Raw genomic sequence first — 57,671 nt, 5'->3', positions numbered from 1 at the left:
TGTCTGAATTATCATTAGGCTAATACACGCTCGCTTTCTATTTCATTGTCGAAATAGTAAGGTAGGTCGAATCTTTTTATTGTGTGCTCGAAATGCTGTTAAATGAACTAATGGCTCGTCGCCAGGCAAGGTGGCGGGCAGGCTTTATCGTGGCGGGGATTATCCTGCTCATCGCGACTTTCCTTTCACTGTCGGTTGGTGAGATTTTTATCTGGCCTTGGTCTCCATCTAATGGTCTGGAACAGCAACTATTAGTTCAACTTAGAATGCCGCGCTTATTGGCTGCTCTCGCCATCGGCGCATCGTTGGCATCATCCGGTGCGGTTTTGCAGGTTTTACTTGGCAACCCCTTAGCGGAACCCGGCGTGCTGGGTATTTCAGGAGGAGCCAGCTTGGCGCTAGTGGTGGTTCTTTTCTTCTTACCATTTACGCCAAGTCCATTATTGATGATGGTAGCAGCGATGATGGGGGCCTTTTGTTTTACTCTTATTTTGGTTGGTTTATCTCGACGCCGGAAAGTCTCGACGGCAAGGTTACTTTTGATTGGTGTTGCGTTAGGGATATTATCTGGTGCGGTGGTGACATGGGCATTCTATTTTAGTGATGACTTGAATCTTCGAATGCTGATGTATTGGCTGATGGGGAGTGTTGCCGGAGTTAGTTGGCAGCAGCTTATTTTATTGTTAGTTGTATCACCCGTGCTGATTTGGTTGTGCCTGCAGGGAAAAAAATTAGATCTGCTGATGCTCGGGGAGCATCAAGCCAAGCAGTTGGGGTTGGATGTTGCCGCGTTTCGTTGGCGATTGATTTTAATTGTGTCACTCTTGGTTGGTGCATCAGTTGCACTCGGTGGGGTTATTGGATTTATTGGTCTAGTGATCCCGCACCTTATCCGACTCTCATTTGGTACAGAGAATCGTTTTCTATTACCGCTGTCGGCCGTATGTGGCGCGTTGTTATTAGCAATGGCAGATACCCTGTCGCGTATTTTGTTGCCTGCCGCTGAATTACCCGTTGGGGTGGTGATCACCAGTATTGGCGCACCGGTATTTATCTGGATGTTGCTACGTTCTCAGATTGACTAATAGAGATACTAATAAATGAACACTGATGAGACCATGCCGATGGTTGTAATTAGCGCAAAAAACTTAGCCATGCCACCACGTTTATTGCCTGTATCGTTTGATATTCGTCAAGGTCAAATTGTGCATTTTATTGGCCCTAATGGCAGTGGTAAAAGTACGGCCATTTCGATGCTTTCTGGGTTAGAAGAAGCACAAGGGCAAGTCATCTTGGCCGGGAGAGATATTGCTGCGTATGATCTGCCTAACCTTGCGCGGATACGGTGTTACCTTGCTCAGCAGGATAGACCCGCATTTTCTGTAGGTGTTTATCATTATTTGTCGTTGGCGTTATCGGCACTGGGTGAACTTCCATTGGAGAAGATCCAATGTGCCATTGATGAAATTTGTGGTGCACTGAAAATTACCGATAAGCTTAACCGCAGCATTCAACAGTTATCCGGTGGTGAGTGGCAGCGGGTCAGACTTGCTGCCGCTTGTTTGCAGGTGTGGCCTGAATTGAATCCAGAAGCACGGTTATTATTGTTAGATGAACCCGCTGCAGCATTGGATATCGGCCAAGAAGTGATTATGTACCAATTGCTTCGCAAGATAGCCGCACGGGGCATTGCCGTGGTGATGGCGAACCATGATTTAAACCGTAGCTTGCGTGAAGCCGATAAAGTATTGCTGCTCAATAATGGTAGTTGTGTTGCCAAAGGGGTACCAAGTGAAGTGATGACCGTTGAACGACTTGAAACGGTATTTGCAACACAGGTTCAACGCATTGAACACGACGGGCAATCATGCCTGCTATTTACAGATTAAGGCGCAGACCTTAACACCAGCCAGATATTTAAGGAGTTACAATGAAGACACCAAGTTGGGACCTATCTATTGCTTACCAAGATTTAGATGACCCGAAAATTCAGCAAGATATTGCTGATGTGGAAGCAAAGTTGCCGCAACTGTCTGCGCTAGCAACAACCGAAATCAGCTCGTTGGCCGCAGCTGTCGCGTTGTTTGAAGCTCTAAACGTCAAGCTCTATACCCTGAGTACTTATTCAACGTGCTTGCTTTCAGTTAATGCTTCTGACACAGGAGCTAAAAAGCTTCAGGGCGTGGTGAACACATTGTTCTCTAAATTGGAACAAGCAATGACGCCTTATGAGCAGGCCATTGTGAATTTGGATGAGCCAGCGTTTTGTAGCCTGCTCGATTCAGGCATTGATTCTTGGTCTTTTACCCTACTACGTAAGCGCTTATTAAAAAATCGTCAGCTTTCTATCTCGGAAGAGCAGCTTATTACCGCCTTATCGCAAGATGGGCTACTTGCTTGGGGGCGCCTGTATGACAGCATTACCGGTAGCCTGAAAGTGACATTGGCGATGCCTGATGGTAGTGAAGAAGCCATGGGGCTTTCTCAGGCCGCAAGTATTCTGTATGGTCCTGACACCGCGCGACGCGAACCCGCATGGCAAGCCGTTGCAGGTGCCATGACCACACATCAGGAAAGTTTTGCTGCTATCCTGAACGCGATTGCAGGTAGTCGCTTAACCGAATATGAAAAGCGTAGTCATTCTGAGCCCGTTCATTTTCTGGATGCCAGCTTGCATGGTAGCTGTATTGAGCAAGCGACTCTTGATGCGATGATGGAAGTAACCAAAGCGAATCGCCAGACGGGTCAGAAAGCGGGCTTATTAATGGCGAAGCTGTTTGGTACCGAAAAACTGAAACCGTGGGATGAACAAGCGTCAATGCCGCCATTGGCGGGAGGGGAAGGGCAGACTTACAGCTTTGATGAGGGGATCGCGATCATTCGTGAAGCGTTCGCAGGCGTTGATCCTGAAATGGCCGAATTTGTTGATATGATGGTCGACAAGCAGCTGATTGATGCTGCGCCACAGCCCAATAAGCGACTCGGTGCGTACTGTACCAAATTTGCTGACAGTCGTACCCCGCTAGTCTTTATGACATGGGGTGGCAGTATGTCGGATGTATTAACTCTGGCGCATGAACTTGGTCATGCATTCCATAACTGGGTAATGCGTGATATGCCAATCATGCAAACTAAATATCCGATGACCTTGGCTGAAACGGCGTCTATTTTTGCTGAAAATGTGGTACGTGATGCGCTGATGGCAAAAGCGGAGAATGAGCAAGACAAGTTAAGTATGCTATGGGAAGAAGCGCAATCAGCCTTGGCATTGCTGGTAAATATCCCCGTGCGTTATGAGTTTGAAAAAGCCTTCTATGAGCAGCGCCCAGACGGTGAATTTACAGCCGATCAGTTTAAGGCGTTAATGTCAGAAACATGGCGTGACTGGTATGGTGAAGCCATGGATGAAACCAACGACATGTTCTGGGCTAGCAAGCTGCACTTTAGCATTGCCGAGGTGAGCTTTTACAATTATCCGTACTTGTTTGGTTATCTGTTCAGTAAAGGTGTTTATGCCCAGCGTGATGCCAAAGGTGCATCGTTCTACGATGATTACAAAGCCTTGTTGCGTGATACCGGCTCCATGACCGCGGAAGAGGTTGTAGAGAAGCACTTAGGGATGAATATCCGCCAGCCTGAATTTTGGCAGCAGAGTATTGATATGGTGTCAAAGCAAATTGATGAGTTTGATGTGCTATTGAACAAGCTCGGGAAATAATGGGTAAATCGACTCTTACGCTGGCTTTTGTATCTTTGTGTGGTCATACAGGAACACAGGTAGCTATATAATAAAAAGGGCAGTGAGTGATCACTGCCCGTTGTTTTTACTATGGATTAACTGATGACTACTCCCAAACTTAGCAGGATCATTATCATCAGCGTTAACATACCAATTAGCGGCCCAATAAAACGTAACCAAGTGGAATAGGCGACACGGCCAATCGCCAATCCTCCCATAACGACGCCAGAGGTCGGCGTGACCAAGTTAGGCAAACCAGATGCTGATTGGAATGCTGTCACAACCAGCTCTCGACCCACGCCAGCAAAATCAGCCAATGGTGCAAGAATGGGCATAGACAGTACTGCTAAGCCGGACGATGAAGGCACTACAAGACACAACACGGCCTCGACAAAGTAGATGGCATTGATGAAGGCGATTTCATTAAGGTTACCTAATAGCCCTTCAGCGTAATTGAGGATCGTGTGAGTGATATTGCCGTTGTCCATCACAACCACTAGTCCACGAGCAATCGCAATAATTAATGCAACACCCAGTAGATCACGCGCACCGTTGACAAAACTGTCGGTGATTTCCGCCTCTGAAAGTCGGGCAACAAAGCCTATTACAATACTTGAACCAATAAAGAGTGCAGAAAGTTCCGCCATCCACCAGCCCTTGGCCGAAACTCCCCACATCATTACCGCAAATGTCACCGCAAAAATGGATAAGACGGCTTTGTGAGTAGTTGTTAACTCGAGTGTTTGTTGTGCTTTACCGTGTAGAAAGTGCTTCAGGTTATCAGCTTGCTGGTGAGCAACAATGGAGCAAGACGGGTCGCGTTTAACGCGATCAGCATAGCGCATCACGTAAACGACACAGAGCAACCAGCCCAGCACAAGGATCACCGCTCGGAGTGCAAAGCCTTCCATGAAATTGATCTCAGCAGCATTGGAGGCGATCACCGTGGCAAAGGGATTGATGGTTGACCCCAAGCAGCCAATACCGGCACCCACCATGATAATAGCCACCCCAACCACGCTGTCATAACCAGCAGCGATCATCACCGGGATCAATAAGGCGTAAAACGGGATAGTCTCTTCGGCCATGCCATACACGGTGCCACCTAAGGCAAATAAACCCATTAAAATCGGGATCATCCATTTTTCATGACCAGCAAGACGTTTCATGGTGCCAGAAATACCCGCATCAATGGCGCCGGTTTGGGTGATAACCGCGAGAAATCCCCCAATGACGAGAACAAAAACGGCCACATCAATGGCGCGGGCAACGTATTCAGAAGGATCATAAAAGCCTTGAATCGGAGCCATAACAATATCAATGATGCCTTGTGGATTCGCCTCGACAGTTTGATAAGAACCGACAACAGGCACCATTTTTCCGATGATATCATTGGTGACCATCAGGTATTGCCCTGCGGGTATCACCCAGGTAAGCAGCGCCATTAATACCGTCAACAGCATCAAAATGGTATAGGCAGAGGGAAATTTAATCTTACTCATCATTCTATCCTTCTTCTTTTAACTGCGGGTGGGGCATCGCTGCCCCATCTGCGTAAAGCCAATAGGGTTATGCGACAAATTCCATGATTTCTTGTGGAGTCAGATTGCTTAGTCCCATTTTTTTCAATGTGCGACCGGTGCTGAAGTAGTTGGTATCGTTGTAAGCATTATCTATGTGTAGGCAAGAAGTGATCATCGGCGTTTCAATGCCTGCTAGCTGCGCCATTTCATAGCAAGGGACGAGTAAATAGGCAGCATCTTCCGTGATATAGCGGTTACTGGATGAGTTTGGCGCGCTATTGAGTTTGCCATGGGTTTCCGATGTACGATTGACATCATAGACTGACTGGCAATCCATCGCGTACAGGGCGTTCATTGCTTCTAGTTCTGGGCGTAGAGACAGGCCAAGTGCTTTCCCAATAGTTTGACGTTCATTTTCCATTGCAGCAGCTGCTTTAGCCGTTGATACCGAGCAGCAGTCTTTATAGTAATTAAACTGGCCATCAAAATTTTCCAGTAAGCCCATGTTCAAAGTGGTCAATAGTGGATGTCCGCCAAAGTTGATATTTTCCAGCCCCGCTTCGATAACATTATTCAATGCGGTTAATGGCAAGGGCATGACGGGCTGAAGTGCTTCGATAGCTTGCTGAGTGTGTTTGGCCGGAAAGGCTGAAACGGGTAGAAACTCTTTCATGCCCAGAATGGCTAGTTGTGCAGGGCCGACAATACGGGTTGCCCAGGGGATTGAGATCGCATCAACAAAGGTGATATCCAAATCACCATAGCCCTGCTCGTGTTTAATTCTATTGAGTACCAGCGAGCCGTAGTTACCCGGCATCAGCATGATGATCTGACCATCCTTCAGGTGAGGGAGCATTTCGATGAATAAAGGTTCTTGGGCGAAAGAAGGGACCGGCAGCACGAGAAGGTCAGAATATGCCAGCGTTTCTTCGAGATCACGGCTGATTTTATTGATAGGTTGCATTCCCGCAAAGGTGAGATCAACGTCGTTGAACGTCGCTAATGCTTCAATGCCGCCACGCTGCTTAATATCTGTTAACGGCTGATCAAAACCAGTGGCACCATAAAGGCAAACTTCTGCGCCATGAAGTGTGAAGTGGTAAGCCGCAGTTAAACCAGCATTTCCTGAACCGATGACAGAGACACGAGTTGACATAATTATTCCTTTTACCATTGAGTGTTGGGTTGCACTCAGACTAAGGAATTACCGTGATTTCACGCCAATGTTGAAGCCACAAACAGCCATGCAAAAAAGTTATAACAGGCGATAAGGTTGATTTTATCTATATGATCTTAAAGGATTAAATTTACACTTTATTTTACTTCCCACTGGCGGGGTAACTGTGAAGCCACGCAGGTTGCTATTCATCAAGGTTACGCATTGGGCCGATTTTTAGATCAATATTCAGATCATTGGCTAGCAGCATAAACAGCTCGATAAAGCCCTCTGCATGATGGTGAATCGGTTTCAGTGCCGGATAAAGGATGTTGAACTCGAAAGGTAAACTGAAAACCAATGGTCGCATGACGACTTGAGGGTGCTCACTCTCTATCGTCGCGGTAAAAGGGTCAGTGATTGCGATGCCAATTCCCTCTCGTACCAGCGCGGCGGCTGTACTGGCAAGAGAGACCTCAATTTGCTCAATGGTTGACAGGCTATAACGACGTAGAAGGCTATCGATTTTGCGTTGGGTCGCATCTTTTTCATGGCGGATTAATACCTGATTGGCAATATCCGATATATCAATTACATCGCATTGTACCAATGGTGACATTGCGGGTAGTAGACAGACACACTCACACTTTACTCGTTGAGCACTAACACCTGCGACCATATCATCGACAAAGGCAAAACCAATATCGGTGGTCTGGCTTTGCACTTGCCGAATAACATCTTCAGATCGATACGTTTTTAAACCCACTTTGAGTTTTGGGGTTTGTTTGAGAAAAGTACCCAGTATCCGAGGAAGGTAGCTGTTAGACAATAATGGCATTGCAGCGATATTGAGACTGCCAAAATGATGAGATCGAATGGATAACGCCGCTTGATCCAGACCGGATACCGCATCAAACACTTTTGCTACCTCAAGGTAGAAGGCTTGCCCTTCATCACTCAGTATGAGCCTGTTACCTTTGCGGAGAAACAATTTGAACCTTAGGCGCTCTTCCAGTCCTGAGAGCAATCTGCTGACGGCGGGTTGACTAAGATGAAGGCGCTCTGCTGCTGCAGTAATGGTTTGACATTCAATGATGGCCTTAAAGGCATTGAGTTGTGATAGTTTCATAGCGGGAAAGTTAAAGAAACATAATGATAATCTAACCCATTGACGATTTAATTACTTTGAACTGGTTTGAGTTTTATTTGAATCAGAGTAATAAGGTGTAAGTGTTTATAAATATTGAATAAATTATCTTATCGTCATGATAAATAACTCAGATGGTTATTTTTTTCTAGAGGAATAGACTAGTCATTTTTCTGTTTCAGCAATTAAATATATGCAGTGTCCCTTCTATATCCAGCAGCAGTGCCAATCTTGTGAATACAGTGGTGTACCTTATCAGCAGCAGATTATGCAAAAAGATAAGGCGCTTAACGTGTTGTTTTCCGACAGAATGCCTGATGAGTGGCGAGATGCTGTTACGAGTGATGAAATAGGCTGTCGCAACAAAGCCAAGATGGTTGTGTTGGGGGCGGCTCATGCGCCTATCTTAGGGGCCGATATTCAAAAAGATGGTCAGAGCATTCCGGTCAGCTTAGTACATTGTCCGCTGTATCCTGAGGATATGCAGGCGCTGCTGGCATATTTGCAAGACTGGATTCGTATCGCAGGGATCCCTCCTTATAATAAGGTAAAGAAAAAAGGCGAGCTTAAATATATCTTACTCACACGCAGCGAGCACCATGGTGAATTTATGCTGCGGTTTGTGCTGCGAAGCCGTGACGCTGTCACGCGAATTGAAAATAACCTCAGCCGTCTGTTAGAGGCTTTTCCACAAATTAAAGTGGTATCGATTAATTTACAGCCTATTCATATGGCGCGGCTTGAAGGTGACGAAGAGTTTTTCCTCACTCAATCGCAATACTTGATAGAGCAGTTTAATGACGTACCGATGGTGATCCGTCCAAAGAGCTTCTTCCAAACCAACCCAAAAGTAGCGGCGCAGTTATATGCGACGGCAAGAAATTGGGTGCGTGAGATCGCCCCTGAGAGAATGTGGGATCTGTTCTGTGGTGTGGGTGGCTTTGCATTACACTGCGCCAGTGATAATACCGCGGTGACAGGTATCGAGATTGAACCAGAGGCTATCGCCAGTGCCAAGCGCTCGGCGGAAGCGATGGGGATCACTAATTTAGATTTCGATGCGTTAGATTCAGCAAAATTTTCGCTTTTGCACGATAGTGCTCCTGAATTGGTGCTGGTGAATCCACCGCGTCGCGGTTTAGGTAAAGCATTAACCGAACAGTTGGTAGAATTGTCACCTAAACACATTATTTATTCGAGCTGTAATCCAGAAACCCTGAAAGCCGATCTAGATGGTATGCCTAATTACCACGCTAAACGTCTGCAGTGGTTTGATATGTTCCCACATACTGAACACGCCGAAGTGATGGTGTTGTTAGAGCATCAGGATATGGTGCAACGTTAATTTATAACGCAGACACGTCGCGTTTTTTTTATTTTTTACGTTCGTTTTTTATACAAAAACGAACGTAAAATATGCCTAAAATCACACTCCTGCAACTTCATATAATCTGTAGCAATTATTTGATTTTATTGTCAGTACCATCGGCGTATAAATCTGTTTGCTGTCAGTGCTTTGTGTGAGGTGTCCCTGATGTTTACTCTTCATCTTTCTCTCTCTTTATCATATTGAAAACCTAACCAGTATGCCGTTCTTCTTGGCGTTGACGCCGGAATACAGCGATCGGTGATAGGTACATAAAGCACCTCTATTGTTGTTGCTGTTAAGTGAAACAGCGGAGATAAGAAAAAGAACATATGAACACAAAATTAACATCGACGTGGCAAGCTACCACGCAAGATATAGCAAGGTTAGGCCTTTCATCTAATCAAGAAGAAATGCAAGATACATTGATAAAACGTGATATTTCTTTATTTCTTAATGCCCAAAATGCTGAAAACCTCAATAGCCCTCTGCTCAAACTGCTTAACAACACCTTTTCTTTAGTAAAAAAAGAATTTCAAGCCAATCGTTGGGTGTCATTATGCAATCATATCTATTTAGATAAGTTGGCAAAAGGTTTCTGGATTATTTATCCGTATGAAAAACAGTTTAATATTTACAGTACAAATGCTGAACTTAAGCTTATAAAAAATGCTATTAATCAAAAAGCAAATGATCCAATTAATATGTGGACTATCCCCAACAAAGCACAGTTAAAACATTTGACTGGAATATGTAAAGCCCCCTTTAATGTCGCTCGTGGTCGTCCTTCTACGACAGGGTGTTACATTTTGCATCAAGCAGGCAGTACGGTACTAGCTGTTGATTGTGATCAAGATTGTGGGATGGGGCGATCAAATGAAGGTCGAGCGGTCCCTTTTTTACCCATGACCAAAACGATGACATCAGAGAAACAGTGGTTTATTGAAATATTAAAGAAAGGTTTTATCCCTAGTTCACTCAATGAAAATATAAGCTATAAAATACTGTTGTCGATTTTTCACCGCAAGCGTGATGGCATATTTAAAGACAATATAAGCTCAGCACAGCAAGATCTTAATGATTTAGTCGGACAGAAATACATTAATAGTCTGTTATTGGAAGACAAAATTCGTGCCGATATCGCGCCATATCATAAGAAAATGCTGGAAGACACCCAATTAGGGCATTGGTCGTTATGGCAAGACGAGCTTGAAAGCAACGACCGAGAACCCCTGACCTTGCCCTATGCTTTAGTGGCACGGGATCCGAAGTCCAGCATTAATGATGGCGTGGTGGGGATCGATTTTGGTACCAAGAGCACGGTGGTGGTTTATCAGAAGGATAATGTCAATATTCATCCGATGCGTATTGGTACAGGCGATCTCAGCAAAGAGGTAGCGGCATTTCATTATGAAAATCCGACCATCATGGAATTTAATAACCTTGATCGTTTTATTAGCGATTATCAAGGTAAAGCCAACAAACCCTATACTCGTTGGCAAGATCTGACCATTTCACACACCGCGCAGAATTCCATGTTGGGTAGTGAGGCTAGCCAATTTAATACTTTCCTTGATGAAATCAAACAATGGGCTGGTGATAAAAACAGAAAGCTGAAAATCGTTAGTAAAGAAGGGACGATTCTCGACCTACCGCCATTCCTTGAATTGGCAGATGATGATTTTAATCCCATTGAAGTGTACGCGTATTACTTGGGGTTATACATTAACAACCAAAATAATGGTATTTATCTTGACTATATCTTGTCGTTCCCGGTTACTTACGAGATGCCGATCCGCGATAAGATCATCCAAAGTTTTGAGCGTGGCTTGAGAAAGTCACTGCCGGCAGAGCTCGGGTTAGAAACGATCGCCCAACTGAGTGTAAAAAAAGGGGCCAGTGAACCTGCTGCCTATGCATTGGTTGCGCTTCAGGCATATGGTTTTGAACCGTGTGAAGATGAGCGTATTTTCTATAGTGTCTTTGATTTTGGTGGCGGAACGACAGACTTTGATTTTGGTATTTACCGCGCAGCCTCTGGCCGTAAAGAGCGGCGTTTTGATTATGTCATTGAGCATTTTGGTGCGGGTGGGGACCGGTTCTTAGGTGGGGAAAACCTGCTAGAATTGCTAGCCTTTGACGTGTTCAAAAAGAATAAAAGTGCCTTGCTAGCCAAAGGGATCCAGTTTGAGAAACACCCGGAGAAGGATGCGTTTGCCGGCAGCGAACAGCTATTAAGTCATTCGCAAGAAGCCAAGATTAATACTAAAACTTTGTGTGAAAAATTACGCCCGTACTGGGAAGAAAACGGCGATATACCGTTAGCGCTTTCCAGTGGCAGTATTGAGGTTAACCTGACAGATATTCACGGGGTAGTGCATGCTGCTTTTGAGCTGGATATCCATGAAGATGAGTTGAATGTCTGGCTGTCGGCACGTATTGAACAAGGTATTGAAAACTTTTTTAATGCGTTACGTTTGGCTTTCACTCATTCCACCCAGCCTTTAGGCGATATAGACAGCGTCAAAATATTCTTGGCTGGAAATTCAAGCCGATCTCATTTTGTCAAAACACTCTTTGATAAGCACATTACAAAGCACCATGAAGAAATGGGACTGATGGCCGAGCAGGCAAGTCGCTTTGATTTATTTGCACCACTTGGTGTAGATAAAAAAGATGTTGAGAAACCCACAGGGAAAACCGGAGTGGCGTTTGGTTTGATAGAAGCACGAGAAGGCGGCAGTATTTTGGTGGTTGATCATAACCTGAGTGATGAGGACATCGGCTTTAAATTCTATTTGGGCGAAAATCGCAGAGGCCACTTTAAACCTGTTATCGATCGTGAAGTGACTTTCCATCAATGGATTGAATTTATTGATGCGGAGTACGAGAAATTTGAAATTTTTTATACCGATCAAGCGAATTCAAGTACCGGTAACGTGCCGACATCAGACAGTAGTATTAAAAAACGTGTGGTGAAGCTTGATGTGACCGATGAGTCAGCTCTGGTTTATTTACGTGTGGTGTCGCCAACAAGTATTGAGTATGTGGTGGCGAATGAAGATGACATCAGCGATGAGCTCTATCTATCTAACATTTATCGAATTGATTTTTAAGAAAAGGATATCACTATGTTTATTGCTCCTCCTGTACTGATTCCCTCTGCTATCCAGGCTGTGTTGACGATGGTGACAAAAATGGCGGCCACAGTAGGGCCGATGATCGTCAAATACGCACCGATTGCGTTAGAGGCTTTTGGTAAGCATTTACCGAAACTACTTCATACCCTCGAAGCGGTCAGTATGGTAACTAACGTGCTACGCCAGAATGAGCAGGCCGAAGATCTTGGGGCTAAGGCGATGGTGGCGGAGAAAAAGCCGGAAGACTTTGATGCGATCAATAACTATATCCACTACCTCCGTGATGGCGTAGTGCTGGATAAGCACACCTTGAGCCATGATGATACGGATGTGATTGCTCGTCAGGCGATTGGTGCGGCGATTTTATTGAAGGCAGTGGAAGAAACATTAGATCTCGGTACACCGATTTCAATGTCATTTCTGAAAACAGTGAGTGAATCAGGCATCGATGCATCTGTGATCTTGTCAATTATCAAAAGCTATACAGAGAGCGGTTTGAACCTCAGTGATTTGGATGGTTATTTGAAGAGTCAATTGAGCCTTGCAGAATCGGGTAAGCACAGTGAGGCGCTGGTCGAGGCATTTAGTCAAGCCAACCCCGCGATGAGTTTGGAACAAGCAGAAGACGCCGTAATGGCAATGCGATGATTGTTTTTTGTCGTTGCGGGAAATGAATAGAATCATGAAAAAATCACTCATAGAGTTACTAAAACAGGTCCATACCGAGCCAGTAGGCTCGGTGGGATTGGCACCGTCATGCACTATCATGGATCATGAGTTTTCGCTCTACCATATTAAAGAAGTAACCTTTGACGAGGACTCGCCTCGTAAGGAAGCTTTTGAAAATGTGCTTAATGCCCTGAGTATTGATGGGATCACTTTCACCTATCTACTCATGGGCGATAAGGAGAAGGTGAATTTTTATTTCGGTATTGCGAAAGACAAACGCTATGAAAAAACGCTTACGCTTGATGTCGATGAAATTGGCGAAACAATTCTAAAACCCTCGTTGGAAGGCAATTTCAGGGGGAGTGTGGTAGAAAAGTTGAATAAAAAGCAGCGGACTGGCATTAAACAACTGCTGTCTAGTTTTACCCATGCGGGGAAATTAGAAGGCGTTCCAAGCGTTAATGAAGAAAACGAAGAGTTTCAGGGGGTCGATCGCCTTGTTGATATCATGAGTGGGGATGCGTTCTGCCTTGCGATCATGGCGGATCCTCTCTCACTGCTGGAGATCAACGAGATAGAACGTCAGCTCTATCAGATCTATGACAAGCTGCATCCCCTGTCGAAAAAAAATGTGCAAGAGGGTAAAAACCTTTCTGACACATTAGGGACAACCGAGGGGGATAATACCTCATCCACGACGGGAACGAATGAAGGCATCAATCATTCAACGAATACCGGAAAGAGTGATAGTGCGTGTAAAGGCACCTCTGATGGTAACAGTAGTGGCAAGTCAACGAATCAAAACCGCACGGAAGGAACGACAAGTGGCACTTCGAAAGGTACCTCAACGGGTACTTCGGTAAGCAACACGACAGGGAAATCCTACACGTCAAATTCCTCAAAACAGCAGGGGACATCTGAAAATAATAGCCGCGAGTTTTCTGATAAAAATGTGCAGGAGTGGCTGACCTATATTGATGAGGTACTGCTTAAGCGGGTGAAATATGGCAAAAATAAAGGATTGTATTTGTCCAGTATTTACCTGTTGTCAGATTCCGTGGGTAATGTACTGAAACTGGGTAATACAGCACGCGCGATTTTCTCTGGCGGGGAAGCAAATAAGTCACCACTGACCTTTAAGAAAGTGACGGATGATCACGAAATTGCGGCTGTGACTAATTTTCAGTTTCCGATGCGGAAAAATAGCGCGGTCCATGCAGAGCCCGCGACCACTGACAGCCAAAAGCAGTTCGACCTTTTATTATCAAAGAATCCATTCAACAACTATGTCTGTAATTGGCTGTCGACTAATGAGTTGAGTGTGGTAGCAGGCCTGCCACAAAAAGAAGTGGTAGGTTTGACTCTGAAAGAAGAGGTTGAGTTTGGCTTGAATGTGAACACCCATATTGCTGATGAGCACCAACTCTATTTGGGGAATTTAGTGAAAAGCGGGCTTCAGCAAGGCATTGATGTGTGCTTGGACAAGCGTGATCTCGACAAACATACCTTTATCGCAGGGGTGACGGGGAGTGGTAAAACGACGACCTGCCACCGTCTACTGGAATCGGCACAAATGCCATTTTTGGTGATTGAACCGGCCAAGACGGAATACCGAGTACTGACTAAAAAGAATAAAGATATTCTGATCTTTACCTTGGGTAACGACAATATCGCTCCTTTTAGGTTGAATCCGTTTGAGTTTTTCTCACACGAAAATATCACCTCGCGTGTAGATATGATCAAGGCTAGCTTGGAATCCGCTTTTGATATGGAGGCGGCAATCCCGCAGTTGATCGAAGCGGCGATTTATCGGTGTTATGAAGACAAAGGCTGGCACATCGCCACCTCTCGCAACCGACGTTACGATGATCCGTTTGCCGATGGGGTGTACGCGTTTCCAACGTTGAGTGATCTGCTCACCATGACGGAAACGGTCGTTGTTGAGCAGGGGTTTGATGACCGATTAAAACAAGATTACATCGGTTCAATAAAAGCCCGTTTGCAAGGACTGCTTATTGGTTCAAAAGGTTTGATGCTTGACACGCCGCGCTCGATAAACTTTAAAGATCTCGCTCAGCGTAACGTGATTTTGGAGTTGGAAGAAATCCGTAATCCGAGTGAGAAATCGCTCATCATGGGCTTTATTCTGGCCAACTTAAATGAAGCAATACGCGCTAATTATGAAGCGTATCGCCGACGAGGTGAGCGATTCCGTCACATCACTCTGATCGAGGAAGCGCACCGCTTGCTGTCAAAATTTGATCCGGGTGACAGTAAAAATAAAAAGCAGGGCGTGGAAACTTTCGCCGACATGTTGGCCGAAGTACGAAAATACGGTGAGTCGCTGATCATCGTTGATCAAATACCGAATAAATTAACGCCGGAAGTGCTGAAAAACACCAATACCAAAATCATTCATAAATTATTTGCGAAAGATGACAAAGAAGCGGTGGGTAATACCATGGCGCTATCGGATGAGCAGAAAGACTTCTTATCAAATCTGGAAACTGGGCGTGTCATTCTATCCAGCTCTGGTTTCAGTAAACCGCTGCAAGTTCAAATTAAAGAGCTGGTCAGTACCACTAATGAAACGGATGTTGATCCCCAAGTCATCATGGCACGGGCGTTTGACTTTTATGCTGAACGTTATCAGTCCGGATTAATTCAAGGTTTAGAGCACTTGACGTGTCAGCCAACAGGGAAAGAGGTACAGGCATTCTTGCATGGTGAAGTTGCACAAGCGTGGTTTGATACAGTGCAACAGAGGACACCCCATTCAACATTGGTGCATTTTATCAACGCGTTTGGTTGTGCCTTTATGCAGAGCTATATTCTGAGTGCCTGTTACAGCGAAGGAGATGAAAAAGATGGCGTTATTCAAACGGAGACGCTGAGGCTGTATCTCCAGGGTTTGTGTGATGATCCTCATTTGCGTATTGGCTTAGTTGCATCAGATGCCTTTCGGAAAAATATTAAAGTTAATTTATAAGGAGAGCCAAAATGGGACTTTTTTCGTATTGTTGTGATGCAGTGAGCCGTGTAGTGAGTAGTGCATGCAGCGCGATCAGTAACACGGTGTCAAAAGTGGGAAGTTGGGTAGTAGATACGGCGACCGCTATCGTGAAGCTAGGCGTCGAGTTAGCGACGAAGGTGTCTGATACGATTAAAGCTGTAGGGGTGTTGCTTAACATCATTCGAGGCGATGAGCAGATGGAAGAATTGGGTGAAAAAGCGTTGGTTAGCGATAAAAAGCCAGAAGATTTTGATTCTTTTAATGATTACATCAATCACTTGCGACATGACGTACAGATAGACGAAGAGAAACTTTCCCAGCTGGATGAGAAAGATCGACTAGTGCGATCTGCTATTGGTGCGTCAATTATCCTGAAAGGGATCAATGAAATTTTGGGTGTAACAGTAACGCCAGAATTCATGGCTGCTGTGGCCAGCCAGGAGCTAGATGCGGCCGCGATTATTAATACCATTAAAGCTTATAAAGAGAATGGCCTTGAAACAGGTGATTACTCGCTGTACTTGAATGATGAGCTAAGCCTTGATGAAAGTGGCAAGCACAGTCATGCCTTGGTGGAAGCTTATCAGAAACTTGAACCTGAATTATCGATTGAACAGATCGAAGATAAAGTGATGGATTTAAAAGGGTAAACAATGACAGATTACTGCTTACGCGTGGTGAATGCGCATGTACACGCAAGCCGTATTATTGACGGTGAACTGGAGGTGATCCGGTTTGGAGGTGAAGCTTCACTGCCTATCAACAGTTTCTGGCGACAATTTAAGAATAAGATTGAATACGAAGCCGACGAGCAATTGGCCTTTATGATTATTACTGATCAGGATACTTTTTCTCTTGACCCAGATATTCAGATTGCCGATTCATTTATGCTATCACCGACACAACTTGCTTGGCTGTTGGATGATCAAGCTGGACGAGGGCAGAAGATCTTGATGTTTCCTGAGATGGCTATTTGTTCGCCGGGGATGACTCAACCACAGCCTGTTGTACGTAAAGCCGTATCTACACCTTCCACTGATCCGAAGTATATGACTGAATTTAACGACGAGGGGCAAGTGGACAGTTTGCAAACCTTCTTTAGAAAGAAGACAAAAGCCTACTCACAAGGAAATTAATATGGATGTCGAGGCTATATTAAATGGACTCAATGATCCGAGGGTGAAAGCGAAGATCATTGCTATCGTTCATGCAGAACCGCAGAGTAAAGAGGTGAGCGATGTATTCAATACACCTCAAATTGAGCTGCAGGATCCTGACACAAGGTTGGGGGAGGAAGACGCGCAGTGGCAAGCACAGATCACACAACTGCATACACAGTTGAACGTGCAGCAATCTGAACTGGTGGAAAAGGATAAGATCATCGAGACGCTGACGACTCAGATTCATGTTGCTCAGCAGGAAATGGCGCAAGTACAGGTGCTTAGCCTGGATGCGGAGAAGATGTTAGCGTTTTACCGTGATAACTTCGATGAAGAATTGCATATTCAGGTGTTGTATCAGCAACTTTCTGAACAAACGCAGTCTTCACTGTCAGGGATTTTTAAAGAGACATCATTAAAAGGTCTGATGGTTTGTGGGGTACAAGAAAAGAACATCACTAACCTGTGGGATTATGCAAAAAATGCAGTAGTGAATGGCAATCATGAAGATGCCGCTGATATTGTTGCATTATTTACAGCATTGTTTACGCGGTTTGTGTTGGCCTATCCGATGTATCAATGGCAGCCAGTCGAGATTGGTGAGGAGTTCAACACCCAAGCACATATTCGCCATAACAGTAGTGAGCAAATGAGTGGATGCATTGAAGCGGTGATTTTACCCGGTTATGTGAATGTAAAAACCGGTATGGTGATGAAACCCTCAGTGGTGAAAATTTAGATTAAGATTGAGGATATTTCTTCCCGTCAATTAATATGACGGGAAGATGATTTTTCTATGTTATGTCATAGTGTAGCCGTAACTGCATAACTATGACACCCATCATAATTATGACACCCACAACAGTATTGCAAGGATTTGTGGTGACAAGATCCGAAGGCACATTACCAACGGGTAGACGGTGGCGTAAGAGAGCGCCGCTGCACCACTTGAGTTATGTAGCCCATTTGCAAAAGCCAATGCGGGTGGATCGGTCATCGAACCGGCGAGCATGCCACAAATGGTGAGGTAATTCAGGCCGCCAACAGTACGAGCAATGACTCCTGCGATCAGCAGTGGGATAAAGGTAATCGCGACCCCGTAACCCATCCAGCTTAGTCCATCGCCATTCACTAAGGTGTCGACAAATCCACCGCCAGATTTGAGCCCTACCACTGCCAGAAACAGTACAATACCGATTTCCCGCAGGGCAAGGTTCGCGCTGGGTGGCATGAACCAATAGAGCTTGCCGATACTGCCAATTCTGGCAAGGACTAAGGCTACAATCAGTGGACCACCGGCTAAGCCTAATTTCATGGCTGCAGGAAAACCTGGGATATAGAAGGGGATAGATCCCAGCAGTACACCCAGTCCGATACCTAAAAATACCGGTAGCATTTGAACATGTTGTAATTTGTGGTGGGCATTACCGACGATACCGCTGACTGCTTCAATGGCTTCTTGGCGGCCGACTAGGTTCAGAATGTCGCCAAACTGAAGAGTCGATTGGCTCGTCGGGATTAGTTCAACACCAGCTCGGTTAAGACGAGAAACCACGACATCGTATTTGTTTTTAAGGTCCAGATCACGGATCTTCTTTCCTAATACTTTTTCATTTGTCACCACCAGTCGCTGTACTTTTAGCTCTGTACCGCGAGTGGATAGCGACGCATCCACCTCTTCACCAATAACAAGTAGTGCTTTCTTTAAGGCCTTCCTTTCGCCAACGAGATGCAAGAGATCGTTAATTTCAATATGGGTGTCTGGTTTAGGAACATGCAATTCTTCGCCACGCTTCAGGCGTGAACACACAATATCGCCTTCTGCTAACGCGGGAACATCTTGTAATTGTAATCCGTTAAGATTGGGATTTTTTACCGCAACATTAATGGTATATAGGCCGTCTTTTTTTTGTCCGTTATGAGTCTCAAATGCATCAGCTTCCTGATTAACATCAACTTTAAACGCAAGTCGGATTATCCACATGGTAATCAATATGCCGCAGATCCCGAATGGGTAGGCAACTGCATAGCCCATACCCATTAGGTCAAGTGTCGTTTCCTGAGCACCGAGTTCAGATAGGATCTGTTGGCCAGCACCGAGTGATGGGGTATTGGTTACGGCACCGGAATAAACGCCGAGTATCACCGGTAATGGCACATCAAACAGATGGTGCAAGACAATGGCAACGATACAGCCTAACAGTACAATTAACGCAGCAAAGGCATTCAGTTTAAGCCCAGAACTTCGCAGTGATGCAAAGAAGCCGGGGCCAACTTGAATACCTATGGTGTAGACAAAGAGGATTAATCCAAATTCCTGGATGAAATGGAGTGTATGTGAATCTAATGTCACTCCCCATAATCCAGCAAAATGGCCCACGAAAATGCCGCCAAACAGCACCCCGCCGATCCCGAGCCCGACCCCACATATACGCCAATTACCCATCCACAATCCGAGCACTGCAACCAGTGCCAGAATGCTGATGGAAAGCGCGATATCACTCATAGTGAATCTCCTGATTTATGAAAAATCCTTTTTTCACTGAATTCAGGCGCGCATAACCCATGCTTTCATAATGAGAGCTCGGTTAAGACGTGGTTTTGCCGTGTAATTGATACACAGTGGCAAGGACACGTTCTGTATATGGCGGTCAGTTCAGTGTTGGTATGACCCTGATCTATTGGCATTTACGCCAGAAGTAGGCGAGTCACTCAGAAAGAACTGATTCCGCATGTGATGCGAAAGGAGTGGTTAGGGAGTTGTGTCTACGGCTGGTGGAGTCAATATAAATCGCATACATTATTGATAAATCACATCACAGAGATTGATTTATCAATGAGGTATAGCTATCGCCATGTGTAACTATTTGTAAGATAGTATATTAAATCATTACCATAGGTAAGTTGTAACAAGCAACTTTTAGGACGTTGATTGAAAATTGGATAACAGTTCTCACTATGTGAGAAAGATCCGTGCGTAGATAAATTTATTCAGTCGACGAAAGAACGGTCTTGATGTGTAGGAGTAATTAAGACACCCATGCTTTTGTACATTTCTGACCGGTGTTCTAGGCTTTCATTATCATAGATGAAACAGGGAACGATCAATTATGCCCAGAGCAAGGAAAACGCAAGTTAGCTTAAGCGATACGCCATATTATCACTGTGTTTCACGCTGTGTGAGACGAAGCTTTTTGTGCGGCAAAGATCCGTTAACGGGCAAGAGTTATGAACATCGCCGTGGTTGGGTTGAGCAGCGACTGTTATTTTTAGCCAAGGTGTTTGCGATTGATATTTGTGCCTACGCTGTCATGAGTAACCATACCCATATTGTGCTGCATGTTGATAGAGAGCAAGCCCAAGGCTGGTCACAGGAAGAAGTTATGACTCGTTGGCATCGGGTGTGTAAAGGGAGTTTTCTTTCAACTACCTGGATGGATGAAAATCATCGAAGCCAGATGGATAGGGCACAGTTAATGGCCGTTGAACGGCTTGCTGATGATTGGCGTAAGCGGTTATATGATATCAGTTGGTTTATGCGTTTGCTTAATGAGCCGATTGCCCGTCAGGCCAACATAGAAGATGGTTGCACCGGGCGCTTTTGGGAAGGGCGGTTCAAATCACAAGCTTTGCTTGATGACGCTGCGCTGGCGGCTTGTATGGCTTATGTTGATCTCAATCCTGTCCGCGCGGGAGTCGCGAACACACCGGAAACCTCTGCCCATACCAGCATTAAAAAGCGCGCCAATGCTGCGAAGTCGAGTTACCAACCGAAAACATTATTGCCTTTTGTAGGTAACCCCCGAGCAAATATGCCGAAGGGATTGCCTTTTGTTTTTACAGACTATTTATTACTTGTTGATGAAACTGGGCGAGCGATACGTGATGGAACGAAAGGCTGTATATCAGACAATACGCTCAGTATTGTCACTCGCCTTGGGTTGAGTGAAGAAAACTGGTTGGAGCTAACGAGTCATTTAGAAAAAAATTTCTCTGGTGCAATCGGTAAAGAACACCTACTGCGCGAGTACCATCATCATATTGGTCAGCGACGAACTCATGGATTAAGTACCTGTCGGCGCCTGTTAAACGCAGCCTGACAAATTATTTATTAATATCACTATCAACTAGCCATTAGGCTAGGTTTTGTCATGCCTGATGGAGATGGAAATTCGTAATATTTCATTAATTGGAAGAAAAAAATCGAACTAATGAGTATGAATGCCATTAGTGGTAAAAGAAGAACATATTTAGTGAGTTGGAAGCCCATTTTATTGTTGGTATTTAACTATGGGTGTCATGATTAAAAAATGGATGTCATATTAAAAGATATTAAAAGGTTTTTAGGATAATGGGTGAATTCCCCGAGAGATAAAAAGCTGCTTCGACAGCTTTTTATCTGAATATACGCACGTTTATTTCGTGACGTGATGGGTCAGCCGCACTTAGAATCACCACAATTGAGGCAGGTCTGGCAGTTATCTTTTACTACGACTGATTTATTGTGGCATTTGTAGCAGAGTGTCGCGCTGGGTGGAAAGTTGCCGACTTCTTCTTTAGCCGCAGCCTCGTTATTTAATTCTGCTTTCTTTGCATCAAGAAAGGCTTGCTGGTGTTCATCAACCTCGGGTTTACCGAGCATGCCAATTTCGATCAGGTGCAGCTCAATGATGTTACCTATCTCGGCAATCAGGGAAGGTACATATTTGCCTTTGTTCCAGTAACCACCGCGAGGATCAAACACCGAGCGTAGTTCTTCAACCAGAAAAGTGCAGTCGCCCCCTTTACGAAATACTGCAGACATAATGCGAGTTAAGGCCACTATCCACTGGTAGTGCTCAAGGCTTTTAGAATTAATGAATACTTCAAATGGACGACGCACTTCATGTGCAGTGCCTTCGTTAAGTACCACGTCATTGATAGTGATAAACAACGAATGCTCTGAAATGTGTTCTGGTGTTTTCAGCTTATAGGTGGTTCCCAGCAGTTTCTCAGGGCGTTGCATGTGTTCATGCATTTGTTGCACTTCAACTTCGGGTTGAGCAGGCACGGGTTGTGATGCCTCTTGCTCTGGACTTTTTACGCTGAAAGCGACAATTTTACTGTCAATTTTTTTGACCATGATTTTCTACCTATAAACCTTAATATTTACCGTAATAGCCTTCTTTAAGGGCGTCGTAGAGGTTGGCAGCCGTGTGTGTTTCACCGTCGTACTCAATCTCTTCATTCCCTTTAGCTTCGAACGTTGAGCCATCTTCCAGCGTGAAGGTATAAGTGGTGTTTTTTAAATCTTTCTCTTTGACTAACACCCCCTGAAATACTTCGGGATTGAAGCGGAAAGTGGTGCAGCCTTTTAAGCCTTTATCATAGGCATTCATGTAGATGTCTTTGAAATCGTCAAAAGGGAAGTCCGTCGGGATATTGGCTGTTTTGGAAATTGACGAGTCAATCCAGCGCTGTGCTGCTGCCTGAATATCAACATGCTGGTTTGGGGTAACATCATCGGCAGTAATGAAGTACTCCGGTAAACGGGTTGCATCATCGCTACTGTACGGCATTGCGCTGCTGTTAATCAGCTCACGATAAGCGAGCAGTTCAAAGCTATAGACATCGACACTTTGTTTGGACTTTTTGCCTGAGACAATCACGTTACGGGTATAGTGGTGGGCAAAGCTTGGCTCAATACCATTACTGGCATTATTGGCCAATGATAGTGAAATCGTCCCAGTGGGTGCAATAGAGCTGTGATGGGTAAAGCGACCGCCATGTTTGGCGAGATCATTCACAAGATCAGGATCGATATTGGCGATCTGTTGCATGTAACGGCTGTATTTTGCATGAAGGATCTTGCCTTTCACTTGGTCACCGATCTTAATGCCGTCATTTGCCATTTCAGGGCGTAAGCGCATCATCTTCGGTGTAATTTCGAACGTTTCATCCATCACAGGCGCAACGCCTTTTTCTTTTGCTAGGCTAAGGGATACTCTCCAGCCAGTTATTGCCATTTCTTGGGCTATTTGTTCAGTAAATGCGATGGATGAAGTGCTGCCATACTTTTGTTTAAGCATGGTGATGGTAGAGCCAAGGCCGAGAAAACCCATGCCGTGACGACGCTTATGGTTGATCTCATGGCGCTGTTTTTTCAGTGGGAGTTGATTGATTTCCACCACGTTATCTAACATGCGCGTAAAAATGGTCACCACACGGCGGAAGGATTCCCAATCAAACGATGCATTATCCGTAAATGGCGCATGAACAAATTTGGTCAGGTTAACAGAGCCCAACAAACATGCGCCATAGGGGGGAAGTGGCTGCTCTCCACAAGGGTTGGTTGCGCGGATCTCTTCACAGAACCAGTTGTTGTTCATTTGATTGACTTTATCGACCAGAATAAAACCGGGTTCGGCGTAGTCATACGTCGAGGTCATGATGACGTTCCATAAGTTACGAGCCGGCAGGGTACGGTGAACCTTGCACGCAACACGGCCTTCTTCATCTTCTATCAGCTCGTTTTTGATCGGCCAATCTGCCCAAACAATGGTATCGTCATTATGAAGATCAAGATGATCTTGTTTAGCTTCTTTCGCTGTAATTGGGAAGATCAACTGCCATTGCCCATCATTTTTAACCGCCTGAATGAAGTCTTCCGTGATCAGTAATGACAGATTGAATTGGCGCAGACGACCATTTTCACGTTTGGCGCGGATAAAATCGATGATATCGGGGTGGCGGATATCCATGGTGCCCATTTGGGCTCCTCGCCGTCCTCCGGCAGAAGAGACGGTGAAGCACATTTTGTCGTAGATATCCATGAACGACATTGGGCCAGATGTATAAGCGCCGGCACCAGAAACAAAGGCACCCCGCGGGCGAAGGGTCGAGAAGTCGTAACCAATACCACAGCCTGCTTTTAGTGTCAGACCTGCTTCATGCACTTTTTTCAAGATATCGTCCATTGAATCATCAATAGTGCCTGAAACGGTGCAGTTAATGGTTGAGGTTGCCGGTTTGTGTTCAAAGGCACCAGCGTTGGAGGTGATACGCCCTGCTGGAATGGCACCATTGCGTAATGCCCATAGAAACTCGTTATACCAGTGGTCTTGGATGTCATCGTGTTCTAGATCAGCTAAGGCATGCGCAACACGTTTGAAGGTGTCATCTAACGTAAGATCAATAGCGTTACCGTGCTTTGATTTTAATCGGTACTTGCTGTCCCAGATCTCCATAGAGGTTGGTTGGTACGCAATATTGACTACCTGAGACACGTTAAAATCTGCTGGTTTTTTCACCATGATGAATGCACCTTACTATTGATCGTATTGTATTGCCTTCAAATACCTATCTCTTCATCGTAATGGCTCAAGCATTGGAGTCACTGTTATGGGTGACGAGAAGAGGCAACAGCCAGTCGATGATCAAACCACTATCTTTGATGATCTTCAAGCCTTGATAAAGCGATAAGCGATCAATGTAACTAATACTAATCGAAATCAGATTTTGATCTTTATTGCGCAATTATCTAACCATTTACCTTTCTAGGCGGGTCTAAACGCCTTCTAAAAGGCGGCTAAATGGGAGAACTTGTTGTATGACGGTGTGAAAGAGAGGGAAATTGAAAGTATATAGGGAGCAAGCAGTGTTCATAATGGGAGATCGCAAGGTCTATAAACCATAAAGCAGCCAGATGACAGCTGCTTCATGGCGTAGCGCAATCATTCATCCCTGAGGATTAAGCATGTTATTGCTTGTTTGATAGATACTTAATGGTATTAGCAAGATCCTTCAAACTCTCATGCGCACTGCTTTGTACCAAGTATTTTCCTTGAACCAAAAATGATGGCACAGACGTAATGTGCGCATTGGTTTCAATTGTATTGGCTTCAGTCAGTTGTTGATAAACCTGTTTACGTTGCGCATCATTCAGTTCGAATGGGCTAACAAGATGATATTGGTCGAAAATCTGCTTCAATTTTGTTTGGCGCTGCTCTTCGTCCAGTTGTGCACTTTCGTCCTGAACGTAGGCAAATAGGGCTTCGACCAGCGCTTGGCTTGGTTTGCCGTCCATTTGAATGGCCGCTGTATAGTAAATATAAGCGGCAAGCTGGGCACTTTCATTAAAGGTAACATGCACTTGATGAACATCAACGTTTGCCAATTTTTCGATCTCTGGCAGCATTGTTTCCATATTACGGCAGTGGCCACAACCCAGAGAAAATACTTCAACTACATTTGCGATGTTCGCTGTTGGTGTTGGGACAACCGTGTATTTTACCCCTTCCTTGGGAATATCATTCTCACTACAGCCCGTTAAAGCAACGAGAAGAATGGCAAACGGGGCTATGTATTTAATGAGTTTATTCATAGTGATAAGTTTATTCAGCTAAAAAAAACATTATGGATGAAAATCACGATGAAATCGCGATTTTGACGTAAATTTCTTGTGAATTGATACGTTTTCCTGTGATTGAGAGGCTTTCGATTGACCTTGAGGCTAGATTAAGTATGCTTTGCGGCTTTTTATCAGTTCGGAGGAAACATGTTTATCGGATTTGACTACGGAACAGCAAATTGCTCGGTTGCCGTCATGGAGCAAGGGCTGCCGCGTATGCTTCCACTAGAAGGTGATAACACCTTCATTCCTTCGACATTATGTGCACCAACCCGAGAAGCGGTCAGTGAATATCTGTACCGTCATATGGGAGTAAAACCGGGTGATCAAACCGGTGAACAGTTACTTCGTCGCGCGATAGCCTTTAATCGCGATGAAGATATCCTTGTTGAGCGTGGTGATCTGTTATTTGGTCAGTCAGCGCTTGATCTATACCTAGAGGATCCGGAAGAGGTCTATTACGTTAAGTCACCTAAGTCGTTTCTTGGCGCCAATGGATTGCGCGATGTGCAAATTAGTTTTTTTGAAGATCTGGTTTGCGCCATGATGCACAACATTAAAACTAAAGCGGAAGCGAGTTTAGATCAGACGATCACCAGCACAATGATCGGTCGCCCGGTTAACTTTCAGGGTACGGGGGGCGAAAAAGCCAACCAGCAAGCTGAATCAATTTTACGTCGTGCTGCAGAGCGGGCTGGATTTAAGCATATTGAATTTCAGTTTGAACCCGTTGCTGCTGGTTTAGAATTTGAAAGCACACTGACTGAAAATAAAACGGTGCTGGTGGTTGATATTGGTGGCGGTACGACAGACTGCTCGATGATCGAAATGGGGCCCGGCTGGGCGGGAAAAGTGGATCGCCAGGCCAGTTTGCTGGCACACAGCGGCCTTCGCGTTGGCGGTAATGATTTGGACATCTATCTGGCTTTTCGTCAGTTAATGCCATTATTGGGCTTAGGCAGCAAAACCCTGAAGGGGATAGAGATGCCCATTAGTCAGTTCTGGAACCCGATTGCGATTAATAATGTGGTTGCCCAAACTGACTTTTACGGCTCTGCAAACTTGAGTACGCTCGAGCATCTTCGACGTGATGCGGCTGAGCCGACTAAGCTATCCCATTTACTCCGTGTGTATCATGAAACACTGGGGTATCAGATCGTACGCAGAGCAGAAGAGTGTAAAATTGCCCTTTCTGATTCTCAGCAGCATCGGGTTGAGCTTGGTCATCTGTCAGAACTATTGCATGTGGATGTGACTCAGGAGGATATGGCAATCGCCATTGATGCGCCGAGAGTACACATTAGCCAACTGGTTACAGAGGCGATAGAGCAAAGTGGTAAACGGCCTGATGTGGTGTATATGACCGGGGGAACGGCGCGTTCGCCTATCTTACGTAGTTGTATTGAACAGCAACTGCCGGGTATTTCTGTCGTCAGCGGAAGCTATTTTGGTTCGGTTACCGCAGGTTTGGCACGATGGGCTGAACAATGCTTTAAGTAAAACAATATAAATTTAGAAAAGCCTGAGTTGTCAGGCTTTTTTTTCGTTCTGAGCCTGAGAAATAGATATTTATTCATAGTTTTGATCACAAAATATGATGAACTTACGGGAAAGAGAGTGATTAATAGTAAGTTTTCGCAGAAATGAGATTACAGAGTGTTGCAACATTTTATTTACAAGTGCATGATCGCCCGCGAATGATGGAATCGATAATAATTATAAAGGTAAATGATAACGATGAACTTGTTTTTGATAGATATTGATGGTGCATTGGTCAACTCAGAGAAGATAGATTGGGCCTGTTACTCGCAGGCAGTAAAGGATGTCTTGGGGATCGAGATGGATATGGATCTGAGCAATTATACGAACTTGACCGATGCAGGGGTGCTGGATGCGATTATCGTCCATCATGGTGTAACGGCAAGCCGTTCACTTGTGCATCGACAAGTTGAAACGCGTTATATCGCATTAATTAATGAAGAGTTGCACAGCCACCCTGACTTTGTGAGTGCAATTCAAGGCGCACAAGATTTTTTATTAGAATTGCGTTCTCGTAAAGATACGCACATAGCCGTCGCGACAGGTGGTTGGGAGTCTGCTGCCAAGCTAAAGCTCCGAGCTGTTGGCATTGATTTGTCAGACGTGACGTTTACCTCGTCATCCGATGCATTGAGCCGAACAGAGATCATGGCGCTGGCGGCATTCAGAGCTAAACAAGATTCCGGCTATACCTTTGAACGGCGCATTGTATTTGGTCACGGCGAACGCAATAAATACGCGTCACAAGAATTAGGTTATGAGTATGTAGAAGTGGGTGCGTCTACAGGCAACCACACACACATTCCAAACTTGGCGCATTATCAGGCGGTGCTTTCACGTCTGTCATTGCATTAATCGCCAGAGAGCACCACGGCATTCTCATTGAAATAAGCATCTTGAGGTGGCTTGAGTATAATAATGTTAGTACGTTGGCACAGTGTATTGACTGTGTCCGTGCTGATCATTATTGAACAATTATCTGGCGACTGACTCATCCAGATTCGTATTATGTGGTGACTCTATTCTAGTGGCCTGTGAAAGCACTCCCAAAAATGTGGCGTTTTTTACCCCTCATATTATATCTCCTTTATAGTAAGTATTTGCGGCTACACATTCTAGGAATTCAGATAATTACCTCATAGGGGGGAGTATGGATTTTTAACCGCTTTCTGTAGTTAGGAGTGCAAATTGGGATTACTATCCTTTTTGATATCGGCATTGATGACTATTGCCAATATTTTTACGACTGTCGGTACTTTAAATGGTATTTCTTCCTGTAATGATATACGTAGAAAGCTTCTTGAAGCTTATATTTCATCAGGCGATAGAGCATCAGTAACATTAACAAATGAGCAGCTAAAGACGTTAAGAAAAATATATAAAAAACCGTTTAAAGATGGACGAACCTACCAAGTTAACGGTCAACTTTATTATGGTGCAGGGTCGAGTCAAACCCGCTGGTTTGATCTTGCTGTTAAAGGTATGCGCATTGAAACGGTACACATGCCTTATGATCCTGCTTCTATAGACAAAGTCAGTGACGTTAGTGGTGATACATTCGATGAGTCAGCCGTTGTACTTGATGTTGAAGGTAAGCTGGATATCGATATCGAAGGGGTGGTGTATAAAGGGTGTATTTATGTAACAAAAATTGATGGTTTTGATCTTATCACTGCAATAAAACCTGGTTTATCTTTAAAAAGAAAATCAAGTCCAATTAATATAGGATTCACTTTTCTTTTTACGGCAATACTATTCTATTTATCTTGGTTTGTATCATTCATCGACCCCACACAAGGAACATCATGGATTCTATATATCGCCACGTTAATTTCAATAATTATCTCAATGGTGGTGATGTTTTTTATTACTCGCGTATATTCGGTTAAAGGAATATATCAATCATGTGAACATTTATATCATGAAGGTAAACGCTTGTTGAGTAATGAAAGCATTGGTACTATCGGTGATGTTTTAGTGAGTAGTCATTATCCATTAGAGGATGGTAAATATTTCCAAGCACTAGTTAAAAAAGAGTCACTTTATCATACTGGTTTAATGGAGGTTGATAAGTTAAATGGAGAGTCTTATCTGACTGAAAAGGAGAGCATGACGATTTTATTATGTTTTTTCTTTATTATTCAATTTATCATTGCTTATTTATACTACTCCTTTGCAAAAAGTGACATTCAGCCAGAGTTAAAACCACTCTATTATCATAATGTAGATCGGTTTGGTGAGCAGGAATTAGGTCAAAGAATTAATAGCACCGATCAGTTTGATGACATTGAGGTCGGTGATTCTTTAACCATCTCAAAGATCTATTATAGTCAAAGTAGTAATCATTTTTTAATTTTAGAAAAGGATGTAGTGGTTAAAAATAAAAGATTGTTTGGAATATTTTTAATGACGTGCTCGAATGATAATTTTTTTGAATGGATTGAGCACATTAAAAATAAAGTAACTTTAAATAATATAAAGTTTGTATTTGATAGTGAACCAGTAAGTTTGCGATATGATCCACCGCTCTATATTCAAGATAGAGACACAATGCATAAAAAAATGTGTCGTAGTCCGAACGACGTGATTCGTTATATTTCGTGTTCAGACTGCAGTCGCTATCCGCATCAAAATAGACAAGGGATCGTTACCCATATTGATGTTGAAAAGCTAGAAATTCATTTAACAAACACACTTGATATTAATGATTATCCCGTTCAAATTGCTAGATATGATTCATCTGTAATTATAGTAATAGCTTCATTTTTTTATATGGTGATAGGTTTTATCCTAGTCGCGATGAAATATACCATTTACAGAAGAAATAATTCTAAGGATAGAGTGTGGACCCAATAGGATAGTATGTCGTGTGTTTTCATATTGAAGCATAGCGGTATGTAGCTGCTGAGCTGACGAAAAATTTGGATGTGCGAAATTGTTGATTCAATATGAATGGTGAAACGCACATCTTCAGACCTTTATCACGGTTTATATGAAATGTGAGTGATTTTTGGGGGAGTAGGTGGTGGATTCTAGCAAAGTTGTGCTAATTCATAGTAAGGGAATGAGGCATTGGTGGAGTCACCGCTATGGATGATGAGCAGAAATGGATTTTAGATTGGTTTAATGAGGTATGGGTAAAGGCAGACGCTCGGCAACTTAAAATATTGGCTGCAGACCCTTTCCAGTTCCATTTACCTGGGGGGAAAACTTACACCCTTAGCCATAGTGAATACCGGAATTTTTTGTCTATCTGGAGTCAGCGATTTCGCAGCGTTGAGTTTGAGGTAGGGGAGATAATTCAAAGCGGTGAGAAAACCGTGGTGTTATACCGGTGCCATGCCACTTATTGTGGGGGATGGGCGAGGATCCCGAATAAGCAGCAGAAAGTACTGATTACAGGTATGCTCTATTTTAAGCGACAGAATGGTGTGATCACAGATTGTTGGATGGAAGACAGCAGTTTTGATCTTTACCAGCAATTAACGCACTACCTTGATTAGAAGCCAATACGTTTTTGCTAACACGAGCATTTTGACATTACAGGCTATAGTAAAGTAACGGCACCCAAAGGGTGCCGTTGTTACGATGAGTCTATTCGCACATTAAAGTGTTTGTGCTGTATCCATCTTAGAGGACGCGGGTGCTAGGTCCTGAAAAAACTGACGGGTTTCATTGATAATGACATCACGTAGCAAGATCAAACCAATCAGGTTAGGAATCGCCATTAAACCATTCACAATATCAGCAATTAACCAGATCATATCCAGTTTCATGAATGCGCCTGCGGCAACCAATACAAGGAAGAAAACTTTGTATGGCAGGATCGCTTTGACACCAAATAGGTATGTCACACAGCGCTCACCGTAGTAGTTCCAGCCAATAATAGTGGTAAAGGCGAAAAACATTAAGCCGACAGTGACTAGCATCGGACCGAGATAGTTAGAATCAAGGCCGCTAGCAAAGGCATAGCTTGTCATTGCCGCACCGGCAAAATCACTCTGCCATGCGCCAGTTACCACTAAAGTCAGACCAGTCATGGTACAAATGATGATGGTATCGAAGAACGTACCTGTCATTGAGACTAAGCCTTGCTCTACGCATGAGTTAGTTTTCGCTGCAGCTGCTGCGATTGGTGCACTACCTAGGCCTGATTCATTTGAGAATACGCCACGGGCAATACCCGATTGGATAGCCAACATAATACCTGCACCCACAAAACCACCAGAAGCCGCATGGCCAGTAAAGGCTGAGCTGATCACTAACTGTATAGCTTGTGGAATAGCACTGTATTCTGCAATTAGCACGCTAGAACAAGCGACAACATAAAAGACTGCCATGAAAGGTACAATCTTACTTGCAACACTCGAAATGGATTTTACACCGCCCAGGGTTACTGTCGCGACCAAAATGGTTAAAACAACAATGGTGATTTCGCGAGGAAGTGAAAAAGATAAAAAGGCGGCATCTACAATCGCATTTGCTTGCGGAAACGTACCAATACCAAAGCAGGCAACACCCAGTGCAAAAACAGCAAATAGTTTAGCTAACCATTTTTGACCTGCACCTTTTTCAAGGTAATACATTGGTCCGCCGATCATCTGACCATTAGCATCAGTTTCACGGTATTTAATCGCTAGTAAACACTCGGCATATTTTGTTGCCATGCCAAAAAGTGCAGCAATCCACATCCAAAATAGTGCACCGGGCCCACCAAGCTTGATCGCAGTGGCGACACCAACGATGTTACCCGTACCGATAGTGGCCGATAGGGCAGTACAAAGCGCGGCAAAGCTTGACACATCGCCTTCAGCTTTGCTGTCTTTATTTCCCTTAAAGAGGTATCCCAAAGCAAGTGGTAGGTAGCGTATCTGGATAAAACCAAGACGCACCGTTAGGTAAAGACCTGTACCTACAAGTAAAATGAGTAGCGGGGGACCCCAAACGAGGTTGTCAATAGTTTGTAAAAAATTATAAAGTGGGTTCATTTTCTCTTTACCTTTAAACATCAAAGGAAGAGATAAAGAACAACAGTATTACCGTTGTGTGGTTATTCCAGAGTAAGTTGTAAAACTTTCTGAGCTGTTGATCTTATCTCCTCTGTCCTTTTGCCTGAGAGTTTCACCTGCACCTTAGTGTAGGTTTGCTCCTTCGGCGTCCGATTTAACGAATCTCTCCAGAGGCTCCTCCAACAACAGTCCATACCATAAAATCAATTTTATGCATTGATTTTGCGGTGCCTGAAAGATTAACCGTTCGTCACCTGATTGATACAGGTTGGCTAAACGACTTACTTCTTCGGCGGGCAGTGTACCTAAGTACTTGCCACTCTCCTGCTGTCTTCACCGGAACTCAAATTTTGCCAAGTCATACTAATCAATAAAAATGAGATTGTCTTCAAGAAAATCACATTTTTTGTCAATATTTAGAGTGAAATTTAGTCAATCTCTCAAGTTTTTCTGATCCGGACTGCAAATGGCGAAATTTGTAGCACGGTATTCTGTTACTTTTGGGCGTGTAAAATATGTGATGGACTTGCAATTAATTGTCACATCTAGCCGATCTTCGGGGGCTTGATGTGAGATGTTTAACGAATAATTATGTGACCTTGATATATGTGTAAAGACGATTTTATGATGAGAATCAAATCTAATAATGCACAAATTACGGTCACGTAATAGATTAAAAAGAAATAAATAAAAGTTAAATTATAACTTATAGCGATAAGCAATGTGCATAATGAATATTATGCAGCGGAGTTAACCATTTGAAGTCATTGCCCTAGCAGAATAGTTTGCGAATTCTTGCTCAATATTATGACAAAGTTGTGTTCTGGATTTATTTAGGTTTATAGACGTTAATTATCCATGTGCAATCATTTTTTTGACTGGCACTAAAACGATGAGTGATGTGATTTAGGGTATTTCGGCAGGGAGCGCAAATTTATGCATACAACGCGTATGTAAACATAGTCAAAAATAAAGGTGAACGCTGTGATATGGGTTAGTTGTAGCCATTACGATAAGGTGGCCGAGGCTAAGGAATGCTTGAAGTTATCACATGATGTGGTTGATGTGTCGCCGTTTGAATTGTTGTCGACCATGACAGGTCAGGAACTGATTTTTTTAGAAGTTATTGATTCAACCTCTAATGGCTTCGAATTGTTACGTGCCGTAAAATGCCGCTTCCCACAGACGAAAGTGGTGGTTGTTTATCATCGGCTTGATGCTGATCTTGCTCTGAATGTATTGCGTGCTGGCGGTGAAGATGTCATTGCTGCGAATGCGAATAAGCAAGATATTGATTCATGCCTTAGCCGCCTCCACACCCACAATGTCAATGTTGAACCGGTGCAAGGCGGAGAACAGCGAGAGCTGTCGATCCGACCCGCACTAAAGATTATTGATGAGAACATCAGCGCCCCGTTACGCGAAGAAGATTTAGCCAATGCTTGTCAATATTCACCCACCTATTTTTCGCGTTTGTTTCACAATGTGATGGGGGTGACATTGAAACAGTACATTATCAAGAAGCGTCTTGATTTGGCGTGTGGATTGTTAAGCTCTGATCGGGAAAAAATATCACAAATCGCCCATTCAACAGGTTTTAAAGATGTATCGTATTTTTCACGGGTCTTTAAAAAGCATATGGGGTGTTCACCTGGCGAGTTTCGAATGAGAAAGCATAACCTGAATATGTAAGTATCTGTTTGTTAGTTACTGTACTGAGTCCAATAAAAGAATGCACCGCTATATTGCGGTGTATTCTTTTATCTCAAAACTACCTCAAGCAACCCACTGTGAATCCTGTATCTTGAGGTGATTTGGGTATAAAACAGACAAAATCAAAATAATTTCATTATTTTGTTTCAGGTTTTCAAGTGCTTGCCGATATCAGTGTGCTTCATATTCGCTTTAAGCATTTCGGGGCATGTGTATGGGTGATTTTTACGAAAAAACTTATTATTGTGGTCAATAAACCACACGTGCTGCAATTGGTTGCCTATTATTGGGTGTATACATTTCTATGCTTTGGCTGTTAATGGTTTGAACAGGCATGACAACATTTTACGATATTCTTGGTACTGATAAAAAAACTCCGCCTGCTGACGTTAAGCGTCAGTATAAGCTGCTATCGAGCCGCTGCCATCCAGATAAAGGGGGCTCGAAATCCCTTATGCAATTAATTTCTCAAGCGTATGAGAAGATCTTAAGTGGTAACGGGCATGAAGAGGCGGTTCAGACTGTTTTTGTTAAATCGGATGCAGCCAGTGATATCTGGCAAAAAAAATACCGTCAGCTTGATGCGGATTATAAGGCGTTAAAATCTGAAAATCAGTCATTGGTACAGCAACTTAAAGACGCACTGCAGAATGTGAGAAAAGCGACGGGTAATAGCAATGATGGCAGTCGCCATAATCAGGCACTAGAAGACGATAACCAAGTACTAAAGCGTGAAAATAGGCGCTTACAAATCCAACTGGATAACGCTCGTCGTGAATTAAACCGTGGTGGTGCCCGTACGGTATTCAGTGCTGATGAGTCATTATCCAATACCGAAGCCATGGCGAGTGCTATATCTCCGACTATTTTAAAGCAGTTACGTGGAATGGGGGCGTTTAATTATCGGAAATGGTTACTGGTCCTTATGCTGCCAGTCTTGATGCTTGGCATGTTGCTAGGATTAGGTAGAGAGCCATTAACCGCATTATGGGGGATGATGACATCGCCGGAGAAGGTAAAGACAGATAAGGTTGTGACCATTTTGCATACCAATCCTCTGGATGCCAATCTAGCCAATAAGCCGCGGGTTGATAAGCCCGTTGTGCCTATTCCTGCGGCTCCCAAGCAACAGCCGAGGATCTCATTGGTCGCGTCATCCGGGGTGTGGACATTAAGCCAGTTCGAGAACACCGGTAAGCCTTACATCAGTGTAAGGAGCGAAAAAGGCTCGTATATTGTCAAAAGTTGTAAGGATGATTTTAAGTATTATAAGACGATGAATATGCGCTCTGGACGCTTAGCCGCCAACCTGATTTTTGAGCGGATAGAGCGTCATTTTGAAATTTACAATATTCCTTATGGTAACGGCTCATTTGCGATGAACTGGACGGAAAGTAAAAGCCTGTTAATTAATAATGAATACTTTCCAAATGCTAATTTTGCGCGAGTTTATCGTGAGCTGCAGAAACAATGCATTTAATGCAACATAAAAATGGCGGTGTCTACCGCCATTTTTATGTTTGATAGCCTATATTTTGAAGCATTATTAGGGGGTGGCTGTGGTGACAATGTCTGTTACCTCAGGTATGGCAGTTGTCTCAAGTGGTTTTATCTTCAGGGCCAGTCTAAAAGCGGCTGGTACAAAATAAAATGAAACAATGGTTGCTAATAAGGTCCCACCCGCAATAGCAATTGCGAAGGGGGGCCAGAAGCCACCCCCCGCCAGTATAAGAGGCATAAAGCCGCCAACGGTCGTGATGGTGGTTGACGTAATATGACGAGTACAACTCATGACTGCCACAAGAATGGCATCGATATCGCCAGTGAGGGCTTTAGGGCAGGCTTTGAGCTCCGCTAGAATCACTATCGCCGCATTGATGGCAAGCCCGACTAACCCAAGCAAACCGATAATCACAGTAAACCCAAACGGGTAATTAAATACCCAAACCGAGAACAGCCCTAACCCCGCAGCGAATACGCCGACTAAAAAAATAATTTGGCTTAACCGGAAAGAGTTAAACGAAATGACGACTACCGCGATCAGCAAGGTGATCACCATGGTGAGGTTCGCCATTAAATTGCCGACAGATTCATTGCGCTCTGCGGATTCACCGCCAAATTCTATCGTATAGCCACTGGGTATTGTCTGCCGATAAGCGTCAAGATTTTTCTGGAAATGTTCCAGTGCAGTTTGCGGTAAGACACCGGCTTGGAGATAGCCCTCGATAACATTGATTCTTTGACCATCGCGTCGCGGGATCGCCCCTCGGCTGGGGATCAAGGATAAATCCGCCAGTGCAAATATCGGCAGCGCATTCAAGTGTTGATGTGATTGTACAGGTAGGGGGAGGTTGCTTAATTGCTCCATATTTTCACGGCGATGATTGCTAACCCTGACCCTAACCGGGATTGATTCGTTAGCCTCAATAATATTACCGCTCAGGCGGCCAGTTAACGTTCCCTGGAGCAAATTAGCCAGGCCTCGTAGAGACAGCCCACTTAATTGGCTCGCCTCTTCGTTGACCTTGACCCAAACTTTCGGTGTACCGGGTTGCAGGGTCTCTCGGGTATGAGTCACATCAGGTGTATTGGCCATGATCAGCCGAATATCTTCGCCTATCGCTTTTAAACGGTCGAGGTTAGGGCCGTATAGCCGTACTTCAAGAGGGGCATTATACGGAGGGCCTTGTTCCAGTGTTCGAACTAACATCTGAGCTTGTGGCATCCGTAGATCAAGCTGCTGCTGCAATAGAGGAATAATACGCTTGGTTGTCTCAGCATTTTTGACCTTCACCATCGCTTGAGCAAAATATGGAGCACCTTGCTGGCGGGCAACTAAGTTGTAGTAGAAAGACGGGAAATTTCCGCCGACCATCCAGCTGATAGATTCAATATCCTTAAATTCTCCCACAATGAGATCCGCTTGCTGTGTCGCTTCGGTGGTGGCAAAAATACTCGACTGTGGTGGCATGAACAATTGGATTTCGAACATATCACGGTCAGATGGCGGGAAGAATTGCTCCGTTAGTTGAGTCGCTCCCCAAAAGCCAGTGATTGGTAGAATGCAAACCAGTACGGCTGTGATCACCGGGTGTTTTATCGCGAGGCGGATTGACTTGGCAAATGGCTCACTGATACGAGGAAGCCTGATGCCCGTATGATACCAACGGTTGCCTTGGGTGGCTGACGGTAAAAAGCGAGAGGCAAACCCAGCAACAATCGTATGGGATATCAAGTATGATCCAATCAAAGAGAAGCACACGGTTGTCGCAATCGCCCCTACAAATTCCCCTGCGGGGCCCGGCATTAAGAAAATAGGCGCGAACGCCAGAACCGTTGTCAGGGTTGATCCAAGAAGAGGGATCCATAAATGATGAATCGCTTTCAGAGCAGACTCAAGTTTGCCGATACCTTGTTGTCGGAGGTGTTGGATACTGTCAACCATGACGATGGCATTATCAACCATGATCCCGAGCGCCACAATTAACCCCGTGATCGACATTTGATTGATTGGCAACCCTGTAAATTTCATCATCGCTAGCGTGACTAAACTCGTGAGCGGCAGTGATAGGGCGACGATAAACGCAGAGCGAAAGCCCAGCGTGAGTAACAGCACCACTAAAATGATGGTGAAACCGACCAATAAGCTATTGTTAAGCTCTGCTAAACGGGTTTCGGTGTAACTCTGTTGCTCAAAGATAATATCAACTTGAATATTACTCGGGATATTGTTTTGATAGTTGGCTAAGAGGTGTCTAATCTGCTCGGTCCAGTTATCGACCCGCAGTGATGGCTGCATTCTGGCCGCAACAAGAATAGAAGGCTTACCGGAAACAAAGGCCAGCTCTGCTGGTGGTGACGCGGCTTTGCGCTCGACATCGGCAATATCTTCGACACGTATAAGGTAGCCATTTTCATCGATAGCGATGGGAACTTGGCGAACACGATCAAGTGAATCGAGTGAGTCTGAAACTTCTAAAGTAAAGTGATTGTTGCTATTGACCAAGGAGCCTGCTGAGTTTTTCGCATCAGCGTTCTCAACGGCTTGCGAAAGAGAGAGGGCGGATTGACCCAAAGCACTGGCTGCGCTGGGATCGAGCGACACTAAGATTTCTTCATCAGGCAGGCCGTAAGTGTCAACAAATTCAACGCCGTTGAGTACCCTTATGCGGTTGCCAAGCTCAATAGCATAACGACGAAGAGTGAGTAGGTCGGGCTCGCTATTACCTTGCCAGCTTAGCGCCGTGATTAAAGTAAAGGCATAACCGTGATCAGCATCGAGAGAAGGCGATGAAGCGCCGGGAGCAAGCAGTGGTTCGACGTCAGTCAGTTTATCTCTGGTCCTGGACCAAACGGGTATTGCATCGGTAATGGTATCTTTTAGTTCGATTTGCACCACTGAAATCCCCGGTCTTGAGACGGATGTCAGCCGTTTTATTTCATCAAGTTGCCGCAGGTTTGTTTCAATGTTTTCGGTTATGAGAGCTTCAACTCTTTCTGCTGTGGCACCGGGGAAATAAGTGATTACGCTGGCATAACGGTTATGGATCACCGGATCTTCCGCTCTAGGTAATGTACTGATGGCGGAAAAGCCAGCAACGATCAGTAATGCAACGGCAAGTACTAATAGGCGAATATTGCTGATGATAGGGCGAATGTTCATAGCTCAGCCTCATTGTCAGCATGATTCTCTAAGTGTTGACTCATGGCGTCGCGTACACTGAAAACAGCATCATCTGTTGAGTTATTGAGATGAACAGGTAAAGCTTTTATTGGTAGAACTCGTTGTCCCGGTACGAGTCGGTGTAGGCCATCCGCGACAATTTGTTCATTGTTCTCCAGCGCTCCAGTGACGTAAGCGTGGTCATTATTGGCATGGAGAACCTGAATTGAACGGCGCTCAATGGTTAGTTTATCCTCAACATCGCGTAGTACAAATACATTCCATACTCCGCGCAATCCGTCAGTCATTGCGGACAGTGGGATCCAGTAGCCGGATTGATGCTGGATATCATTGAAGTGCAGGTAAGCTAATTCACCATTAATGGTATGGGCGGTCTCTGGTAGCGCGAAGCGTAACTTGACGGTACGAGAAGCCGTATCAACATTAACACCTGGGTTAAGCAAGGTTACAGGGTAACTAGTGGTGCCAACCCGTAATGTCCAGTCAGTGTTTGTCATGAGTTTGGTTAGTTGTTTTGCGGGTACACCGATATGCGCCTCTTTGTGGGTGGTTGCCAGTAAAGTGAGAGTTGGCGCACCCGTGTTTATCACATCACCTTGTGAAACATACCGTTCGCTTATCATCCCGTGGTAGGGAGCATAGATTGTTGATTTTTTTTGTTGCAGTTGGTTGGCGGCTAATGAAGCGGTGAGCTGGCGAAAGTTGGCTCGCAACGCATCACGCTGGCTATTGAGGGCATCAAGATCAGACTCAGCACTAAAACCTTTGGTTTTCAGTTTTTGTTGCCGCTTTAAATTTGCTTCAATAAGGTCAAGTTGGGCTGTTACTTGCGCTTGTCTGGCGAGTAATTCATCCGCTTGTGTTTTGAGCAACTCGGTATCTAATATCAGCAGAGGATCGCCTTCTTTAACCTTATCACCAACATCAACCAAGATCTGTGACACTTTCCCGCCAAGCTCCACCCCTAAATTGGCTTGCTGACCCGCTTGTACCATACCAACATATTCACGTTCGACGGTGTAGTAAGTGGAAGGGGTTAGGGGAAGAGTATTCACGCTGAGCTGCGGCTGAGCCTGTGTTCGATCAGAGTGATCTGGGTTCGTGCTATTGCATCCTGCTAGCAATATAACGGCAACGAGTAAACTGGCTATCGTGATCCTTTGCATAATCTTCTGCCTTATTGATAAACTAGACTCCGTAGTCTAGTTGTAAAAATAATACAGTTAGACTGGACTGTCTAGTCCATTTGTATTATTAATTGTGCATATTGTATTGTTAATTATGCATGACGATATTGGTGTTAGTTTGTATTTGGGGGAAGTATTGAGTCAGAGAAGCAGCAAGAAGCGTGAACAAATTTTAAAAGCCGCGACAGAGCTATTCTGTGAGCAAGGCTATGGTATCAGTATGGATGCCATCGCAATAAAAGCACAGGTGTCAAAGCAAACGGTATATTCCCATTTTAAAACCAAGGATGAATTATTTGATACCTGTATACGGGCTAAATGCGCCGCTAGCCAGCTGGAGGTTAGCCTGATCGAAGATCCAAGAGATCCGGTGACGGTATTGTCTGACTTTGGTTGGTGGTTTCAGAATATGCTGATGTCCAATGAAGCAAAATATACCTATAAAATGGCCGTGAGCCAAAGTGATAGTCACCCTGAATTGGCACAGGTTTACCTGAATGCAGGGCCCAAAAGTACCATGGAAATGGTCGCTCAGTATCTTGATCTGCTCGTCACACAAGGAGAACTGTGTCATGGCATCAATAGTCAGGATGCCGCTATGCAGCTGTTATTGATGTTTCATGGTCGATCTGTGTACTGGGCTTATCTGGGTCAGGACTCGGAAGAAACAGAGGCCGAGCGCAAAGCCTATCTGCAATCCGTGGTTAAGATGTTTTTGCGAGGATATCAAAGTTAAAAAAATGGTACACCGGATCTCAAAATATAACTGCTACCTTTATAGATAACCTTGTCGATATAAGAAGTAAGAGGTATCTATGGCGGTGTGGTACATCAAAAAAGGTACGATTTATCTATTTGTATTGATGTGTCTTTTTTCAACAATAAGCCATGCCGCGTCAAGCCGCTTGACGGATATCATCAAGAGTGGCGTGCTGCGGGTCGGTACAACCGGTGACTGGAACCCGATGACGATTCGTGATCCGGCGACAAACTTTTACCGGGGCTTTGATATTGATATCACGACAGAATTGGCAAAAGATCTGGGTGTGACCGTGGAGTACGTGCCTACAACATGGAAGTTGTTGGTGAACGGTATCGTGACAGACAAATATGATATGACAGGGAGTGCGTCCCTAAATATGCATCGAGCCCGATTAGCAGGTTACAGCGACACTTACTTTTATCTTGCCTTTGTTCCGGTTATTCAGAAAAAAAACCTTAAACGCTTCCGAAAATGGAGTGATTTTAATTCGTCATCCGTCATGATCACCTCCATCACGGGGACAGTGCAGCAAAGTATCGTTAAAGCATTATTACCCAGCTCGCGCCAAACCAGTGTTGATGTGCCCGCTGTTGCCCACCAGCACTTGATCGATAGCAAAACGAACGCCATCATCACATCAAATATTGAGGCGGCCTCACTGGTGAGCCGTTATCCCCAGCTCAGCGTCGCGCAAGTCGATGGTATGCGTTACCCAACGCCAATCGCTATGTTACTGCCTAAGTCTGACCAAATTTGGATTAATTATGTTAACCACTGGATCGAGTTAAAAAAGACGCAAGGATTTTTTGATCGTATTGCAAAAAAATGGGGATTAGCTGAGCTGAAACTGGAGAAATAGCCGACCCTTATCTGAAAGCTGATGGGTAAACTCGGAGTGAAAAAGAAGGGAAGTAAGAGGGTATTCAAACAGCCATTATCGACTGTTTGAATACCGTTTGAGCATACTGGACGTATTAGGCGAGTGATTCTGCGTTACATGAACGCTGCTGACGATAGTGCCATTTTGATAATCCATAGACTAGGAAGGCTTGGGCAATCAAAGCGACGATTAAAATGACAGGGCTTGCCATGACACCAGCAATAAGAAAGCTGACTAACGCGATTGAACCATTGAGCAGCGCATAAGGTAACTGAGTTCTGAAGTGCTCAAATTGATCACAGCCAGCGCCCGTCGACGATAAAATAGTGGTTTCAGAGATGGGTGAGCAATGGTCGCCAAATAACCCGCCAGATAACACAGCACCAATACTGGCATAGAGTGGCGCATCAATGGCAATGGCCGTCGGGATCACCAGTGGCATCATGATTGCAAAAGTACCCCATGATGAACCTGTTGCGAACGAGATAATGGCAGAGAGCAAGAACGCTACCGCGGGTACTAACCAATACGGAAACCCTGATTGAGCTTGCTCTGCAATATAGGCTGCTGTCCCGAGTTCTTTCCCCACGCTGCTTAACGTCCATGCCAGTATTAATACGATGGCAACTTGCATCATATTCCCCATCCCCTTGAGGTAAACACCCAGTCCATCATTTAATTTGCGCACACCGTGAAATGCCATGAGAGCAATCAGGGTGATCGATGCAAAGAAATAAGCGCTGGATAGAGCCGCACGGAAAACAGAACCTGAAACCTTTGCGAAAGGGAAGCCAAGAGGGGCGAGCATGATCACGAGTACTGATGCCATCACGATCAAAGGAGCAAATACAAATGATGCCTTGGCATTATTATGGGTGAAGGGCTTGAGAGAGTCAGAATTGGCTGCCGTTATAATACCTTGTTTCGCTTGTTCTTCAGCAATGGCCATCGGGCCAAAGTCAAACCGTTTAATCGCAAGTAAAGGCACGATAAAAATGGCTAGGAAGGCATAAAACTGAAATGGGATAGCGTGAATAAATGCTTCCCAATCTGTGATACCGACATCTAGGGCATTAAACTCTTTTTGCAGTAGCCCCATGATGTAAACCCCCCAGCCAATAAATGGGATCAAGATGGCAACAGGTGACGAAGTCGAGTCGATAATAAAGGCCAATTTTTGGCGTGATACTTTTAACTTGTCAAATAGAGGACGGAATACTGGGCCAACAATTAAAGGGGTACCAAGATCGGAAAAGAAGATAAAAATCCCGCCAGACCAGGACGATAACTGAGCACGGCATTTTGAGCTTATCCAATGGGTGACTTTAGCCGCAAAAGCCTGACCACCGCCAGATTGCTCCATCAAGGCAACAAAACCACCAATGAAGACCAATAGAACAATAACCCCTGCGTTATACGTATCAGTTAACTGTGGGACTAGGTAGTCTTTAACTAACGTACCAAAGGTATCGAGGGGTGAGATGCCATTAAGCATCACAACGCCACTGAACACACCACCAAATAAGCCAATCACAACGTTTCGTGTTGTTAGCGAGAGCGCAAGCGTAATAATAATGGGTATGAGGGTGGTTATATCCGGTTGAGCCATAGTGCAATCCTTGCTAGGTATTTTTTAAATCAAAATAGTGTTTCATTGTCGGGCGAATATATAGTTAATTGATTTACCTGTATACTGCCATTAACGTGATCTAATTAACTTTTTTGTCAATATGTGGCACGGTGATATTTTCGGCGATAACAAAAAAGTACCGCAGACGCAGAAAGGTCACTATGCTCAAGCACCGTGTCAATTTACCTGAATGGATCTCACACAGGCTAGTGAGTCGCTGGTGAATGTTAATGAATAGGCGCTCAACACGGTAAGTTGAGCGATTTTCTGGTATTCTTCCTTATCCAATATGAATACCCAATAAGCATCATGAAACAAACGCCACATTCACCTGAACCTCAACAGCCTCAAAAAACATCACGCCGCGATCAACCACGCACAGAGCAGTATGGCCTCTCTGAAACCCGATTTTGGATCCAACGGCTGAGTAAAACCGCGATAAGAGCATTGCATATATTGGGCATCGCCGGGAGTGCGGGTGGCATTCTGTACGGTATTGAACGAGAGTTATGGCTGCACTGGTGGATAATGGCAATGGTGACAGGGCTGATTATGGTCGGATTGGAAATTCGCCAATCTAAACTGTGGCTGATCCAACTGAAAGGCGTGCTGACTTTCGTGAAGTTGGGCTTGATAGGCTGTTTTTTCTGGTTGCCTCAATATAAACCCGCACTGTTTATTACCGTATTGTTAATGTCAGTCGTGATTGCTCACGGGCCAGCAGGACTGCGCCATTACTCCCTCTGGCATCGCCGCCGAATCGATGACAAACCGAGCAAAAAAAGACAAGTAAACGGATAACGCATAGCAAAATTGTTATTTACTGGGTTAGGCTTACCAACCCGCACTACACTCATTATTAGGACAAAATCACGTTCAGTCATGGAGGTAGGTTATGAAAAAAATGCTGGCAGTTATTTTCTTTTCAGTGGTGATGGTAGGTTGTTCCATGTCTGTCGATGAACGGGCAGACGACTATGTAGATGCAAGCTTTACCCTGTGTGGTGCTAAAGTGCAGTCCTTCTCACAAGGTGATGATGGAAAAATTCGGGTTGTTTGTGAAAATAACAGCTATTTTTCCGTGAAAGATAAGACAACCCTTGCCTATATGCACGAGCTGAATGGTGCATACTGCCACGGCAAAGGGTTTACAACATTCAACGAACGGAGTCGTTATTACACCTTTACTTGCCGTGGCGATAAACAGTTTAATATTCCTAAATAAGAGCGATCCGGCGAGACAAATCAGTCATTGCTGGTGTCATGATAGCCTGGTGCCAGCATAGCGCTGGTTACCTGATACAAGGCTTGAGGGTTACCTAGCGCCAGCTGATATCCGACATAGTCGTGCAGGCGGCCATCCAGGCTACAATCAACTTCCCATTTTCGTAGCAGGTAACCAGCCAGTGCCGCGCGGGCTTCAATCACTCGCTTGCCGCCCTTCATTTCATAATCGAGCTCAATCGCTTCTGGATTCCCTTGTTTAGGATGGGGGATGAGTTCAAGCTCGACATATTTTTGCCATTGGCGATCAGCCTCAATAGCTTCATGACTTTCTGGCGATTGTTCAATGATCGCGGCAGATAGCACACGGTTACAGACCACATCCATAAACTGGTTATTCTTGCGATCAAAAGAGCGGACATGCCAGCGATTACCCGAGTCGACCAAACTGTGTGGGGCAATAACTCGACGGCTCTTACCACTAGACGTAGAAATATAGTCGATTTCAATTAACTTATTGCGGTAAATGGCTTCGCACAGTCTTGCCATCACAGGCGTGCGCGGCACCGTGAGAGACTTCGGTGACGCACAATTGATCGGAAAGTCCTGATGACCGGAAAAGCCGTCGCCATAACCCAGTGAAATGGTTGCTAGCGTTTTTTGCAGATCAAGTTCGAACAACGGAGAAAACCCCGATTGCTTGAAATACTTTTTCGACCGCATATCGAGTTTTAGGTTATCAGGGATGAGTTCTTTATATAGCGCAAGATCCCGAGTGGTGGCTGCATGGCCCACGGCAAAGCGATCAATCAAATCTTTCCGTGTGACTTCGCCAAGAAAATACAATGCAAAGTCAATGAATGCCAGACGCTCGCGTTGTGCAGAGCCAATAGCATTTAGCTTTTGCGCGATGGCAGCATTATGAGTGAGTGCCTGATTGTCGAGTTGTAGAGTCATGGTTATTTATCCAGTACTTTTTATGCTCCTTAATATAATGTGAAAACGAGCAGATGCAAGCCGAATCACAAAGAGTTACCAAAATAGATGATGAAGATGGGCTTAATAGGCGATTAAATTGACAATGGTATCTACTCGTTGCGAGTATCACACTGTGCTTTCGTACAAAAAACACCCTGCCTGTGTGTAGGGTGTCAGATAAAATGAATGAGTTCGTTTATAAAATTGGTTAGTTATTCCGCAGCTAATACCTTTTGGGTGATTATTGCTCGAATATACGTAATATTTCAGATGCATTTCATATAAGGATATGGAAAATATTGCATGTAATTTATTGTTGTTGAACTCACTCATCATTGTTATCAATAAGATGATGGTTCTAGGGTATACGCACGTGGACATCACTGAAAAGCAACTAAAACAAGCCTATCGCGCGCTGCTGGAAGGAGCGGTGTGTATTGATGATAATTTGGCGCTTGGTGTGCTTGTTTATGTCGATAGTTTGATGGTTATCCAAGGGATAACTCGCAAGGATTATCTTACTTATGAACAACTGCAAACCCCTGACAGTCTGATCCGCATGGGATCATTGATGCCGATTGATTTCTTCGGTTCCAATGACAATCCCAACAACTGCAAACCATGCCGAGATAGCAATTTCAAGCCTATCACGCTGAAAGTCTGTGATCTGATTGAGCTCCCCGATCAATACCCAGAGCGAAACTGGCGCACCGTTGCCCAGTTTGAGTCTGACGATATCGCCAGTGCCATTCATACCCTGCTGAATATGTTGTGTGATTCTGTTGTCGCAGCGCAACAATAGAGCGTGAAATGTACTTACATTACCAACTGGGCTTAATTTTCAGTAATCCGCCAGTGGTGCCTTGCCAGTACACTTGGCCAAAGGTCATATTACCTGCCAGTTGTAGGGTATCAAAGATTCGCCCTTCGCCGACGGGGTGGGTGGCTAACACCTCGCCTGAGTGAAAATCGATGACATTGTAATAATACGCTTCCCCCTGACGTTCAAAAGTATAAATGCTCTGATCACCTACCGATAGTTTGGGGACCGCGGCGGATCCAACATTATTCGACCAGACAATTTCGCAGTTGTGCTGCGGATCAATATCGACGCGGAACATACCTGACTCCATCGGTGCACTGTTAGGAATGGAAGGGGGCAGCGTGCCATCAATGGGGTATGGGTAGCCAAAGGTGTTTGAGGTGATCACTGAATTGCCGATACCAATCGGGGAGTTCTCAGATGCGTAGTGGACGTTATGTGGTAAGTCTACCTTGCAGAGTAATGGTTGTTCGCTTGCCTGTGCATGGTAAATCAGCAGGGCATCGCCATCTTTGGCATTGTCTAAAATGGTCACGTAATCGGTGCCATTTTTTGGACCAAAGAACGTTGGGCTGGCACCTGTACCGTGTGACAGTTTACCCGGTTTACGAGCTCGCCCGCGGTCGTATGATTGTCGCCATAGCTTGTTGATCTCACCGTTTCGATAGGTGTACAGGTACAGTGCATGATCGGTGGCGATAGCCACTTTACCATCACCAGAGTTAGCAAAAGAGTTGTGGATCTCTTCACCTTCTTGTAATCGTGTTGCGGTAATTTCACCACTGTAAGTATCGTAGCGGCCAAGTAATGCTTTATCTGTTGCGAACCAGATTCCGCCATCAGCGGCAGGGTTGATCGCATTCAGAAATTCACCGTCAGGTATGACACTGGAAAGATCAACCTGTTGTTGAATAGAAAGATCCCAGTCGCCATTGTCATTCTTAGTTTCAATAAACAGCAGAGAATCAGCACCGCCTGCGATCACGATTTGATCGTGCTGATTGATATAGGCATAGATCCCGCCAAAAGTTGATCCTTGATTGATCGCCATTTTGGCAAGTTGCTTTTTCGTGTATTGATCAATGATATAGATGACCGGAGCTTTAGTTTGAAAATCGGTACAGACGACAACGGGATGGCCGTATGAATGAATTAATACGGTCGAGCACGTTCCTCCTAAATATACGAACTCTGATCTCACCCGTAAGCCAGGGCCGACGAGATCGGTTGTGTCAGATGCCGCAGAGTCGCTGTGCATGGTCGCAGAACCGTCAAGACCAAGGTGTGGATTGCTGGGAGGACGGGGACCCATCGCCAATGCTTGAGTGGTTGTACAAACCAATATGATTGCCGCACTGGCTAGCGTACGCAGTGTGTTCATTGTAAGTTCCTTCTTATTGAAATAATCAATATGTTCCAAAAATGCGGTTTGTTGCCATGATTGATTTTAAAAGTGTGATGTGGCTCTGGGAATATAGACAGATTAAAAGTAATGGCAGAGGGAAGAAAACCAGAGGAAACACGGACATTGTTTCCCCTGATTTTGTGATGGTCTAGCTTGGAGGCCTTAGAGCAAGCCAGCTACGCGTGCTTGGCGTAGTACGACAGGATTAACCTTGTCATAGGCTGTGCTCCAGAGTGCGGTGATATATTGTCGTTCTTCTCCTTGTGCTTGTTGCTCCAGCTGTTCAAGTTTACGCAGTTCATCCAGTGTTAATGGTTGTGTAAACAATGCCTTCGCTAACTTCAGTTTTTCCATCTGCCTAACTCCTGCAATACTAAATTGAAAAGTTAACTTTTTGCAGGGGCAGATAACTTTTCAATATAAGCATCGACTAGGCAGAATGGGTCTGTCTATAACCCTATCTATCTGGGCTTAATGATGTCATGATTGAACCCACAGTTGTTGGTTTTTAGGTAGTCACTACGTGTAATCGGTGATCTGGCTAGAATAATTGCTGTTGAACCAGTTTAGTTTCTGCTGAAAAATTTGATCAAAAACGATCTTGGTAAGGGGCTTTGATTGCGGTTGAAATAATGGTTTCGCTGTCATCAAAGTAAAGTAATTTCAGTGAAAGTCAGTTTATGTCAATAATATTAAACATAGGTAAATCGACTATTTGTTTTAAATGTATTGCATATTATAGCCGTATTCTTTTTACCTATTATGGGTTACATAAATGATAATGCTGAGATTAACATTATTGATGGTGGCATTATGGCTACCCACTGTATTTATGGATAGCGGAGAGGCAAGTGGCTTTATTTTCTGGCGGCATCAACTTACGATGTTAACCGGATTTATAAGCTTGGGTTATATGTGTATCGCCGTATTATTAATTGCACGTTTTCGCTGGGTCGAAGAATGGGTTAATGGCCTTGATAAAGGGTATGCGCTACATAAGCAACTGGGGATTGGGGCCGTTGTCGCGTTAGTGGCTCATTGGCTGGTCATTAAAAGTGCCAAGTTACTGATAATGTTAAATTTGCTTTCAAGGCCGGATAGACCCCGTATCGCGGTTGAAGGGATTAATTGGCCTAGTCTTGCTGAACAAGTTGGCGAATTTGCATTTTATGGTTTGCTGATTTTTAGTGTGATCAGTCTTGCGCAAGTGATTAGTTATTCAAAATTTAAATATACCCATAAAATTGGTGGTGTTCTGTTAATCGCCAGCGTATTTCATGCCGTATTTCTGCTTGATTGGAATCTTTTTTCGTTAACGATGAACAGTGCCATTATTGGGCTGTCTGTAGTCGGGGTTGGGTGTTCAATACTGTCGATAGTTGGCGTTATTGGTAAAGAAAATAAAGTTGAAGGAAAGGTCATTGCAGTTGAGCATTTTACTGATGTAACCAATGAAAGTACCGTGTTAAGGGTAAGTATTCAGCTAGAATCTGCCATTCGTTATCAGGAAGGACAGTTTGCATATTTGAGTTTTCATGATGGTGAACCACCGCATCCTTTTTCTATTCTAAACTATGATGCCGATAATCAGGTGGTTGAGTTTGGTATAAAAGCGCTGGGGGATTATACCAATAGGCTGGTTAATCAGGTGGATGTTGGTCTGGCTGTATCGGTTGAAGGTGGCTATGGTCGATTTCAAATCTCAAATTTTAAGCAACAAGTGTGGATTGGTGCAGGGATCGGTATTGTACCGTTTATTTCAAGATTGTATTGGTTGAAGTATCAAGCCCAAAGCCGTCATAGCCTGTTAGAGAACATCCATTTGTTTTATTGTGTCAGCACCCAAAATCAGGCGCATTTCTCTCGTGAAATTATCCGGTTGCTCGAAGGGATGGATTTTATTACGCTGCATATTGTTGATACTGAACACGCAGAGCGACTCAATGCTGAGATGGTGTTGCAAACGATAAAGCATACCGATGTTGATGTGAGTTTCTGTGGCCCAGAACGTTTTGCTCAATCATTACAATGTGATCTCATGAGGCAAGGGTTACCCAGACAACGTTTTCATCGTGAAAATTTCAAAATGCGTTAAAGGTTTCGGCGTGGTTTTTACAATAAAGCATTTAAAATCATATGATTATGCTTATTCTTTACAACGCCTAGTTTTCAAGGAATAATGGAGCCGCTCTGCTGTTCAGCGTTATGAATGAAACATCAAGTAAAAGTAAAACGCTTTGAATAGCTTCATTATTGTTGTAGTCCTCAGTGTTTCCCTTCACTTTATCGTCACATTTAATAATTCAAACTCCTAGCGCATCGCATTTTATCAGTGACAATTTTCATGAATTTTAAATTAAGGACTACTTATGTCTCATAAGGCAACGGGTTTAGTTAAATGGTTTAACGAAGAGAAAGGTTTTGGTTTTCTAAGTCAAGACAACGGTTGTGCAGACGTATTCGTTCACTTCAGCGCAATTTCTAACGGTTTAACGACGCTTTCTGAAGGCCAAAAAGTGTCTTATGACGTAGAGCAAGGACCAAAAGGTTTTCAAGCTGTGAATGTTGTCGTTTTATAATCTATACCTAAGTACCTCAAGATGCTCGTTTCAGCGAGAATATCTTGGCTTCTAATCAAGGCGTAGATTTGTAGACATAGTGGTTTTGCGGTAAAAATCTGCTTATATCATCGTTGATCAATAAGAAAATGCTGGCTAAGGCCAGCTTTTTTATGTCTGCCGTTTATTATACAAGTTAGGATGGGTTTTTATAAGTTGGTTATAATGTAAGTAATAGTCATAAAATTAATACAATGTATTGATTGAATAGCACAAGTTGGTGTGGTTTTATCAATCAATTATGTGGGTTATTGCTTGGTTTTTATATGTTATTAAAAATACAGAATTATTTTTCTTCAAAATTCCCAACGCATATTCGACACCTTCACTATACCGTGATTTTTTTAGTGTTGGCGCAAATACTACTGAGTAATGGTATGCATCTGACTAAACAGGGAGTTATTCAAGATACGGTGATCGCACAAACTACCACTTGGGCGCATATTATTGGTGGCTGTACTTTTTTCATCGTGATCATCCTGTTTACTGCTATAGAGCTGAAAACCCATGGTTTTCAGTATTTTTTTCCTTATTTGTGGGGGAAGTTCGATCAGATCAAAGAGGATGTCGCACGACTTCGGTCAATGCAATTGCCAGAAGCAAAACCTCAGGGTATTGCGGCATGCGTACAGGGCCTAGGGCTCGGTGCGGGTTTATTGGTGGTGTTCTCCGGCTTGACCTGGTTCGTATTGTGGCTGAATGACAGCGCGTATGCCTATGATGTTCGAGAATTGCATAAAACCCTGACCGGCTTGATAGAAGCCTACATCATCGGCCATGGCGCGTTGGGCTTGCTGCATATTGTTAGATCTTGACACTCAGTATCAGTAGATAACAATGTCATAGGGCGACTGCGGTTAAGCGGCTGCCCTTGTGTGTTTTTAGACCGATTTATTCGGCTTAGCAGACAATAGCACGTGCTTGTAAGTATGGTGCTGACGCTGTTTGAGGCGTCGTTGCTTCAAGATCGGATTCAAATGTCACATCGAAATGTGTACTTGGGCTCTGAGTCAGTTTCTCCCCACTCCAATAATCATACCAGTGCACGGGCTGCTTAGCAGTCAGGGTGAATACCTGATGGTCGTGATTGAAATTAAACAGGCAATGCAGCTCACTGTTCTCAGTCAATGGTAATTGGGCATGGGATAGATCGAGCGAGCTGAATGTGGCCGTTTGTTGGTTCAGCTTTTGCCGGGCAATGAGCTGGGTGAAACTGGCTTTAGCAAATGGGGTGATCTCGGGTAAGGGATCGCCTGAAAGCAGTAAACCGCCACAGGCCAGCATGGCAGTACGGTGAAACGCATAGCTGGCAGCATCGGTCGCCTGATCCGGTAACGAGGTCAGCGTGACGCAATCTGGGTCAATCTGCCACAGTTGGCGATGTTGCCAAGACCGATAAAAATTTTCTTTCGCAATTTGCTCAAAGCGCTGTGGTTGGCGTTCTACATCATCAGAGACCCGCATGGCATCTACCAAGCCCAGTGATGGCCACATAGGGGCATTGCAGCCCAGTAACCATGCATCGCCAGAGCCTGCTGCAATGGCTTCCATCCCCATTCGGTATGCCTGAACGCCAGTTACACCAGGCTGATAACGTTCACCTTTGAGAGTGCCCCAATAATTGGCATCCAGTTTGAACAGCTCAACGCCCCAGTCTTCACGCATGGTTTTTACCACATGGGTCAGGTGGGCCTGTACCTCAGGGTGGGAGGTATCTAAAATATACCAAGGGGTACAGCGCCAACCGCCATAGGTAATGTCTTCGGCTTTAAGTAATGTGCCGTCGTTATGCTTAACAAACCATTCAGGGTGCTGCTTGAATATCTGTGATTCTGGCTGGGCGATGAAAGGTGCCATCCAGATTGCGGGCTTTTTGCCTTGCGTTTTAATGGCGTGGATCAACTCTTTAACGCCACCTGCGAATTTATCTGATGGGGTAAGCCAGTCACCCATAAAGGCTTGATAGCCATCATCGAGTAGTACCCATTCCAGATCATTAAGATCACCGTGCATTTCCGCGACATTTTGCTTGATATTCTGTTCGGTGACATTGGCGTAATAGGCATACCAAGAACACCAGCCAACAGGTGCGTTTTGTGTGACACCTAAACGGCGAGGGTGGTGGGCTTGGATTAGTTTTGCATACTGACCATAAACATTGGCCAGTGAATCCCCGGTTATGATGCAAACGTTTTCAAGCTGATCGGTTTCCCAATACTGTGTTGGGCTATTTTCGCCATCAAGATAGGCATGAATTGCGGTATCAGCTGCGGCCGTGGCGATCTCAAAATACCCTGCAAAGCGATGGCACGTCGTAAAGCCAAACAAAGTATAGCCATCGGTGTGTTCAATAACCAAATAGTTATAGAAGCGCTTAGGGGCATCTTGAGGATATAGACGGTAGCTGTCGTTATTGTCTGGACAGCGGCCAATATCAACCAGTTGGTTGACGGTTCCTGCGGTCTGGGCCAGCATCTGGAAGCCGTCGCCGATCAGTCTGGCATTAGGGTCAATAGCATAGGAAATAGTGGCGATGGGAAAACAAGCTGGCAGTGAAGAATTGTTGTTAGTGTGAAACCGTAGTGCTAATTCATTGCGGTTGATTTCGTAGGAAACATTCGGCTGCAGGCACGCTACAGTGCAGCCATTTTCTAACATTACTGTTTGGATCATAACATGACTCATTCAAAAGCAGACGCCTGTTGCGTCGGTTGGATTAAATCATGGAATCGTTTACACAGTCTGTGAGTCGGCTTTAATTTTGAGTATTTGATGGTGTGGATGCATTGGTTTGGGTATTAAAAAAGCCAGCACATGGTGTAGCTGGCTTTTACATACTGGAATGACTGATTAGTCGGCTTGCTTAACGCGAATTTTGCTTTTAGCAACAGCTGTGAGATTCAGGCTAGCAATGGCCGATGTGGCTTCAGCATCATCTGGCATTTCAACAAATGCAAACCCTTTTGATTTCCCTGTCTCTTGGTCTAAAACAAGGGTGCATTCAGTAACAGAACCGTGAGTGGAGAACAGATCACGGATTTCTTGTTCAGTGGTTGTGCGTGCTAGGTTGCGTACTAAAAGTTTCATAGAAAACCATTTGATATGAAAGTTATCGGGTAATTGTCTCAGGTTGCTGGGGTTAAACCAAGGAAATACTGATGCTAACTACCGTTATCATTGATTTAGAATGATCGTGTTATCACTCATGGTTAAACAGGGGGCACAGAAATTCATCACTATGGGCGATTTACATGCACATCATACTCGAGTAATCAAATCAGGCCCTTCGGGAGTGAGCCTTGAGGTAACTTGGGTATCTCTATTTTATGTGAGTTCGCCCCCACATTGAAATGTCAATGATACCAGACAACTTGATAAAATGTTTTGTCTGATCGTGAATCATAAACATTATGCTACTTATAATCTCTTTCCTGAGTTATATAATACGGTTTGATACTTTTACAACAGTAATCCTTAATCATGGAATGAATTTAAGTGAAAATAAATACAGTATTAATGTGTGTTATCTGGGCGGTAGTGATTACGCTGGGAATTGTTGACGAACATTTTAGAGAAATTAGAGGAAACTATGTTTATATGTTTTCGCTATCAGTCGCTTTCATTATTTTAATTTATTCATGGTTTGTTTTTGATGCTAGGACCATTCACTACACACCATCGGGTAAATTGAAACTTGTAGTTTTGATGTTTTTAATAATAGCAGTTCCCTATTGTTTAATACCACCGTATGGGTTTGTAATTCCTTATTTAATATCATCTTCAATAATGGCATCATTTTATTTTAAACCTTCTTACGAATTGAATTTAATTTTTGTATTGTTATTATTAATGGCTGTGTGTTTTTTCTTTGTTAAATATAAGGGTTTTCGTCGATCAGTCGGATCATTTATTATATTTATTGGATGGCTACTCTTGTATTTATCCGTTATCACTATAACCAATGTTGTCATCAAATATGTGTGATTAGTTTGACGAATTGGAATTGTATTTATATATAACGTGGTTAATTTGGATTTTCTATCCAGCTCGACAGTTGTTGGGCTTGCTTAAAGGCATTAAAGTGTTCGACAACGCGCGCTCTCGCCATCTGGCCCATTTTTGAACGTTCCATCATGGGCAGTTGGGCAAACTCCTTAATGCGCTGTCGCAGTTCGTCTACGTTCTTTTCGTTGACCAGAAAACCCGTACCAGGGGCAACAATTTCTTTGCACCCCATTATGTTGGTTGTGATAACAGGAGTACCTACTGCCATGGCTTCTTTCAATACCAGTGGGCCTGTATCAACACAGCCGGTTTGAGAAAAACAAAATGGGGCGATTAAACAGTCATATATTGCTAAATTATCCTTAACCCAATCGTGTGGTTTTGCGCCTAAAAACGAGATGTGATCAGAGAGGCCGTGCTGTTTAACTAGGGTTTTAAGTTGATCCTCCATTTCACCCGTTCCGACTATGTCAAGGTGGATATTAAGTGGTGTAGCGACAGGTGCGAGTGCTTCAATTAAATGATGGATCCCCTTTTGCTCAACCAAACGGCCAAGAAATATCAGTTCCAGCTGTTCAGTTCTTGTTTTGTGTTTCATTGTGAATTGGTCGGTTTTTACGCCGCAGTGTAAGAGCTTGATGTTGCCATTTGCCATATTATTAAAGTCATTTTGCATGTCTTTGCATACCGCAACAACGAAGTCGCTGGCAATAATCTTCTGTTCAATATCATAAGCTGACTCATAGACATCATGACCGTGAGCAACAAAAGAGCAAGTGATATTCAGTAGCTTAGCGGCGACGATAGCGTGAGCTGCGGTGTGTTGACAGAAATGGGCATGGACATGCTTAACGTCCATTTTTGCAAGTTGCAGTGCCAGTTTCATACCGTAGTGAAAAAGGGATTTTTTCGGCATGCTATTTTGTTCACGGACAAACTTTATGGCGGCTAAGGTGCCCGAAAGATGAATATTCTTGCACATATTGGTGTGCACATTTTCTCCAATCTGAAGAATGTCATAGTCAAACAGTTGTTCGGTTTCTTCTATTTCAAACGTTAAAACACATACCTCATGCCCACACGCCTTAATAGCGTCAACTTCGGTTTGGATGAAGGTTTCACTGAGCACTGGATAAGTCGGAGTGATAAATGCCACTTTTTTCATCGTCAAGCCCTTCTATAACGGTCTAAACCTTAAAAGCAAAATATACGCCAAAAATTACATTAATCGTATCAGTTGGTTATTGCATTGGATAAATATCTTTAGCGATCTCGAACAGGTTGTTCTTAAAATGATAAGCAATATGATAGCGATGATGGGCTGGGTACATGTATATATGTGGAATTTTAATGCTTGGATAATTTATATCAAAAATTCAAGCGGTTATGTTATGGCGTGATTTCTGCATCAATCAAGATAAATATGACGGCAAGAGAATAAATCATGGCTAAAGTATCAGTTGTCATCCCAACCTATAATTGCCTGACATTTTTACCTCGGGCTGTCAGTAGTGTCCTAGAGCAAACCCACCAAGACCTTGAATTAATCATTATTAATGATAACAGTAGTGATAATTCAGCGGATTACCTCAATACATTAAAGGATAACAGAATAAAAACCATCACTACGCTGGGTGTTGGCGCATCACAAGCGAGGAACGTAGGTATAGATCAGGCGTGTGGTGAATATATTGCTTTTTTAGATGCCGATGATTTCTGGTTATCGGAAAAACTGTCACGACAACTTAAACTGCATTCGACGTATTCGAATATAGCAATGAGTTTTACCAACTATGAGCATTTGACTGAAACCTATCAACCCATTGTGGATTGTTTCAGGTATTGGGGATATTCACCGGATGGTGAATATGGTTGTCTAGAAAAGCCGTTGGAACTTATTCTTCAAAAGAACATCATCGGTACATCAACGGTGATGATAAAAGCCGATGTGCTACAGCGGATAGGGGGATTTAATACCGAGTTACAATACGGTGAAGACTGGGATTTATGGCTGAGAATCTGCGAAAGCCATGATATTGGTCTGCTGAACGCTACACAGGCAGGCTACCTGATGCGGCAGAGTTCTTTAACCCAAACGGAAAGTTTACGGTTGAGAAACCTGCGGTGTATCGAGTTTATTTTAGCGCGCTATCAGAGAGAGAGGCAGCATTGGAACCTACCGTACTCAACGTTGATAAAAGCAAGAGCAAGAATATTGGAAGGGTATGCGGATTATCACCGTGGTTTACAGCAATATCATGTCGGTATTTTGTTTGGTTTACGTTCATTGCTACTGGATCCGAAGGGAAGAAAGCTTCGTAGTTTATTCGGAGATTGTAAGCGCCTTTTGGGGCTGAGAGCAAAGGAGTGCTGTAAATGAACTCGTTAAAGCAAGCGGCATATTACGCGATAGGCATCATTTTGATGAAAGGGCTCTCTCTTATCATGATTCCCTATATTACGCATACAATGACCCTTGCGGAGTATGGTTCATTAGAGTCGCTTGTGTTGCTTGCTGATATAGGCACTATTCTATTTAGCTTTGGTATCGTGGATGCGATGTACCGGTATGTAGGTACAGCAAAAGGTGACGCAAAACGCGATCTCATTTCGAATTGCTTTACCCTGAGTGTGCTGGTTTGTGTGCTGGGGGCGACGCTAATCGCAATGAGCCTGCCGTGGTTGATCATGGTGCTGCCAGTAAAGTTTGAGGCTTATCAAATTTTGCTTTTACTTATACCGACCATGCTAGATGGCGCGATTTCCATTCCAATGACACTGCTACGAATGAATGCGCTGGCCCGGCGTTTTTGTCTGTTAAATGTATTAAAAGCCGCCTTACAGGCATTAATGACCTTTGTGTTGTTGGAAGCGGGTTATGGTATTGATGGTGTACTCATTTCAGCGGCGGTTTCAAGTGTCGTATTGTTGCTGTGTCTGCTCGGTTATCAATGGCAAGAGATGGGGCGGTTTGGTTATCTCAAGTCGTCGAAAGTGATATTAAGCTTTGGTTTTCCTGTCTTAGTCGGCGGTACATCGCTTTATATGATTAATGGGTTAGATCGATGGTTTCTGGCAAGCTTTGTCGGGGTTGAAGAACTCGCAGTATATGCGGTAAGCGCGAAATTTGCCTTGATGCTGGGGTTGATACTTCAGCCGTATGCTTTGTGGTGGTTTCCTAATCGGGTTGCCATGCTTCAGAGAGATGATGGAAATAAAATCTGTGCAGACAGAGCCATTTTGGGGGTAAACCTTGGCATTATTATCGGCATATTTATGATCTTGACAGTGCCGGGGTTTATCACTTTGATTTTGCCTGATAGTTATCAGCAAGCAGGGACGATTGTGGTGGCTTTGTTGGTAATCGGTGTTATTAAAAATAGCGGGGACTACTTAAATCTAGGGTGTTACAGCGGGGATTCCAGTTACGCTCAGATGTGGATACAGGGAATTTGTGCCATTATTGCAGCAAGTGGCTACTTTATCGCGGTGCCCCTTTACGGACTATGGGGTGTCGCTGCCGTGCTTATGACTGCTTATTTGCTTCGCTTGATGTTGCTTTATATCTGCAGCCAGTCGATGGAGTTCCTGCCTTATGAGCATTCCAAGTGGCTAATATGCTTTGCAATTGCACTTTCTACCTTTTCGCTGAATCGGTTTTTAAGCCATGTACTGACTGGCGTACCTGAATTATTGCTGGGTATTTTTATTAGCGTAGTGGCTCTGCTTTGCTTTATTAAGTGCGGGGTTATTTCGATTCCCCATGAAGTCTTTTCCAAACTGGGCATTGGCAGACGTACCCATGATGAGGTTTGAAGTAAAAGGCGGAAATGCTCTATCTCATTTCGTGATCGCACCCAATGAAAGCAGCTCGCATGTATTATATGATTCATTCATCACCTCACTAGGAG

General features: G+C 44.1%; 46 protein-coding genes and 2 riboswitches. Of the genes, 28 read left to right on the top strand and 18 right to left on the bottom strand.

The annotated features are described in order from the left end of the window. The first annotated feature begins 92 nt into the window (after positions 1-92). Genes btuC through L4D12_RS04685 form a run of 3 tightly spaced genes read left to right on the top strand, consistent with a single transcriptional unit; the run spans position 93 to position 3,718 of the window. Entirely contained in the window at positions 93-1,085 is a 993-nt protein-coding gene (gene btuC / locus L4D12_RS04695; protein ID WP_428446665.1) for a vitamin B12 ABC transporter permease BtuC, read from the top strand. Positions 1,086-1,124: 39 nt separating this feature from the next. Next, positions 1,125-1,889, top strand: coding sequence for a vitamin B12 ABC transporter ATP-binding protein BtuD (btuD, locus tag L4D12_RS04690; protein WP_428446752.1), 765 nt, complete (start codon positions 1,125-1,127; stop codon positions 1,887-1,889). Positions 1,890-1,930: 41 nt separating this feature from the next. After that, the gene (locus L4D12_RS04685; RefSeq protein ID WP_428446664.1) at positions 1,931-3,718 is read left to right on the top strand and encodes a M3 family oligoendopeptidase; all 1,788 of its coding nucleotides are present in this window, start codon (positions 1,931-1,933) and stop codon (positions 3,716-3,718) included. Between the two features lie 116 nt (positions 3,719-3,834). On the opposite strand, the gene L4D12_RS04680 is transcribed toward L4D12_RS04685, so the two are convergent. The 3 genes from L4D12_RS04680 to L4D12_RS04670 form a co-directional block, all read right to left on the bottom strand. Then, entirely contained in the window at positions 3,835-5,241 is a 1,407-nt protein-coding gene (locus tag L4D12_RS04680; RefSeq protein ID WP_428446751.1) for a YfcC family protein, read from the bottom strand. Positions 5,242-5,308: 67 nt separating this feature from the next. Continuing rightward, positions 5,309-6,418 carry an NAD/NADP octopine/nopaline dehydrogenase family protein gene (locus L4D12_RS04675; protein ID WP_428446663.1) on the bottom strand — a complete coding sequence of 370 codons (1,110 nt, stop codon included), beginning with the start codon at positions 6,416-6,418 and terminating at the stop codon, positions 5,309-5,311. Positions 6,419-6,623: 205 nt separating this feature from the next. After that, a complete protein-coding gene (locus L4D12_RS04670; protein ID WP_428446662.1) occupies positions 6,624-7,547 on the bottom strand; it encodes a LysR family transcriptional regulator in 924 nt (307 codons plus the stop codon). A gap of 211 nt (positions 7,548-7,758) precedes the next feature. Between L4D12_RS04670 and rlmC the strand changes: the two genes are divergently transcribed. The 7 genes from rlmC (at position 7,759) to L4D12_RS04635 (ending at position 17,652) form a co-directional block, all read left to right on the top strand. Then, on the top strand, positions 7,759-8,910 hold the full coding sequence (gene rlmC, locus L4D12_RS04665; RefSeq protein WP_428446661.1) for a 23S rRNA (uracil(747)-C(5))-methyltransferase RlmC: 1,152 nt from the start codon (positions 7,759-7,761) through the stop codon (positions 8,908-8,910). Between the two features lie 353 nt (positions 8,911-9,263). Beyond that, positions 9,264-12,047 carry an Hsp70 family protein gene (locus tag L4D12_RS04660; RefSeq protein WP_428446660.1) on the top strand — a complete coding sequence of 928 codons (2,784 nt, stop codon included), beginning with the start codon at positions 9,264-9,266 and terminating at the stop codon, positions 12,045-12,047. 15 nt (positions 12,048-12,062) lie between these two features. Continuing rightward, complete coding sequence (locus L4D12_RS04655) at positions 12,063-12,719, top strand: hypothetical protein (protein ID WP_428446659.1); 657 nt, start codon at positions 12,063-12,065, stop codon at positions 12,717-12,719. A 34-nt stretch (positions 12,720-12,753) separates the two neighbouring features. Next, positions 12,754-15,729 (top strand): ATP-binding protein, encoded by a 2,976-nt coding sequence (locus tag L4D12_RS04650; RefSeq protein ID WP_428446658.1) that lies wholly within the window; start codon positions 12,754-12,756, stop codon positions 15,727-15,729. An 11-nt stretch (positions 15,730-15,740) separates the two neighbouring features. Further along, complete coding sequence (locus L4D12_RS04645; protein ID WP_428446657.1) at positions 15,741-16,403, top strand: hypothetical protein; 663 nt, start codon at positions 15,741-15,743, stop codon at positions 16,401-16,403. Between the two features lie 3 nt (positions 16,404-16,406). After that, positions 16,407-16,889, top strand: a complete 483-nt coding sequence (locus L4D12_RS04640) for a hypothetical protein (RefSeq protein ID WP_428446656.1) — start codon at positions 16,407-16,409, stop codon at positions 16,887-16,889. A gap of 1 nt (position 16,890) precedes the next feature. Beyond that, positions 16,891-17,652 (top strand): kinetochore Spc7 family protein, encoded by a 762-nt coding sequence (locus tag L4D12_RS04635; protein ID WP_428446655.1) that lies wholly within the window; start codon positions 16,891-16,893, stop codon positions 17,650-17,652. Between the two features lie 108 nt (positions 17,653-17,760). On the opposite strand, the gene L4D12_RS04630 is transcribed toward L4D12_RS04635, so the two are convergent. After that, positions 17,761-19,419, bottom strand: coding sequence for a putative transporter (locus L4D12_RS04630; RefSeq protein ID WP_428446654.1), 1,659 nt, complete (start codon positions 19,417-19,419; stop codon positions 17,761-17,763). A 604-nt stretch (positions 19,420-20,023) separates the two neighbouring features. Between L4D12_RS04630 and L4D12_RS04625 the strand changes: the two genes are divergently transcribed. Further along, complete coding sequence (locus L4D12_RS04625; protein ID WP_428446653.1) at positions 20,024-21,013, top strand: alpha-amylase family glycosyl hydrolase; 990 nt, start codon at positions 20,024-20,026, stop codon at positions 21,011-21,013. Between the two features lie 335 nt (positions 21,014-21,348). Here the strand turns inward: L4D12_RS04625 and L4D12_RS04620 are convergent, their stop codons facing one another. The 4 genes from L4D12_RS04620 to L4D12_RS04605 all read right to left on the bottom strand — a co-directional run bounded on the left by L4D12_RS04620 (position 21,349) and on the right by L4D12_RS04605 (position 25,275). Next, positions 21,349-22,035 (bottom strand): TSCPD domain-containing protein, encoded by a 687-nt coding sequence (locus L4D12_RS04620; protein WP_428446652.1) that lies wholly within the window; start codon positions 22,033-22,035, stop codon positions 21,349-21,351. A gap of 19 nt (positions 22,036-22,054) precedes the next feature. After that, positions 22,055-24,205 carry an adenosylcobalamin-dependent ribonucleoside-diphosphate reductase gene (locus L4D12_RS04615; protein ID WP_428446651.1) on the bottom strand — a complete coding sequence of 717 codons (2,151 nt, stop codon included), beginning with the start codon at positions 24,203-24,205 and terminating at the stop codon, positions 22,055-22,057. A 67-nt stretch (positions 24,206-24,272) separates the two neighbouring features. Beyond that, positions 24,273-24,428: a hypothetical protein gene (locus tag L4D12_RS04610; protein WP_428446650.1), complete on the bottom strand. Its 156-nt coding sequence runs from the start codon at positions 24,426-24,428 to the stop codon at positions 24,273-24,275. Between the two features lie 223 nt (positions 24,429-24,651). Further along, positions 24,652-25,275 (bottom strand): thiol:disulfide interchange protein DsbA/DsbL, encoded by a 624-nt coding sequence (locus tag L4D12_RS04605; RefSeq protein WP_428446649.1) that lies wholly within the window; start codon positions 25,273-25,275, stop codon positions 24,652-24,654. A 174-nt stretch (positions 25,276-25,449) separates the two neighbouring features. Between L4D12_RS04605 and yegD the strand changes: the two genes are divergently transcribed. The 4 genes from yegD to L4D12_RS04585 all read left to right on the top strand — a co-directional run bounded on the left by yegD (position 25,450) and on the right by L4D12_RS04585 (position 30,344). Continuing rightward, positions 25,450-26,802 carry a molecular chaperone gene (yegD, locus tag L4D12_RS04600; RefSeq protein ID WP_428446648.1) on the top strand — a complete coding sequence of 451 codons (1,353 nt, stop codon included), beginning with the start codon at positions 25,450-25,452 and terminating at the stop codon, positions 26,800-26,802. 237 nt (positions 26,803-27,039) lie between these two features. Then, complete coding sequence (locus L4D12_RS04595) at positions 27,040-27,696, top strand: HAD hydrolase-like protein (RefSeq protein WP_428446647.1); 657 nt, start codon at positions 27,040-27,042, stop codon at positions 27,694-27,696. A 333-nt stretch (positions 27,697-28,029) separates the two neighbouring features. After that, positions 28,030-29,697 (top strand): hypothetical protein, encoded by a 1,668-nt coding sequence (locus L4D12_RS04590; RefSeq protein WP_428446646.1) that lies wholly within the window; start codon positions 28,030-28,032, stop codon positions 29,695-29,697. Positions 29,698-29,930: 233 nt separating this feature from the next. Further along, positions 29,931-30,344: an ester cyclase gene (locus L4D12_RS04585; protein ID WP_428446645.1), complete on the top strand. Its 414-nt coding sequence runs from the start codon at positions 29,931-29,933 to the stop codon at positions 30,342-30,344. 102 nt (positions 30,345-30,446) lie between these two features. Here the strand turns inward: L4D12_RS04585 and L4D12_RS04580 are convergent, their stop codons facing one another. Next, a complete protein-coding gene (locus L4D12_RS04580; protein ID WP_428446644.1) occupies positions 30,447-31,829 on the bottom strand; it encodes an alanine/glycine:cation symporter family protein in 1,383 nt (460 codons plus the stop codon). Positions 31,830-31,931: 102 nt separating this feature from the next. Next, positions 31,932-32,031: riboswitch (glycine riboswitch) on the bottom strand. A gap of 23 nt (positions 32,032-32,054) precedes the next feature. Then, a riboswitch (glycine riboswitch) is annotated at positions 32,055-32,187 on the bottom strand. 701 nt (positions 32,188-32,888) lie between these two features. On the opposite strand from L4D12_RS04580, the gene L4D12_RS04575 reads away from it, so the two are divergent. Continuing rightward, a complete protein-coding gene (locus tag L4D12_RS04575; protein ID WP_428446643.1) occupies positions 32,889-33,542 on the top strand; it encodes a helix-turn-helix domain-containing protein in 654 nt (217 codons plus the stop codon). A 355-nt stretch (positions 33,543-33,897) separates the two neighbouring features. Continuing rightward, entirely contained in the window at positions 33,898-35,043 is a 1,146-nt protein-coding gene (locus tag L4D12_RS04570; protein WP_428446642.1) for a J domain-containing protein, read from the top strand. A gap of 66 nt (positions 35,044-35,109) precedes the next feature. Here L4D12_RS04570 and L4D12_RS04565 read toward each other — a convergent pair whose 3' ends face one another. Beyond that, positions 35,110-38,226: an efflux RND transporter permease subunit gene (locus tag L4D12_RS04565; protein ID WP_428446641.1), complete on the bottom strand. Its 3,117-nt coding sequence runs from the start codon at positions 38,224-38,226 to the stop codon at positions 35,110-35,112. Continuing rightward, the gene (locus L4D12_RS04560) at positions 38,223-39,413 is read right to left on the bottom strand and encodes an efflux RND transporter periplasmic adaptor subunit (RefSeq protein ID WP_428446640.1); all 1,191 of its coding nucleotides are present in this window, start codon (positions 39,411-39,413) and stop codon (positions 38,223-38,225) included. The genes L4D12_RS04565 and L4D12_RS04560 overlap by 4 nt, the downstream gene beginning before the upstream one ends. A gap of 115 nt (positions 39,414-39,528) precedes the next feature. Here L4D12_RS04560 and L4D12_RS04555 point away from each other — a divergent pair, with 115 nt between their 5' ends. Then, the gene (locus L4D12_RS04555) at positions 39,529-40,170 is read left to right on the top strand and encodes a TetR/AcrR family transcriptional regulator (RefSeq protein ID WP_428446639.1); all 642 of its coding nucleotides are present in this window, start codon (positions 39,529-39,531) and stop codon (positions 40,168-40,170) included. 127 nt (positions 40,171-40,297) lie between these two features. After that, the gene (locus L4D12_RS04550; RefSeq protein WP_428446750.1) at positions 40,298-41,056 is read left to right on the top strand and encodes a transporter substrate-binding domain-containing protein; all 759 of its coding nucleotides are present in this window, start codon (positions 40,298-40,300) and stop codon (positions 41,054-41,056) included. Positions 41,057-41,171: 115 nt separating this feature from the next. On the opposite strand, the gene L4D12_RS04545 is transcribed toward L4D12_RS04550, so the two are convergent. Then, complete coding sequence (locus L4D12_RS04545; RefSeq protein WP_428446638.1) at positions 41,172-42,686, bottom strand: Na+/H+ antiporter NhaC family protein; 1,515 nt, start codon at positions 42,684-42,686, stop codon at positions 41,172-41,174. 330 nt (positions 42,687-43,016) lie between these two features. Between L4D12_RS04545 and L4D12_RS04540 the strand changes: the two genes are divergently transcribed. Both L4D12_RS04540 and L4D12_RS04535 read left to right on the top strand, forming a co-directional pair. Next, on the top strand, positions 43,017-43,508 hold the full coding sequence (locus L4D12_RS04540; RefSeq protein WP_428446637.1) for a hypothetical protein: 492 nt from the start codon (positions 43,017-43,019) through the stop codon (positions 43,506-43,508). A gap of 94 nt (positions 43,509-43,602) precedes the next feature. Further along, complete coding sequence (locus L4D12_RS04535) at positions 43,603-43,932, top strand: hypothetical protein (RefSeq protein WP_428446636.1); 330 nt, start codon at positions 43,603-43,605, stop codon at positions 43,930-43,932. A 20-nt stretch (positions 43,933-43,952) separates the two neighbouring features. On the opposite strand, the gene L4D12_RS04530 is transcribed toward L4D12_RS04535, so the two are convergent. Then, positions 43,953-44,888: a WYL domain-containing protein gene (locus L4D12_RS04530; RefSeq protein WP_428446635.1), complete on the bottom strand. Its 936-nt coding sequence runs from the start codon at positions 44,886-44,888 to the stop codon at positions 43,953-43,955. 310 nt (positions 44,889-45,198) lie between these two features. Between L4D12_RS04530 and L4D12_RS04525 the strand changes: the two genes are divergently transcribed. Further along, positions 45,199-45,711, top strand: a complete 513-nt coding sequence (locus tag L4D12_RS04525; protein ID WP_428446634.1) for a hypothetical protein — start codon at positions 45,199-45,201, stop codon at positions 45,709-45,711. A gap of 19 nt (positions 45,712-45,730) precedes the next feature. Here the strand turns inward: L4D12_RS04525 and L4D12_RS04520 are convergent, their stop codons facing one another. Next, entirely contained in the window at positions 45,731-47,113 is a 1,383-nt protein-coding gene (locus tag L4D12_RS04520; protein WP_428446633.1) for a hypothetical protein, read from the bottom strand. 186 nt (positions 47,114-47,299) lie between these two features. Next, complete coding sequence (locus L4D12_RS04515) at positions 47,300-47,491, bottom strand: hypothetical protein (protein WP_428446632.1); 192 nt, start codon at positions 47,489-47,491, stop codon at positions 47,300-47,302. A 427-nt stretch (positions 47,492-47,918) separates the two neighbouring features. Between L4D12_RS04515 and L4D12_RS04510 the strand changes: the two genes are divergently transcribed. The 3 genes from L4D12_RS04510 (at position 47,919) to L4D12_RS04500 (ending at position 50,570) form a co-directional block, all read left to right on the top strand. Beyond that, on the top strand, positions 47,919-49,232 hold the full coding sequence (locus tag L4D12_RS04510) for a ferredoxin reductase family protein (protein ID WP_428446631.1): 1,314 nt from the start codon (positions 47,919-47,921) through the stop codon (positions 49,230-49,232). A gap of 274 nt (positions 49,233-49,506) precedes the next feature. Continuing rightward, on the top strand, positions 49,507-49,716 hold the full coding sequence (locus tag L4D12_RS04505) for a cold-shock protein (protein WP_428446630.1): 210 nt from the start codon (positions 49,507-49,509) through the stop codon (positions 49,714-49,716). 305 nt (positions 49,717-50,021) lie between these two features. Continuing rightward, complete coding sequence (locus L4D12_RS04500) at positions 50,022-50,570, top strand: cytochrome b/b6 domain-containing protein (RefSeq protein ID WP_428446629.1); 549 nt, start codon at positions 50,022-50,024, stop codon at positions 50,568-50,570. 85 nt (positions 50,571-50,655) lie between these two features. On the opposite strand, the gene L4D12_RS04495 is transcribed toward L4D12_RS04500, so the two are convergent. Continuing rightward, a complete protein-coding gene (locus tag L4D12_RS04495; protein ID WP_428446628.1) occupies positions 50,656-52,428 on the bottom strand; it encodes a glycoside hydrolase family 36 protein in 1,773 nt (590 codons plus the stop codon). A gap of 177 nt (positions 52,429-52,605) precedes the next feature. Then, positions 52,606-52,842, bottom strand: coding sequence for an RNA recognition motif domain-containing protein (locus tag L4D12_RS04490; RefSeq protein WP_428446627.1), 237 nt, complete (start codon positions 52,840-52,842; stop codon positions 52,606-52,608). Positions 52,843-53,250: 408 nt separating this feature from the next. Here L4D12_RS04490 and L4D12_RS04485 point away from each other — a divergent pair, with 408 nt between their 5' ends. Next, entirely contained in the window at positions 53,251-53,739 is a 489-nt protein-coding gene (locus tag L4D12_RS04485; protein ID WP_428446626.1) for a hypothetical protein, read from the top strand. A gap of 40 nt (positions 53,740-53,779) precedes the next feature. Here the strand turns inward: L4D12_RS04485 and L4D12_RS04480 are convergent, their stop codons facing one another. Beyond that, positions 53,780-54,925, bottom strand: a complete 1,146-nt coding sequence (locus tag L4D12_RS04480; protein WP_428446625.1) for a glycosyltransferase family 4 protein — start codon at positions 54,923-54,925, stop codon at positions 53,780-53,782. Positions 54,926-55,204: 279 nt separating this feature from the next. Between L4D12_RS04480 and L4D12_RS04475 the strand changes: the two genes are divergently transcribed. Both L4D12_RS04475 and L4D12_RS04470 read left to right on the top strand, forming a co-directional pair. Then, on the top strand, positions 55,205-56,140 hold the full coding sequence (locus tag L4D12_RS04475) for a glycosyltransferase family 2 protein (protein WP_428446624.1): 936 nt from the start codon (positions 55,205-55,207) through the stop codon (positions 56,138-56,140). Next, positions 56,137-57,576, top strand: coding sequence for a lipopolysaccharide biosynthesis protein (locus L4D12_RS04470; protein WP_428446623.1), 1,440 nt, complete (start codon positions 56,137-56,139; stop codon positions 57,574-57,576). The genes L4D12_RS04475 and L4D12_RS04470 overlap by 4 nt, the downstream gene beginning before the upstream one ends. Positions 57,577-57,671: the final 95 nt, after the last annotated feature.

It is taken from the genome of Photobacterium nomapromontoriensis (genome assembly GCF_050336815.1).
In the GTDB taxonomy this organism is placed as follows: domain Bacteria; phylum Pseudomonadota; class Gammaproteobacteria; order Enterobacterales; family Vibrionaceae; genus Photobacterium; species Photobacterium nomapromontoriensis.
This window is presented reverse-complemented; position numbering and strand designations above follow the sequence as displayed.

Excerpts from the sequence above, each read along its gene's own strand:
- btuC (WP_428446665.1), top strand. The coding sequence starts at position 93 with ATGCTGTTAAATGAACTAATGGCTCGTCGCCAGGCAAGGTGGCGGGCA.
- btuD (WP_428446752.1), top strand. The coding sequence starts at position 1,125 with ATGGTTGTAATTAGCGCAAAAAACTTAGCCATGCCACCACGTTTATTG.
- L4D12_RS04685 (WP_428446664.1), top strand. The coding sequence starts at position 1,931 with ATGAAGACACCAAGTTGGGACCTATCTATTGCTTACCAAGATTTAGAT.
- L4D12_RS04680 (WP_428446751.1), bottom strand. The coding sequence starts at position 5,241 with ATGAGTAAGATTAAATTTCCCTCTGCCTATACCATTTTGATGCTGTTG.
- L4D12_RS04675 (WP_428446663.1), bottom strand. The coding sequence starts at position 6,418 with ATGTCAACTCGTGTCTCTGTCATCGGTTCAGGAAATGCTGGTTTAACT.
- L4D12_RS04670 (WP_428446662.1), bottom strand. The coding sequence starts at position 7,547 with ATGAAACTATCACAACTCAATGCCTTTAAGGCCATCATTGAATGTCAA.
- rlmC (WP_428446661.1), top strand. The coding sequence starts at position 7,759 with ATGCAGTGTCCCTTCTATATCCAGCAGCAGTGCCAATCTTGTGAATAC.
- L4D12_RS04660 (WP_428446660.1), top strand. The coding sequence starts at position 9,264 with ATGAACACAAAATTAACATCGACGTGGCAAGCTACCACGCAAGATATA.
- L4D12_RS04655 (WP_428446659.1), top strand. The coding sequence starts at position 12,063 with ATGTTTATTGCTCCTCCTGTACTGATTCCCTCTGCTATCCAGGCTGTG.
- L4D12_RS04650 (WP_428446658.1), top strand. The coding sequence starts at position 12,754 with ATGAAAAAATCACTCATAGAGTTACTAAAACAGGTCCATACCGAGCCA.
- L4D12_RS04645 (WP_428446657.1), top strand. The coding sequence starts at position 15,741 with ATGGGACTTTTTTCGTATTGTTGTGATGCAGTGAGCCGTGTAGTGAGT.
- L4D12_RS04640 (WP_428446656.1), top strand. The coding sequence starts at position 16,407 with ATGACAGATTACTGCTTACGCGTGGTGAATGCGCATGTACACGCAAGC.
- L4D12_RS04635 (WP_428446655.1), top strand. The coding sequence starts at position 16,891 with ATGGATGTCGAGGCTATATTAAATGGACTCAATGATCCGAGGGTGAAA.
- L4D12_RS04630 (WP_428446654.1), bottom strand. The coding sequence starts at position 19,419 with ATGAGTGATATCGCGCTTTCCATCAGCATTCTGGCACTGGTTGCAGTG.
- L4D12_RS04625 (WP_428446653.1), top strand. The coding sequence starts at position 20,024 with ATGCCCAGAGCAAGGAAAACGCAAGTTAGCTTAAGCGATACGCCATAT.
- L4D12_RS04620 (WP_428446652.1), bottom strand. The coding sequence starts at position 22,035 with ATGGTCAAAAAAATTGACAGTAAAATTGTCGCTTTCAGCGTAAAAAGT.
- L4D12_RS04615 (WP_428446651.1), bottom strand. The coding sequence starts at position 24,205 with ATGGTGAAAAAACCAGCAGATTTTAACGTGTCTCAGGTAGTCAATATT.
- L4D12_RS04605 (WP_428446649.1), bottom strand. The coding sequence starts at position 25,275 with ATGAATAAACTCATTAAATACATAGCCCCGTTTGCCATTCTTCTCGTT.
- yegD (WP_428446648.1), top strand. The coding sequence starts at position 25,450 with ATGTTTATCGGATTTGACTACGGAACAGCAAATTGCTCGGTTGCCGTC.
- L4D12_RS04595 (WP_428446647.1), top strand. The coding sequence starts at position 27,040 with ATGAACTTGTTTTTGATAGATATTGATGGTGCATTGGTCAACTCAGAG.
- L4D12_RS04585 (WP_428446645.1), top strand. The coding sequence starts at position 29,931 with ATGGATGATGAGCAGAAATGGATTTTAGATTGGTTTAATGAGGTATGG.
- L4D12_RS04580 (WP_428446644.1), bottom strand. The coding sequence starts at position 31,829 with ATGAACCCACTTTATAATTTTTTACAAACTATTGACAACCTCGTTTGG.
- L4D12_RS04570 (WP_428446642.1), top strand. The coding sequence starts at position 33,898 with ATGACAACATTTTACGATATTCTTGGTACTGATAAAAAAACTCCGCCT.
- L4D12_RS04565 (WP_428446641.1), bottom strand. The coding sequence starts at position 38,226 with ATGAACATTCGCCCTATCATCAGCAATATTCGCCTATTAGTACTTGCC.
- L4D12_RS04560 (WP_428446640.1), bottom strand. The coding sequence starts at position 39,413 with ATGCAAAGGATCACGATAGCCAGTTTACTCGTTGCCGTTATATTGCTA.
- L4D12_RS04555 (WP_428446639.1), top strand. The coding sequence starts at position 39,529 with ATGCATGACGATATTGGTGTTAGTTTGTATTTGGGGGAAGTATTGAGT.
- L4D12_RS04550 (WP_428446750.1), top strand. The coding sequence starts at position 40,298 with ATGTGTCTTTTTTCAACAATAAGCCATGCCGCGTCAAGCCGCTTGACG.
- L4D12_RS04545 (WP_428446638.1), bottom strand. The coding sequence starts at position 42,686 with ATGGCTCAACCGGATATAACCACCCTCATACCCATTATTATTACGCTT.
- L4D12_RS04540 (WP_428446637.1), top strand. The coding sequence starts at position 43,017 with ATGAAACAAACGCCACATTCACCTGAACCTCAACAGCCTCAAAAAACA.
- L4D12_RS04535 (WP_428446636.1), top strand. The coding sequence starts at position 43,603 with ATGAAAAAAATGCTGGCAGTTATTTTCTTTTCAGTGGTGATGGTAGGT.
- L4D12_RS04530 (WP_428446635.1), bottom strand. The coding sequence starts at position 44,888 with ATGACTCTACAACTCGACAATCAGGCACTCACTCATAATGCTGCCATC.
- L4D12_RS04525 (WP_428446634.1), top strand. The coding sequence starts at position 45,199 with ATGGAAAATATTGCATGTAATTTATTGTTGTTGAACTCACTCATCATT.
- L4D12_RS04520 (WP_428446633.1), bottom strand. The coding sequence starts at position 47,113 with ATGAACACACTGCGTACGCTAGCCAGTGCGGCAATCATATTGGTTTGT.
- L4D12_RS04515 (WP_428446632.1), bottom strand. The coding sequence starts at position 47,491 with ATGGAAAAACTGAAGTTAGCGAAGGCATTGTTTACACAACCATTAACA.
- L4D12_RS04510 (WP_428446631.1), top strand. The coding sequence starts at position 47,919 with ATGCTGAGATTAACATTATTGATGGTGGCATTATGGCTACCCACTGTA.
- L4D12_RS04505 (WP_428446630.1), top strand. The coding sequence starts at position 49,507 with ATGTCTCATAAGGCAACGGGTTTAGTTAAATGGTTTAACGAAGAGAAA.
- L4D12_RS04500 (WP_428446629.1), top strand. The coding sequence starts at position 50,022 with ATGTTATTAAAAATACAGAATTATTTTTCTTCAAAATTCCCAACGCAT.
- L4D12_RS04495 (WP_428446628.1), bottom strand. The coding sequence starts at position 52,428 with ATGATCCAAACAGTAATGTTAGAAAATGGCTGCACTGTAGCGTGCCTG.
- L4D12_RS04490 (WP_428446627.1), bottom strand. The coding sequence starts at position 52,842 with ATGAAACTTTTAGTACGCAACCTAGCACGCACAACCACTGAACAAGAA.
- L4D12_RS04480 (WP_428446625.1), bottom strand. The coding sequence starts at position 54,925 with ATGAAAAAAGTGGCATTTATCACTCCGACTTATCCAGTGCTCAGTGAA.
- L4D12_RS04475 (WP_428446624.1), top strand. The coding sequence starts at position 55,205 with ATGGCTAAAGTATCAGTTGTCATCCCAACCTATAATTGCCTGACATTT.
- L4D12_RS04470 (WP_428446623.1), top strand. The coding sequence starts at position 56,137 with ATGAACTCGTTAAAGCAAGCGGCATATTACGCGATAGGCATCATTTTG.